55 protein-coding genes and 1 pseudogene (1 of these 56 only partly in view) are annotated in these 56,140 nt (G+C 64.1%); 41 read left to right on the top strand and 15 right to left on the bottom strand.

Translation table 11 applies throughout. The annotated features are described in order from the left end of the window. The 8 genes from AC1RL5_RS03820 to AC1RL5_RS03785 all read left to right on the top strand — a co-directional run. Positions 1-995: the 3' portion of a glycosyltransferase gene (locus AC1RL5_RS03820; RefSeq protein ID WP_053158618.1), read on the top strand. Its footprint begins 142 nt before the window's first position; the window shows 995 of its 1,137 coding nt (coding positions 143-1,137); its start codon lies beyond the left edge, outside the window; the stop codon is at positions 993-995. Position 996: 1 nt separating this feature from the next. Beyond that, positions 997-1,995, top strand: a complete 999-nt coding sequence (locus AC1RL5_RS03815; protein WP_053151723.1) for a polysaccharide deacetylase family protein — start codon at positions 997-999, stop codon at positions 1,993-1,995. After that, entirely contained in the window at positions 1,992-3,302 is a 1,311-nt protein-coding gene (locus AC1RL5_RS03810; protein ID WP_492588930.1) for a lipopolysaccharide biosynthesis protein, read from the top strand. Before AC1RL5_RS03815 ends, AC1RL5_RS03810 begins: the two co-directional genes overlap by 4 nt. Continuing rightward, positions 3,299-5,227 carry a hypothetical protein gene (locus tag AC1RL5_RS03805; RefSeq protein WP_492588931.1) on the top strand — a complete coding sequence of 643 codons (1,929 nt, stop codon included), beginning with the start codon at positions 3,299-3,301 and terminating at the stop codon, positions 5,225-5,227. The genes AC1RL5_RS03810 and AC1RL5_RS03805 overlap by 4 nt, the downstream gene beginning before the upstream one ends. After that, entirely contained in the window at positions 5,224-5,928 is a 705-nt protein-coding gene (locus tag AC1RL5_RS03800; RefSeq protein ID WP_011061378.1) for a GNAT family N-acetyltransferase, read from the top strand. Before AC1RL5_RS03805 ends, AC1RL5_RS03800 begins: the two co-directional genes overlap by 4 nt. Continuing rightward, entirely contained in the window at positions 5,925-7,049 is a 1,125-nt protein-coding gene (locus AC1RL5_RS03795; protein WP_492588932.1) for a GNAT family N-acetyltransferase, read from the top strand. The genes AC1RL5_RS03800 and AC1RL5_RS03795 overlap by 4 nt, the downstream gene beginning before the upstream one ends. Next, on the top strand, positions 7,046-7,825 hold the full coding sequence (locus AC1RL5_RS03790) for a carbohydrate deacetylase (protein ID WP_492588933.1): 780 nt from the start codon (positions 7,046-7,048) through the stop codon (positions 7,823-7,825). The genes AC1RL5_RS03795 and AC1RL5_RS03790 overlap by 4 nt, the downstream gene beginning before the upstream one ends. 155 nt (positions 7,826-7,980) lie before the next feature. Further along, positions 7,981-8,238, top strand: coding sequence for a DUF2790 domain-containing protein (locus tag AC1RL5_RS03785; protein WP_072450286.1), 258 nt, complete (start codon positions 7,981-7,983; stop codon positions 8,236-8,238). A 124-nt stretch (positions 8,239-8,362) separates the two neighbouring features. On the opposite strand, the gene AC1RL5_RS03780 is transcribed toward AC1RL5_RS03785, so the two are convergent. Further along, the gene (locus AC1RL5_RS03780) at positions 8,363-8,626 is read right to left on the bottom strand and encodes a DUF1652 domain-containing protein (RefSeq protein WP_011061382.1); all 264 of its coding nucleotides are present in this window, start codon (positions 8,624-8,626) and stop codon (positions 8,363-8,365) included. A 517-nt stretch (positions 8,627-9,143) separates the two neighbouring features. Here AC1RL5_RS03780 and eco point away from each other — a divergent pair. After that, complete coding sequence (gene eco, locus AC1RL5_RS03775; protein WP_015635680.1) at positions 9,144-9,620, top strand: serine protease inhibitor ecotin; 477 nt, start codon at positions 9,144-9,146, stop codon at positions 9,618-9,620. Between the two features lie 27 nt (positions 9,621-9,647). Next, positions 9,648-9,953: an NIPSNAP family protein gene (locus AC1RL5_RS03770; RefSeq protein WP_072450285.1), complete on the top strand. Its 306-nt coding sequence runs from the start codon at positions 9,648-9,650 to the stop codon at positions 9,951-9,953. 172 nt (positions 9,954-10,125) lie between these two features. Here the strand turns inward: AC1RL5_RS03770 and ilvA are convergent, their stop codons facing one another. Further along, positions 10,126-11,163, bottom strand: a complete 1,038-nt coding sequence (gene ilvA, locus AC1RL5_RS03765) for a threonine ammonia-lyase, biosynthetic (RefSeq protein WP_492588934.1) — start codon at positions 11,161-11,163, stop codon at positions 10,126-10,128. A gap of 294 nt (positions 11,164-11,457) precedes the next feature. Between ilvA and AC1RL5_RS03760 the strand changes: the two genes are divergently transcribed. Both AC1RL5_RS03760 and map read left to right on the top strand, forming a co-directional pair. Beyond that, a complete protein-coding gene (locus AC1RL5_RS03760) occupies positions 11,458-11,658 on the top strand; it encodes a ParD-like family protein (protein WP_011061386.1) in 201 nt (66 codons plus the stop codon). Continuing rightward, the gene (gene map, locus AC1RL5_RS03755; protein ID WP_011061387.1) at positions 11,655-12,419 is read left to right on the top strand and encodes a type I methionyl aminopeptidase; all 765 of its coding nucleotides are present in this window, start codon (positions 11,655-11,657) and stop codon (positions 12,417-12,419) included. Before AC1RL5_RS03760 ends, map begins: the two co-directional genes overlap by 4 nt. 6 nt (positions 12,420-12,425) lie before the next feature. Here map and AC1RL5_RS03750 read toward each other — a convergent pair whose 3' ends face one another. Beyond that, a complete protein-coding gene (locus AC1RL5_RS03750) occupies positions 12,426-13,928 on the bottom strand; it encodes a RimK family ATP-grasp domain-containing protein (protein ID WP_177190958.1) in 1,503 nt (500 codons plus the stop codon). Between the two features lie 177 nt (positions 13,929-14,105). Between AC1RL5_RS03750 and AC1RL5_RS03745 the strand changes: the two genes are divergently transcribed. Then, positions 14,106-15,212, top strand: a complete 1,107-nt coding sequence (locus AC1RL5_RS03745) for a GNAT family N-acetyltransferase/peptidase C39 family protein (protein WP_019093958.1) — start codon at positions 14,106-14,108, stop codon at positions 15,210-15,212. 71 nt (positions 15,213-15,283) lie between these two features. On the opposite strand, the gene AC1RL5_RS03740 is transcribed toward AC1RL5_RS03745, so the two are convergent. From AC1RL5_RS03740 to lpxO, 3 genes are all read right to left on the bottom strand, one after another. Next, positions 15,284-16,435 (bottom strand): PQQ-dependent sugar dehydrogenase, encoded by a 1,152-nt coding sequence (locus AC1RL5_RS03740; protein WP_492588935.1) that lies wholly within the window; start codon positions 16,433-16,435, stop codon positions 15,284-15,286. A 77-nt stretch (positions 16,436-16,512) separates the two neighbouring features. After that, positions 16,513-16,881, bottom strand: coding sequence for a hypothetical protein (locus AC1RL5_RS03735; protein WP_072450283.1), 369 nt, complete (start codon positions 16,879-16,881; stop codon positions 16,513-16,515). Between the two features lie 222 nt (positions 16,882-17,103). After that, complete coding sequence (lpxO, locus tag AC1RL5_RS03730) at positions 17,104-18,003, bottom strand: lipid A hydroxylase LpxO (RefSeq protein ID WP_011061392.1); 900 nt, start codon at positions 18,001-18,003, stop codon at positions 17,104-17,106. A gap of 359 nt (positions 18,004-18,362) precedes the next feature. On the opposite strand from lpxO, the gene AC1RL5_RS03725 reads away from it, so the two are divergent. The 3 genes from AC1RL5_RS03725 to AC1RL5_RS03715 all read left to right on the top strand — a co-directional run bounded on the left by AC1RL5_RS03725 (position 18,363) and on the right by AC1RL5_RS03715 (position 22,452). Next, positions 18,363-19,097, top strand: a complete 735-nt coding sequence (locus AC1RL5_RS03725; RefSeq protein WP_145712004.1) for an alpha/beta fold hydrolase — start codon at positions 18,363-18,365, stop codon at positions 19,095-19,097. A gap of 249 nt (positions 19,098-19,346) precedes the next feature. Continuing rightward, a complete protein-coding gene (locus AC1RL5_RS03720) occupies positions 19,347-20,933 on the top strand; it encodes an ABC-F family ATPase (RefSeq protein ID WP_011061394.1) in 1,587 nt (528 codons plus the stop codon). A 331-nt stretch (positions 20,934-21,264) separates the two neighbouring features. Further along, positions 21,265-22,452, top strand: a complete 1,188-nt coding sequence (locus AC1RL5_RS03715; RefSeq protein ID WP_072450281.1) for an MFS transporter — start codon at positions 21,265-21,267, stop codon at positions 22,450-22,452. A gap of 1 nt (position 22,453) precedes the next feature. Here AC1RL5_RS03715 and AC1RL5_RS03710 read toward each other — a convergent pair whose 3' ends face one another. Both AC1RL5_RS03710 and AC1RL5_RS03705 read right to left on the bottom strand, forming a co-directional pair. Beyond that, positions 22,454-23,491: an alpha/beta hydrolase family protein gene (locus AC1RL5_RS03710; RefSeq protein WP_011061396.1), complete on the bottom strand. Its 1,038-nt coding sequence runs from the start codon at positions 23,489-23,491 to the stop codon at positions 22,454-22,456. 254 nt (positions 23,492-23,745) lie between these two features. Then, positions 23,746-24,357 (bottom strand): FMN-dependent NADH-azoreductase, encoded by a 612-nt coding sequence (locus AC1RL5_RS03705; protein WP_103408182.1) that lies wholly within the window; start codon positions 24,355-24,357, stop codon positions 23,746-23,748. A gap of 133 nt (positions 24,358-24,490) precedes the next feature. Between AC1RL5_RS03705 and AC1RL5_RS03700 the strand changes: the two genes are divergently transcribed. Continuing rightward, the gene (locus AC1RL5_RS03700) at positions 24,491-25,399 is read left to right on the top strand and encodes a LysR substrate-binding domain-containing protein (protein ID WP_072450279.1); all 909 of its coding nucleotides are present in this window, start codon (positions 24,491-24,493) and stop codon (positions 25,397-25,399) included. 11 nt (positions 25,400-25,410) lie between these two features. Beyond that, a complete protein-coding gene (locus AC1RL5_RS03695; protein WP_169891849.1) occupies positions 25,411-25,755 on the top strand; it encodes an MmcQ/YjbR family DNA-binding protein in 345 nt (114 codons plus the stop codon). Here the strand turns inward: AC1RL5_RS03695 and AC1RL5_RS03690 are convergent. Both AC1RL5_RS03690 and AC1RL5_RS03685 read right to left on the bottom strand, forming a co-directional pair. Next, positions 25,752-26,174: a DUF1294 domain-containing protein gene (locus AC1RL5_RS03690; RefSeq protein ID WP_065364105.1), complete on the bottom strand. Its 423-nt coding sequence runs from the start codon at positions 26,172-26,174 to the stop codon at positions 25,752-25,754. The two genes, AC1RL5_RS03695 and AC1RL5_RS03690, sit on opposite strands and share 4 nt — an antisense overlap. Beyond that, the gene (locus AC1RL5_RS03685; RefSeq protein ID WP_011061401.1) at positions 26,171-27,001 is read right to left on the bottom strand and encodes an undecaprenyl-diphosphate phosphatase; all 831 of its coding nucleotides are present in this window, start codon (positions 26,999-27,001) and stop codon (positions 26,171-26,173) included. Before AC1RL5_RS03685 ends, AC1RL5_RS03690 begins: the two co-directional genes overlap by 4 nt. 261 nt (positions 27,002-27,262) lie before the next feature. On the opposite strand from AC1RL5_RS03685, the pseudogene AC1RL5_RS03680 reads away from it, so the two are divergent. From AC1RL5_RS03680 to fapF, 10 genes and pseudogenes are all read left to right on the top strand, one after another. Beyond that, a pseudogene (locus tag AC1RL5_RS03680) lies at positions 27,263-28,072 on the top strand (cache domain-containing protein); the annotation flags it as partial. Positions 28,073-28,093: 21 nt separating this feature from the next. Beyond that, entirely contained in the window at positions 28,094-28,930 is an 837-nt protein-coding gene (locus tag AC1RL5_RS03675; RefSeq protein WP_492628926.1) for a methyl-accepting chemotaxis protein, read from the top strand. An 89-nt stretch (positions 28,931-29,019) separates the two neighbouring features. Next, positions 29,020-29,583, top strand: a complete 564-nt coding sequence (pnuC, locus tag AC1RL5_RS03670) for a nicotinamide riboside transporter PnuC (protein WP_072450278.1) — start codon at positions 29,020-29,022, stop codon at positions 29,581-29,583. Further along, positions 29,580-30,104, top strand: a complete 525-nt coding sequence (locus tag AC1RL5_RS03665) for an AAA family ATPase (protein WP_041752268.1) — start codon at positions 29,580-29,582, stop codon at positions 30,102-30,104. The genes pnuC and AC1RL5_RS03665 overlap by 4 nt, the downstream gene beginning before the upstream one ends. 328 nt (positions 30,105-30,432) lie before the next feature. Next, the gene (gene fapA, locus AC1RL5_RS03660) at positions 30,433-30,879 is read left to right on the top strand and encodes a functional amyloid chaperone FapA (protein WP_072450276.1); all 447 of its coding nucleotides are present in this window, start codon (positions 30,433-30,435) and stop codon (positions 30,877-30,879) included. A gap of 1 nt (position 30,880) precedes the next feature. Beyond that, a complete protein-coding gene (gene fapB, locus AC1RL5_RS03655) occupies positions 30,881-31,459 on the top strand; it encodes a fibril amyloid subunit FapB (protein WP_015635693.1) in 579 nt (192 codons plus the stop codon). A gap of 63 nt (positions 31,460-31,522) precedes the next feature. Continuing rightward, a complete protein-coding gene (gene fapC / locus AC1RL5_RS03650) occupies positions 31,523-32,515 on the top strand; it encodes an amyloid-like fimbrin subunit FapC (protein WP_072450275.1) in 993 nt (330 codons plus the stop codon). Between the two features lie 64 nt (positions 32,516-32,579). Beyond that, positions 32,580-33,260: a fibril amyloid maturation endopeptidase FapD gene (fapD, locus tag AC1RL5_RS03645; protein WP_041118296.1), complete on the top strand. Its 681-nt coding sequence runs from the start codon at positions 32,580-32,582 to the stop codon at positions 33,258-33,260. Between the two features lie 48 nt (positions 33,261-33,308). Then, the gene (gene fapE, locus AC1RL5_RS03640) at positions 33,309-34,043 is read left to right on the top strand and encodes a fibril amyloid subunit FapE (protein ID WP_072450274.1); all 735 of its coding nucleotides are present in this window, start codon (positions 33,309-33,311) and stop codon (positions 34,041-34,043) included. 54 nt (positions 34,044-34,097) lie between these two features. Next, positions 34,098-35,393: a fibril amyloid transporter FapF gene (gene fapF, locus AC1RL5_RS03635; protein ID WP_015635694.1), complete on the top strand. Its 1,296-nt coding sequence runs from the start codon at positions 34,098-34,100 to the stop codon at positions 35,391-35,393. A gap of 70 nt (positions 35,394-35,463) precedes the next feature. On the opposite strand, the gene AC1RL5_RS03630 is transcribed toward fapF, so the two are convergent. Further along, a complete protein-coding gene (locus tag AC1RL5_RS03630; RefSeq protein ID WP_053151755.1) occupies positions 35,464-36,789 on the bottom strand; it encodes a sigma-54 dependent transcriptional regulator in 1,326 nt (441 codons plus the stop codon). A 353-nt stretch (positions 36,790-37,142) separates the two neighbouring features. Between AC1RL5_RS03630 and AC1RL5_RS03625 the strand changes: the two genes are divergently transcribed. Next, on the top strand, positions 37,143-37,409 hold the full coding sequence (locus AC1RL5_RS03625; protein WP_015635695.1) for a DUF1652 domain-containing protein: 267 nt from the start codon (positions 37,143-37,145) through the stop codon (positions 37,407-37,409). A 178-nt stretch (positions 37,410-37,587) separates the two neighbouring features. Here the strand turns inward: AC1RL5_RS03625 and AC1RL5_RS03620 are convergent, their stop codons facing one another. The 4 genes from AC1RL5_RS03620 to paaY all read right to left on the bottom strand — a co-directional run bounded on the left by AC1RL5_RS03620 (position 37,588) and on the right by paaY (position 42,946). Further along, a complete protein-coding gene (locus AC1RL5_RS03620) occupies positions 37,588-39,735 on the bottom strand; it encodes a phosphocholine-specific phospholipase C (RefSeq protein ID WP_072450273.1) in 2,148 nt (715 codons plus the stop codon). A gap of 331 nt (positions 39,736-40,066) precedes the next feature. Beyond that, positions 40,067-41,077: a poly(ethylene terephthalate) hydrolase family protein gene (locus AC1RL5_RS03615; protein WP_011061414.1), complete on the bottom strand. Its 1,011-nt coding sequence runs from the start codon at positions 41,075-41,077 to the stop codon at positions 40,067-40,069. A 287-nt stretch (positions 41,078-41,364) separates the two neighbouring features. Next, the gene (paaX, locus tag AC1RL5_RS03610) at positions 41,365-42,288 is read right to left on the bottom strand and encodes a phenylacetic acid degradation operon negative regulatory protein PaaX (RefSeq protein ID WP_011061415.1); all 924 of its coding nucleotides are present in this window, start codon (positions 42,286-42,288) and stop codon (positions 41,365-41,367) included. Positions 42,289-42,352: 64 nt separating this feature from the next. Continuing rightward, positions 42,353-42,946: a phenylacetic acid degradation protein PaaY gene (gene paaY, locus AC1RL5_RS03605; protein WP_011061416.1), complete on the bottom strand. Its 594-nt coding sequence runs from the start codon at positions 42,944-42,946 to the stop codon at positions 42,353-42,355. Between the two features lie 425 nt (positions 42,947-43,371). Between paaY and paaG the strand changes: the two genes are divergently transcribed. From paaG to nhaB, 12 genes are all read left to right on the top strand, one after another. Beyond that, on the top strand, positions 43,372-44,163 hold the full coding sequence (paaG, locus tag AC1RL5_RS03600; RefSeq protein ID WP_072450271.1) for a 2-(1,2-epoxy-1,2-dihydrophenyl)acetyl-CoA isomerase PaaG: 792 nt from the start codon (positions 43,372-43,374) through the stop codon (positions 44,161-44,163). Between the two features lie 27 nt (positions 44,164-44,190). Then, positions 44,191-44,640, top strand: a complete 450-nt coding sequence (gene paaI, locus AC1RL5_RS03595; protein WP_011061418.1) for a hydroxyphenylacetyl-CoA thioesterase PaaI — start codon at positions 44,191-44,193, stop codon at positions 44,638-44,640. A gap of 220 nt (positions 44,641-44,860) precedes the next feature. Next, positions 44,861-46,183 carry a phenylacetate--CoA ligase PaaK gene (paaK, locus tag AC1RL5_RS03590; RefSeq protein ID WP_011061419.1) on the top strand — a complete coding sequence of 441 codons (1,323 nt, stop codon included), beginning with the start codon at positions 44,861-44,863 and terminating at the stop codon, positions 46,181-46,183. A gap of 177 nt (positions 46,184-46,360) precedes the next feature. Beyond that, on the top strand, positions 46,361-47,338 hold the full coding sequence (paaA, locus tag AC1RL5_RS03585) for a 1,2-phenylacetyl-CoA epoxidase subunit PaaA (RefSeq protein WP_492588936.1): 978 nt from the start codon (positions 46,361-46,363) through the stop codon (positions 47,336-47,338). 69 nt (positions 47,339-47,407) lie between these two features. Next, positions 47,408-47,689, top strand: a complete 282-nt coding sequence (paaB, locus tag AC1RL5_RS03580; RefSeq protein WP_011061421.1) for a 1,2-phenylacetyl-CoA epoxidase subunit PaaB — start codon at positions 47,408-47,410, stop codon at positions 47,687-47,689. Positions 47,690-47,697: 8 nt separating this feature from the next. Continuing rightward, positions 47,698-48,459, top strand: coding sequence for a 1,2-phenylacetyl-CoA epoxidase subunit PaaC (gene paaC / locus AC1RL5_RS03575; protein ID WP_492588937.1), 762 nt, complete (start codon positions 47,698-47,700; stop codon positions 48,457-48,459). Continuing rightward, the gene (paaD, locus tag AC1RL5_RS03570) at positions 48,446-48,976 is read left to right on the top strand and encodes a 1,2-phenylacetyl-CoA epoxidase subunit PaaD (RefSeq protein WP_011061423.1); all 531 of its coding nucleotides are present in this window, start codon (positions 48,446-48,448) and stop codon (positions 48,974-48,976) included. The genes paaC and paaD overlap by 14 nt, the downstream gene beginning before the upstream one ends. A gap of 29 nt (positions 48,977-49,005) precedes the next feature. Continuing rightward, on the top strand, positions 49,006-50,082 hold the full coding sequence (paaE, locus tag AC1RL5_RS03565) for a 1,2-phenylacetyl-CoA epoxidase subunit PaaE (RefSeq protein ID WP_053158666.1): 1,077 nt from the start codon (positions 49,006-49,008) through the stop codon (positions 50,080-50,082). 110 nt (positions 50,083-50,192) lie between these two features. After that, positions 50,193-50,501 carry a DUF485 domain-containing protein gene (locus AC1RL5_RS03560; RefSeq protein ID WP_072441763.1) on the top strand — a complete coding sequence of 103 codons (309 nt, stop codon included), beginning with the start codon at positions 50,193-50,195 and terminating at the stop codon, positions 50,499-50,501. Beyond that, entirely contained in the window at positions 50,498-52,144 is a 1,647-nt protein-coding gene (locus tag AC1RL5_RS03555; protein WP_072441761.1) for a cation acetate symporter, read from the top strand. The genes AC1RL5_RS03560 and AC1RL5_RS03555 overlap by 4 nt, the downstream gene beginning before the upstream one ends. A 60-nt stretch (positions 52,145-52,204) precedes the next feature. Beyond that, complete coding sequence (gene paaZ, locus AC1RL5_RS03550; RefSeq protein ID WP_072450268.1) at positions 52,205-54,259, top strand: phenylacetic acid degradation bifunctional protein PaaZ; 2,055 nt, start codon at positions 52,205-52,207, stop codon at positions 54,257-54,259. A gap of 287 nt (positions 54,260-54,546) precedes the next feature. Further along, complete coding sequence (nhaB, locus tag AC1RL5_RS03545) at positions 54,547-56,049, top strand: sodium/proton antiporter NhaB (protein WP_019093618.1); 1,503 nt, start codon at positions 54,547-54,549, stop codon at positions 56,047-56,049. Positions 56,050-56,140 lie beyond the last annotated feature (91 nt).

The raw sequence follows: 56,140 nt of genomic DNA, 5'->3' as shown, positions 1-56,140 counted from the left end.
TCGCCGCGCACAACGAAGGCCCGCACATCGAGCACAAGCTGCGCACTCTGTTGCAGCAGGACTACCCGGCCACCGACCTGCAGATCATCCTCGCCAGCGACGGTTCCAGCGACGACACCGTGGCCACGGCCCTGGGCGTGCGCGACTCACGGATCGTGGTCCTGGACCTGCCCCGGGTGGGCAAGGCCGGGGCGCTGAACGCCGCGGTGGAGCTGGCGCGCAACGATATCCTGGTGTTCACCGACGCCGATAACCAGTGGTCCCACGACACCCTGGGCAAGCTGCTGGCGCCCTTGTCCGACCCGCAGGTGGGGGCCTGTGGCGGGCACATGATCATCCCCGACCCCGGGCACAACCTGAGCCTGGGAGACAGCTTGTACCGGCACTACGAGGCCTGGTTGCGCCAGGCGGAAAACCGCACCGGCTGCATGGTCTCCGCCGACGGCGCGCTGCTGGCCCTGCGCCGCGAACTGTTCCAGCGGGTTCCGGCCGAGGTCAACGATGACTTCTTCATCAGCACCTGCGCCCCGGTGGCCGGCAAGCGGATCGTCTATGTCGAGGAGGCCCAGGTGCTGGACCAGGGCGTGGACGAAGCCGGCAAGCAGTACCGGCGGCGCCTGCGGGTCACCGTCGGCGGCCTGCAGAGCCTGGCCCAGCGCCGCGAGCTGATGAACCCACTGCGCCACGGCGCCTACGCCATCGCCCTGATCAGCCACAAGCTGATCCGCCGCCTGGCCCCGGTGCTGTTGCTGCCGCTGCTGGTCAGCAGCCTGCTGCTGTGGAATGCCGGCGCCTTCTACAGCCTGGCCCTGCTGGCCCAGGTGCTGGGTTACGGCGCCGGGATCATGGGCCTGCTGGACCGCCGCGGGCGCCTGCCCAAGGTGTTTCGCCTGGCCGGTTTCGTGCTGGTGACAATGGCCGGCATGAGCATGGGCCTCTGGCAATTTCTCCGCGGGCAGCGCTATGCCCTGTGGAACCCACAACAGAACCGCTGACATGAACCTCAAACTCAACCTCAAGCGCCTGCTGGGCAACGCCTACTTGCACAGCGTCGGCCGCGCCCGCCTCAGCGAAGCCGGGGTGGTGCTGATGCTGCACCGGGTGCTGGCCGACGAGCAGGCCGCCCGCCGGCCACACCGGGCGCCACTGTGCGTCGGCCAGCGCCAGTTCGAGCACCTGCTGCGCTGGCTGCGGCGGCATTTCGACTGTGTGCCGCTCAATCACCTGCTGCAATACCCCGGCGGCGACCGGCCGCGCCTGGCCCTGACCTTCGATGACGGCTGGCGCGACAACGCCGAGGTGGCCTACCCGCTGCTGGAGCGCTACGAGGTGCCGGCGAGCATCTTCCTCTCCACCGACTTCATCGGCAGCGCCCAGGGCTTCTGGTGGGAGTCCATCGGCGAAACGCTCTGGCTGCGGCCCGCAAGCGCCGCGGCCCGGCCGCTGCTGGAACAGTTGCAGGCGCTGCAACTGGCACCTGCGGCCGAGCTGTTGCAGCCGGGTGACAGCGACGCCCGCAGCCGGCTCCTGGGGCGCTACCTGCAACGCTTGAAGACCCTGCCCGGGCCCACCCTCCAGGCCCTGGCCGACAGTTGCCCCAACGAGCACGGCCCCCACAGCCTGGACTGGGCCCAGGTGCAGCGCCTGGAGCGTTCGGCACTGGTGCGCTTTGGGCCCCACGGCGCCAGCCATGCCATTCTCACCGGCCTTGACGAGGCCGCGCTGAAAGCGGATCTGCAACGCTCCCATCAGGCGTTGCAGAACCATTGCCAGGCGCCGCTGGGGGTCTATTGCTACCCCAATGGCGACCACAATGCCCAGGTGCGCGCCGCCGTCGCCGGGCTGGGTTATCGCTACGCCCTGGGCACCCGCCCCGGGCTGATCGAGGCCAGTGGCAACCCGCTCCTGGCCTTGCCACGCATCGACGTCAGCCACGCCAGCGCCGCCCGCCCCGGTTTGCTGGCCTGGCGCCTGCTGCAGGGAGCCCGGGCATGAAGCGCGGCGGCTACCTCTGGCACCTGGCCCTGAGCATGGGCACGCGCCTGGCGATGATCGGCCTGCGGCTGCTGCGCAACGTGCTGCTGGCTCGATTGCTGGGCCCGGCGGATCGCGGCCTGTTCGCCCTGCTCAGCACCCTGCCGGAACTGATTGCCGCCCTGACCAGCGGCGGGCTGAACACCGCGGTCGGCTATGAAGCCGCGCGCCAGCGGCCCATGGGCCTGCTACTGACCCAGGTGCTGGTCTACGGCTGCCTGCTGGCCAGCCTGCTGACCCTGGCCGGGCTGGCGCTGATGAACACCCTGGGCAGCCAGTGGGAACTGAGCCTGCAACTGGGGGACCTGGCCTGGCTGTTGTTGCTGGCGGTGCCCATCACCGTGCTCAAGAGCGGCCTGCTGACCCTGCACAACGCCGATGGCCGGGTCGAAGCCTTCAATGCCCTGCGCCTGCTGGAATCCCTGGTGCCGCTGCTGCTGTTCGTCGGCCTGTGGTGGATCTGGCGCAATCAGCCGCTGTCGGCGGCCCTGGTCAGCTGGCTGGGGGGCACCTTGCTGGTGGTGGTGGTTGGCTGGTGCTGGTTGCGACGCTTCCACGACCTGGGCCTGCGCTGGCAGGCCGGGGAACAGGGCAAGCTGCTGCGCTACAGCGCCCAGAGCCACCCCGGGGTGCTGTCGCAACAATTGATGCTGCGTTCGGACTACCTGTTCATCGGTGCCCTGCTCGACCCCGCGGCCCTGGGCTGGTACGCCATGGCCAGCGCCGCCGCCGAGCTGCTGCTGATCATTCCCGAGGCGGTGACCACGCCACTGATGAAGCGCCTGCTGCAACAGGGATCGGGCATCGAGCAACTGACCGCCCTGGCCCTGCGCCTGACCGCCACGGTGATGCTCGGCGCCTGCCTGTGCATGGCGCTGATCGGCCAGTGGCTGATTGTCACCCTGTTCGGCGCCGACTACGCCCCGGCCTACGGTGCCCTGCTGGCCTTGCTGCCCGGGCTGTTCGGCCTGTGCTACGCGAGCATCCTGCGCCTGGACCTCTTGGGCAAGCAGCGCCCCGGCACGCTGTCGCTGCTGCTGGCCGGTGGCGCCCTGTTGAACCTGGCGCTCAATGCGCTGCTGATCCCGTCGCTGGGCATCGTCGGCGCCGGCCTGGCCTCGTCCATCGCCTACCTCGCGGTGAGCCTGGCCATGCTCGGCCTGTATTGCCACCTCAGCGGTGTGGCCTGGTACCGCACCCTGATCCTGTTACCTGGAGACATCGTCTACGTGCGCCAGTTATTGCGCCCTAAGGAAAGGCTTCAATGAAACCCTGTTCCCTGCTCGCCCTGATGCTGATCTCGGCGACCACTGCCCTGCACGCCGCGCCCCTGCAATGGGGCGATATCCGCGACGGCAGCCTGTACCTGCAAGCCGAGGCCGGCGACACCCTGCACCTGCGCTGGAGCCCGGCCTGGCAGAGCGACGCCAACCAGGAGCAGCTGTACCTGCTGCACCCGGACGGCCAGTTGCTGCAACAGCTGGAGATTCGCGCCGACCAACCCTACGGCCAGCGGGAAGTCCAACTACCCGCGGCCCAGGGCGACTACCGGCTGCAGGTCCCGGGCTACAGCTTTCGCAACTTCAAGGTCAGCCACGACAGCGCCACCCTGGCCCAGTTCGAACCGGCCAAGGTGCATTTCAGCGCCGACGTGCCCAGTGGCGTGGAGCTGTATTTTCGCGTGGCCGCCGGAGAGCAGGCGGTACTGGCGGGCAAGTATTACGGTGGGGTCAGCGTGCTCCAGGCCACACGCCTGAGTGACCACCAGTTGCTGCGCCTGAAGCTGGTGGAGCACCCGCAGTACGGTCAGTTCGACCAGATCCCGCTGCCGGTGGCCCAGCAGGACGAGGTCTGGCGCCTGTCCCTGGGCGGCTCGGGCAAGGTGGCGTTCTGGCTCGACGGCACCGCCAACCTGTTCGCCCAGGACCTGCGCCAGTTGCACCCGCTGCAATGGACACCGGGCCGGGTCGAGCTGAGCCTCAAGCCGCAGATGCGCGGCCCCAGCCCGCACCTGGGGATCGCCCTGCCCTATGCCCAGCCGCCGCAGTCGACCTTTGAACTGCTGCGGGCCCTGGGGCCGCGGGCGGCCAACTTCTACAGCTTCGTCGATGTGATCCAGCAGGAACCCCAACGCGAGCTGGGCTTTCGCCGGCTGTACCGCGAAACGTTCAAGATCGACCGCGACATCACCCTGCTGGCGGGCACCGGGCGCCGGGCGGTACTGGCAGCCGACAGCCAGAGCTTCGCCGGCCTCGACGCCTGGCTGGCGGACAGCGTGCACCTGGGCAACCAGGGCCTGCACTACCTGGCGTTCGCCGACGAACCCAACCTCAACTACCCCAGCTACGCCGTGTTCGCCAGCTACTTCGGGCGCATGCTGGAGCACGTCAAGGCCAACCCCGAGGCCCGGGCCGCAGGTGTGCGCATTGCCATGCCGGTCAGTTCGCGGCTGCTGGACGGGCCGTTTCGCATCGGTGCCGGGCAGCGCCGCGGCATCGACTGGGCGCGCCAGTTGCTGGAGGCCCACGGCGCCGATATCGACGCCATGGCCTGGCACGAGTGGATGGTCCGCGACCTGCTGGCCACCCGCCGCTACCGCGCCAGCGTGCGCGCCGCCGCCGACCTGGTGGGCCTGGATGACCTGGGCCGGCCGCGCAAGGCGCTGTTGCTGAGCCAGACCAATATCTCCAGCGGCCCGGACCTGAGCCCCTATCAGCAGGACACTCACTACGCCGCCCTGTGGTGGATGTCGGTGGTGGCCAATGCCTCCCAGGACGGCCTGCTGGACATGCTCAACTGGTTCCAGGCCGCCGATGAGCCCGAGTACCCCAAGGGCATGCTGGCCCAGCACGACGCCCAGCGCTTCAGCCTGAAGCCGGTGGCCGTGGCCCAGCAATTCATCCAGCGGCACTGGCTGGGGCAGGTCCAGGCGCTGGACAACCCGGCCTTCGAGGTGGATGCCCTGGCACTGCGCGATGGCCCGCGCCATAGCCTGCTGGGCGTGACCAAGACCCCGCGCGCACAAACCATCGACCTGGACGGCGCCGAGCAGATCTGCCAGGCCGGCCCGAGCCTGGAGCTGCTCGGCGCCGACGGGCACAGCCGCTCCGCCGCCGTGCAGTGCAGCAATGGCCGGGCCCAGTTGCAGGTGCCCGGTGAAACCCTGTTTGCCTTGACCTGGAAAACCCTATGAGTCGCTTGACCGGCCTGTTGGCCAGAATCCGCCGCAAGGGCCTGCGTGGCAGCCTGCGGGTGCTGCGTGAACGCTTCTTCTATTACCACTGGGAACTGCTGACCCTGGAACGTTCCCTGGCCTTGCCGGTGCCCTGCCCCATCAACCCCGGCCGCTGGCCCCAGGTGCCCATCACCCGCGAGCTTCTGCCGGCCTTCGACAAGTACTTCAAGGCACAACTGCCGGCCATTCGCGGCCTGCTGGACAAAGGCAGCCGCGGCAGCGCACACCTGGATGAAGACGGCAACGTGATGATGATGGTGTGGATCAGCGAGCGCGATTACTACGACGACCAGTTGTACCGCTGCTGGATGCGCATCCCGCCGGGCTGCCTGTATCAGTTCGCCGGAGAGTGCGCGGTGCCGTATCGCGGCTCGGGGGTGGTGATCCTGGCGCAGAAGCTGCTTTGGGACGAATACCGCGAGCGCGGCTTCAAGGCCACCCGGGCCCTGGTCAACGTGCGCAACGAGCCGGCGCTGAAGATGCACATGCGCCTGGGGTTCCAGGAAGTGGGTGAATCCCTGCATGTCTACTGCCTGTTGCGCTGCCTGCACTTCCACCGCCGCCGGCCGTACCACCAGACACGCCTGCACCACCTGCGCCGCGGGCGCCTGGCACAGCAGCCCAGCGGTTCCAGCCCTATCGACAAGGAACGTTCGTGAGCCTGCGTTGGCAATGGTGCGCCAGCCTCTGCACCCAGGACTTTCCCGTGGCGGCCTATGAGCAACTGCGCCAGCAAGTGCCACAGGCCACGCCGTTCAATCGCTTGAGCTGGCTACAGGGGGCGGAACGGGCCCTGGATCACCGGCACTTGCAGATACTCCTGGGCTGGCATGGCCAGCGCCTGGTGCTCTGCCTGCCGCTGACCCTGGGCCGCGAAACCCGGGCCGGCCTGCGCCTGCAGGTGATACGCCACCTGGGGCATCCGCTGAGCGACCGCCTGGCGCTGCTGGTCGCGGACCCGGCGCAAGGCGCCATGCCCGAGGTGCTGGAGCAGATCCGCCGGCAACTGCCCCATGACCTGCTGCAACTTCATGAACTGGTGGACGCCGAGCACCTGCTGGCGCCCTGGCGCCGGGCCAGCTGGTACAGCGAACAGGCCCTGAGCTGCCGGGCGCCGGAACACCTGATTGTCGACAGCGACCGCGAGGAAGCCACCGGCACCTTGCGCTACGAGCTGCGCCGGGCGAAGAAACGCTGCGCGGAAATCGACGCTCGGGTGATCCGCATGGCGCCCCAGGCCGACGGCATGGACGGGGTGCTGGAAATGCTCCGCGAGGTGGAACAGGCCAGTTGGAAAGGCGCAGACGGGTTGGGGATCTTCTCCGGGGAGCTGCGCTGGCAATGGATGGCCAGCGCCCTGCGCGGCCTGGCCGCCGAAGGTTGTGTGCGGGTGGTGATGCTGGAACACCAGGGCCGTTGCATCAGCTATCGCCTCGGCCTGCTGGAGCGCGGCCGCCTGTACGACTACAACATCGCCTTCCTGGCGCAATACAAGAACCTGGGCAGCGGCCGGCTGCTGCTGGATGAGTGGATCCGCTGGGGGCTGGACGAAGGCTGGCAGTGGGTCGATGCCTCGCGGGTCAGCCTCAGCCGCTCCAGCCATCAGTTGCATGAACGCATGAGCGGCCTGGTGGAACACCAGCGCTGGAGCTTCTATTCCTGGCGCCCGCGAGCGCTGCTGGCCGGTACCGCCGAACGCATCTGGCAGTGGCTCAAGCCGCGCCTCAAGGCCTGGCGCGAACGGCGCCAGGCCAACACCGTACAAGGATCCCGCCCATGAACCGCCCCCTGACTGCCGCCCGGGCCCACCGGGTCATCGTCAATGCCGACGACTTCGGTCTCGACCTGGACTACAACCAGCTGACCCTGCGCGCCTTCAAGCGAGGGGTGATCAGCTCGGCGACCCTGATGGCCAACATGCCGGCGTTCAACGACGCCTGTGAACTGACCCAGCAGCACGGTTTGCTGGGACGCATCGGCCTGCATTTCAACCTCACCTACGGCGCGCCACTGAGCCCGGCGATACGCCACCAGCCGTTGTTCTGTGACCCTCAGGGGCAGTTCGACCTGAACCTGCGGCGCTCGGCCCTGCGCCTGCCGGCCGCGGCGGCCGAGGCGGTGCGCGAGGAGTTGCAGGCCCAGTGGCAGCGCTGTGTCGATCAGGGGGTGCGGCCCAGCCATATCGACTCCCACCAGCACGTGCACAACCTGTGGCCGGTGGCAGCCATCGTCGCTCGCTTCGCCGCGCAGCAAGGGGTGCAGGTGCGCCTGGCGCGCAATGTGGGGGGCAACATCGGGCCCCTCAAGCGGTTGTTCAAGAGCGCGCTCAACCGGCGTATCCGCTGGTTGTGCGGGGCCGGGGCCCAGAGCGTGTGCACGCCCAGGGACCTGCTGGAAGGTTTTCGCCCGCCCGGCGTGATTGAAGTGGTGGCCCACCCGACCCAGCTGGCCGAGGGTGATTTCGGTGACGATTACCTGCCGGCGCAGCAGTCTCTGGAACAACTGCTGCAACAGGCATTGCCCGGGTATCAACGCATTGCCTACAGCGAGCTGTAAAAAACATTAGCTCCCTATGCAATTTAATCGGCAATTAATCCGACAGGCTAAAAGTGTCATTGACCGCGCTAGCTCAGAACAATCTGAAGCGCTGCGCGGCAAGTTCTAACGCCTGATTGGCGCGGAACTGACGTAGCCTGCATCGGAGAATTGCCATGAACCTGCGTATCGGTTTGACTGCCACCGCCCTGCTGTTGAGTGCCCTCAGTGGCCTGGCCCAGGCAGACAGCACCACCGCCGTGCCCTACCACTATGGAATGCCGCTGCATGTGGGCAAAGTGATCTCGATGACCGAACCTGCGACCCAGGAGTGCAAAGTGATCACCGCCGACATGAAGTTCATCGACAACCAGGGCAAGCCCGAGGAAATCACCTACAGAAAGATGTCGGATGCGTGCATCACCGATAATTGAGGCTGTGCAACACACTCACACGGGGCCGCGCTGCGGCCCCTCATCACGCCCGGTGCCGATCGGCAAGCCGGGTTTCGCGGCGGCCTGGCGGCCCCCCTGTTGAATTCCCTACTCCCGAAGGCGCCTAGAATGCACGCCGCAGAGGGGCAACCTGGCGAGGGTTGTGCGCCAGGTCGTAGCGCAATTCGGCAATCAGCTCGTTGATTTCCCGACAGCCGTTGAGCTGCGAGGCGTCGATGCCGGTAACCACCAGGTCGACCCGGTCGGTTTGATGGTCGCCGAAGACCTTCACGGTCATCGACAGGTCGGGGCTTAGGGTGCATTGGCAGCGTTTGGGCAGAAAGCTGCTTTCAATGATATTGCGCAGTTCAAGGGCAGATAGAAACATGGCGACTCTCTCCTTTGTTCGAGACGGCCAATCAATAGGCAAACAACCTGACAACAATGACGTCCGTGTTCGGTAGTGATCCGGGCCCGGTCTTGATCCTTGCAGACGGAGCCAAGCTACAGACTAAGCCGCTTTCCCGAGGCTGCTAAATTCGATTTCGCTCTGAGCACCGGGGTTTTTCGCTTGGTTGGCTGCCAGCCCATACCGGCCGCCGGCCTATCCCTCCATTTGCGTGCAACTGGTCTTGTTTCAAGGTTTTGCTCAATCGCGGACCTGATTGATAAGGCAGCAGGAAACGTGCCTGGCCGGCAGCGCCACAGGGCCCTGCGAAATCGGCACGCGGCGTACGAGCAGCCGTGCAAAGTGCAAGAAAGCAGGCAGTTGGCCTTGCAAAATGCCCTGCTACCCAGGACGTTTGCATTGCGCCTCGGGCGCCGGTCAGAATGCCCGGGCCGGACTTTCCCCAAGGCGCCCACTCAAACGGGTGTATCGCGCTTTCAATCAGCCAGGAGGCTTCATGCGTCTGCTCCCCCTTGCCAGCGTCACCCTGCTTTCGGCTCTCTGCGCCCAGGCCTTTGCCGCCAAGCTCGAAGACACCGCACCCTACCCCAAGGCCGAAGACGGCTTCACCCGCCAGGTCATCCACCTGCCCAAGCAACAGCACGAAGACCGCTACAAGGTCGAGATCCTCGCCGGCAAGACCCTCACCGTGGACTGCAACCTGCAACGCCTGGGCGGCAAACTGCTAGAGAAGAACCTCGAAGGCTGGGGTTATCCCTACTACCGCCTGGACCAGGTCAGCGGCCCGATAAGTACGCGGATGGCCTGCCCCGACGGCAAGACCCGCGAGGATTTCGTCCCGGTGACCGGTGACGGCTTCGTCTTGCGCTACAACAGCAAGCTGCCGATCGTGATCTACGCGCCCAAGGACGTGGAAGTGCGCTACCGCCTGTGGAGCGCCGCGGACAAGACAGAAAACGCCCGCCAGGAATAAGCCATCCCCCCAGCCGGAGTGCCTCCCTTGATTACCTGCCATGTCAAATACGTGATCGACCCCTACCAACTGGCCGAGTTCGAAGCCTACTCCAAGGCCTGGATCGCGGTGGTGAAGCGGCTGGGCGGCACCCACCACGGCTATTTCCTGCCCTCCGAAGGTGCCAGCAATATCGCCTACTGCCTGTTCAGCTTTCCTTCCCTGGCGGACTACGAAGCCTACCGCCAGAGCGCCCTCAATGACCCGGAAAGCGTGGCCCTGGTAGCGGCGGTGGTGCAAAAGCGCTTCATCCTCAGCTACGAACGCAGCTTCATGCGCCCTCTGCTGTCGTAGGAGCCGGCTTGCCGGTGAAGCTTGCATCGCTGCGCAGGGCGCCTTCGCTGGCAAGCCAGCTCCTACAGCAGGCAGGTACACCGTGCACGCCCTCGTAGGAGCCGGTTTGCCGACGAATGGGCCCTGGAGGTCTGCATCGCTGCGCAGGGCGCCTTCGCTGGCAGGTCTGTTCCTACAAGGCGGCGTTGCTCAGGGCGGCGCGTTCGGCGACGTGGCGCAGGCTGTCAAAGTTGATGTTGGCCCCCGAGTCGATCGCCACCAGGGTCTGGCCGCGGACGCCGCTTTGCGCCACGTATTGCTTGATGCCCGCCACCGCCAGGGCGCCCGAGGGCTCGGTGATGGAGCGGGTATCGTCGTAGATGTCCTTGATCGCCGCACACAACTGGTCGTTGCTGACGCTGATCACTTGATCCACGTGATGCCGGCAGATCTGGAAACCATGCTCACCGATCTGCGCCACCGCAACACCGTCGGCAAAGGTTCCCACTTCAGGCAGCACCACCCGCTGCCCTGCCGCCAGGGCCTGTTGCAGACAGTTGGAATGTTCGGACTCGACACCAACGATGCGGATCTGTGGCCGTAGGTATTTGACATAGGCGGCGATCCCGGCGATCAGCCCGCCACCGCCGACCGGAACGAAGATCGCGTCCAGTTCGCCCTGCTGCTGGCGCAGGATCTCCATGGCCACGGTGCCTTGCCCGGCAATCACATAGGGATCATCAAAGGGTGAAACAAAGGTACTGCCGGTGCGTTGGGCCAGATCCAGGGCATGCTCCAGGGCGAAGGGAAAGCTCTGGCCATGCAGGATCGCCTCGGCGCCGCGGCTGCGCACCCCCAGCACCTTGAGTTCCGGGGTGCTGGCGGGCATCACGATGCTTGCCTTGATCCCCAGTTCCCGCGCCGCCAGCGCCACGCCCTGGGCATGATTGCCGGCGGACGCGGTGACCACTCCGCGCAGCTTCTGCTCCGGGGTAAGGTGCGCCAGGCGGTTGTAGGCGCCACGGATCTTGAAGGAAAAGGTCGGTTGCAGGTCTTCGCGCTTGAGCAGGATCTGATTGCCCAGCCGCTCGGACAGCGCCGGCGCCGCCTGCAACGGCGTACGGATCGCCAGGTCGTAGACCGGCGCCGCAAGAATCATCTTCACGTAGCGCTCCAGCAACGCCATGTCGGCACTGGGCTGGGGGGTGGCAGAACGGCTGGGGCGACTCATGGTGGATCTCCTGGCTGTGTACGAAGCCCGGGAGACAGAGAGAAAAAACCCGCCTCCAGGGCGGGTTGGGTGCAGTCGTCAGCAAGCCCGCCAATAAGGAATGGCGGTAATAATGCTTGGCTGGGAACGATATGCAGGGAAAGTCATGGGCTGGAAATTACTCGCGCCAGCAGGGTCCGGTCAACGCTTTTTTCCCGGCCTCCTTGAACGGCGACGTCTGCCATTGGGCACCGTGGCTTGAAGCCAAATATACGAAACATATATGATTCGTATATTTCCTCAAGGGAGGCCCCCATGGGCATCGTCAAGATCTCCGATGAACTGCACGAGCAGATCCGCGTGGCCAGCGCCGCCATGGACCGCTCGATCAACGCCCAGGCCGAGTTCTGGATGAAGATCGGCCTGCTGGCCGAACTCAACCCTCACCTGGCCTACAACGACCTGATCAACAAGCTGTTGCTGAACAAGCCCGACCTGCTCAGGGGGCGCGCATGACCCAGGCCCTGATCAAGACCCCGGAACAACTGGCGCTGATGCGCGAAGCCGGACGGCTGCTGGCCCAGGTGTTCACCTATCTCGACGGTTTTGTCGCCCCCGGCCTGTCCACCCTGGAGCTGGACGCCGCGGTGGAACACCTGATCCGCCATGAACTCAAGGCGCGCCCGGCCAGCAAGGGCCAGTACAACTACCCCTACTGCATCAACACCTCGATCAACGAGGTGGTGTGCCACGGCATGCCCCACCCCAAGGCCGTGCTCAAGGACGGTGACATCATCAATATCGACATCACCCTGGAGAAGAACGGCTACATCGCCGACTCCAGCAAGATGTACCTGATCGGCACTGTCGGGCCCAAGGCCCGGCGCCTGGTGGACACCACCTTCGAGGCCATGTGGGCGGCGATCAAGGTGGTGCGCCCCGGCGCCCGGCTGGGCGATATCGGCCATGCCATCCAGGCCCATGCCGAAGCCAAGGGCTACAGCGTGGTCCGTGAATACTGCGGCCATGGCATCGGCCGGCAGATGCACGAAGAGCCGCAAATCCTCCACTTCGGTCGCCCCGGTACCGGCCTGGAGCTGCGCGAGGGCATGGTCTTCACCATCGAGCCGATGCTCAACCAGGGCAGCGCCCGGGTCCGCGGGCTCAAGGATGGCTGGACCGTGGTCACCCGCGACAACGGCCTCTCGGCCCAGTGGGAACACACGGTGGCGGTGACCCGGGACGGCTTCGAGGTGCTGACCCTGCAACCGCAATGAAGGCCCCTACCAGGCCTGGCCGCGCCGCTTGAGCTCCAGGCGGCGGACAAACTCCTCCAGCACCAGGGCATAGAGATCGTCCTGCAGGTAGGCATCCTCGATGCCGGCGTCGAGGTTGGGGTTGTCGTTGACCTCAATCACCACCACCTTGTCGCCGGACTGCTTGAGATCGACGCCGTACAGGCCGTCGCCGATCAGGTTGGCGGTCTTCACCGCCAGATCCACCACCGCCCGGGGCGCTTCGTGGATCGCCAGGGTGCGGCACTCGCCGTTGATGTCCTGGCCCTTGGCCTTGTGGTTGTAGATCTGCCAATGGCCCTTGGACATGAAGTACTGGCAGGCAAAGATCGGCTTGCGGTTGAGCACGCCGATGCGCCAGTCGTACTCGGTGTAAAAGAACTCCTGGGCCAGCAGCAGTACCGAGTGCTCGAACAGCTCGGCAGTGGCTTCCATCAAGGCCTGCTGGCTCTCGACCTTGATCACTCCGCGGGAAAAACAGCCGTCGGGGATCTTCAGCACCAGGGGAAAACCCAGGCGCTCGCCGACCCGTTCGAAATCCTGCGGTCGCTCCTTGTAGAGAATCTCGGTGGCGGGCATGCCCAGCTGATGGCCCTTGAGCAGGTCGCTGAGGTAGACCTTGTTGGTGCAGCGCAGGATCGACGCCGGGTCGTCCATCACCACCAGCCCTTCGCTCTCGGCCTTCTTGGCAAAACGGTAGGTGTGGTTGTCGACGCTGGTGGTCTCGCGGATCAGCAGCGCGTCATATTCGGCCAGCCGCGAATAGTCCTTCTTCTCGATCAGTTCCACATCGATGCCCAGGCCCTTGCCCACGCGAATGAAACTCTCCAGCGCCCGAGGGTTGGAAGGCGGCAGCAGTTCCTGGGGATCATGGAGAATGGCCAAGTCATAACGGGCCACTTGCCGGGAGCGCGGAACCCGCCAGACCTTGCGGCTGAAACTGTCCAGGGAGTTGGCGAACTGATCTTCCTGGTCTTCGCGCAACTTATGCAGCGCCCCCGACTTTACGCCTTCGATGTGCCAACTGTTAGTTCGCTTGAAATCAACTAACAGAATCGGACAAGGGAAGAGTTCAAACAATTGCCGAGCCAATTCCTGCAAGGGCTCTATATGAGTTCGACCGAAGTAAAGGGTCAGCGTAAAGCCTTCGGTATCGCGGTAAAGATGATTGCTCAGGGCCTTTTCCAGGCTCTTGTCGAGATCATCCAGGGCCAACCCGTAAAGCGCCTTGCGGGTCAGTTCGCTGATGGTGCGAACCGAGGGAATCACCCGGTGGCCGCGGGCTTCAGCCAATAGCGAGCAATAGTAGCCATGCCCCAGGTACTTGTAGCTGCGGCACAGGTTGATCACCTGGACGCGCTTGCCGGGCGCGCTTTCGCGGCTGTGCTCGAGGTACTCCTGGGCCGTGAGGATGTCGTCGCTGGGAAAGTACGAGGCCCAGTCTTCCTTGCGTTCGACAATAATGATTACCTGGCTTGAGGCTTTGTCCATCCGGGCAATATTAGTTGAGGAAGTGATTGTCGCCGGCAAACTTTGCCCGGATACTTCTCGCCAATGACCTTGTACCGCTGACATAAAGTTCGCTCTCGCTGAAGAACCTGACCCTTTCTATTAAGCACGAACTTTTTTTGAAGTCTCGTTTCATTACGCAACTTTTACGGCGGTCATATGGATCTTGTCTTTCGCACTGCAACCCTCGAGGACTTGCCGGCGCTGGTGGCGCTGGAGGAGCAATGTTTCACCAGCGACCGGCTGACCCCGCGCAGCTTCCAGTGGATGATCAGCCGCGCCCATGGGCAGCTGCTGGTGGCCGAACAGCAGGCGCAGGTGCTGGGGTATGCCCTGGTGCTGTTCCATCGCGGCACCTCCCTGGCGCGCCTGTATTCCCTGGCCATCGCCGAAAGCGCCCGGGGCCTGGGGCTGGGCAAGCGCCTGCTGCAACGCATGGAGGCCTGTGCCCTGGCCCATGACTGCGCCTACCTGCGCCTGGAGGTGCGCACCGACAACCCTGCGGCCATCGCCTTGTACGAGCGCAACGGCTACCGGCGTTTCGCCCTGGTCCCCGACTATTACCAGGACCACGCCGACGCCCTGCGCCTGGAAAAACGCATCCTCCAGCACCGCGAGACCCGCAGCATCCGCGTGCCCTATTACCAACAGACCACCGACTTCACCTGCGGCCCCGCCTGCCTGCTGATGGCCATGGGCGCCCTGCAACCTTCACGGCCCCTGGAGCGTCGGGAGGAACTGCAGATCTGGCGTGAAGCCACCACCGTCTTCATGACCTCGGGCCATGGTGGCTGCAGCCCCCAGGGCCTGGCCCTGGCGGCCTGGCGCCGCGGTTTTGCCGTGCGCTTGCAGGTCAACAGCAGCGGGCCGCTGTTTCTCAACGGCGTGCGCGACGAACATAAAAAGGACGTCATGCGCCTGGTCCACGATGAGTTCTGCAAGGAACTGGATGCCAGCGAAGTGCAGCAGGTGCTCGGCGGGCCGCTGGACCTGCCCGGCCTGTTGCGTGAAGGCGGCCAGCCCCTGGTGCTGATCAGCAGCTATCGCCTGACCCGCTCCAAGGCGCCGCACTGGGTGATAGTCACCGACTGCGACCAGGACTTCGTCTACCTCCACGACCCGGATGTCGACCACAGCCAGCACCGCCAGCCCCTGGACTGCCAGCACCTGCCGGTGAGTCACGGCGAGTTCGCCAAGATGTGCAGTTTCGGCAGCAGCAAACTGCGCGCCGCGGTGATCCTCTTCCCCCCGCGCGCCCACCCGTAGGAGCCGGCTTGCCGGTGAAGAGGCCCGCAGCCTTGCGCGGCCCCTGTCGACGCCTGCAAGGGAGCCCGGGGCTATTGCAGGCCGACTTTGTACAGCGTGCCCTGGTCCTCGTCGGTGAGGATGTAGAGGTAGCCGTCCGGGCCCTGGCGCACATCACGAATACGCGCCTTGAGCCCGCCCAGCAGGCGTTCCTCGTGCTCGACCCGATCACCGTTGAACTGCAGCCGGATCAACTCCTGGCTGGCCAGGGCGCCAATGAACACGTTGTGCTGCCAGGGCTTGAAGCGGTCGCTGTCATAGAAGGCCATGCCGCTGATGCCGGGGGACTTCTCCCACACATGGTGCGGCGCCACGGTGCCGGGCGCGGTCTGGCCCGCGGCCTCGGGGATCGGCTGGCCGGAATAGTTGATGCCGTGGGTCGCCAGCGGCCAGCCGTAGTTCTTGCCGCGCTCGATGATATTGATCTCGTCGCCACCCTTGGGCCCGTGTTCGTTCTCCCAGAGGGTGCCGCTCCAGGGGTTGAGCGCCGCCCCCTGGGGGTTGCGGTGGCCGTAGCTCCAGATCTCCGGGCGCACCCCGGCCTGGCCGACGAAAGGGTTGTCATCCGGCACCCGACCATCCGGGTACAGGCGCACGATCTTGCCCTGGAGCTTGTCCAGGTCCTGGGCGGTGGGCCGGTCGTTGTTTTCACCCAGGGTCACGAACAGGTAGCCGTCGCGGTCGAACACCAGCCGCGACCCGAAGTGATTGCCCGTGGACAGCTTGGGTTCCTGCCGGAAGATCACCTGGAAATCCTTGAGCCCGCTCAGGTCATCGCTCAAACGGCCACGGCCCACGGCGGTGCCGGCAGTCCCGCCCTCGCCGCCACCTTCGGCATAGGACAGATACACCATGCGATCCTGCTTGAAGTCCGGCGACAGCGCCACATCCAGCAAGCCGCCCTGGCCCTTGGCCCAGACCTTGGGTACCCCGCTCAGGGGCGCCGAAAGCTTGCCGTCCGCGCCGACCAGCCGCAGGTTGCCCGGGCGCTCGGTCACCAGAATGCCCTGGCGGTCCGGCAGGAATGCCAGGGCCCAGGGATGGTCAAGGCCGGCGGCCACCAGAGTCAGGCTCAGCGTGCCCTGCTCACTGGGAAAAGCCTGGGGTGTGGCGGCCATGGCGGGCACGGCACTGCCCAGCAAGACGCTGGAGCACAAGGTGGCGATAAGGGTTTTACGCAACATGCTCGCTTCCTTTTGTCGATCGAGAAAATCCTCGGTAGCAGGTTTCGCACCTGCCGCCAGGGTGGCAGGACAGTGCTTCAGCGCCGGTTGCCGGGATCGCTGTCGCGGGGGCTTTGCACCCGGGGATCAGGGTTGGGTCGTTGCACCGCGCCACGCGGGTAGCCATTGCCGATGCCACCGTTCTCAAGGGTTGGCGGGCGACCGGTCGGAGCGGTGCTGGGGCCGCGCACGGGCGGACTGCTGGGCTGGGTGCCCTGCATGCTGTTGGGGTTGGCGCGACGGATGGGGTTGCTGTAGCGGTCGTTGTTGCCGCTGCTGGGCAGGTTCTGCGCCAATTGCAGGGGGAGTTGATGGGTGGGAGGTGCTTCAGGGGCGCCAGCCCAGGCGGCGCCGCTGGTCAAAACCAGCGCGATGAGTGCGGCAAACCCGCGAGCCAGACCGTTCATGAAAAGCCTCCTGAGGAGCGACAAGGTATCGAATTCGATTCCACGCTACGCCCAGGGTTCGGCTTTGTTAACTAAATAATCCTTCAGAACATGTAACACCCGGTATCCACCGTGCCTTCATCTGCAAGCGCTGGCTGGCCTGCGAACGGGCCCTTTGGCCATGCCTCTGGCTCGAGGATGCGTTCGCCGGCAAGCCCGCTCCTACACCGCGGGGGTGCAACGTCAGATGTAGATGAACAGCAACAGCAGTGCAGCGAAGATCGCCCACTTTTCCAGGTAGTAGCGCGTGCGGTTGCGCTTTTTCAGTTCTTTGCCCCGCAGGCGGATCTTGTACAGCTTGTTGAAGGCACGGTTCAGGCCACCGGTCTTGTCACCGGCATCGTTGGGCGCGCCGGCGGCGGACATCACGGTACGGCTGAACCAGCCATTGAACGCGGCGGCCCAGCGGTACTTCATCGGCCGCTCGACATCGCAGAACAGAATGATGCGGTTCTGCTCGGTGGTGTTTTCCGCGTAGTGGATGTAGGTCTCGTCGAACATCACCGCTTCGCCGTCGCGCCAGTGATAACGCTCACCGTCGACCTCGATGAAGCAGCCTTCGTTGTTCGGCGTGGAAAGACCCAGGTGGTAGCGATAGGAACCGGCATAAGGGTCGCGGTGACGAACCAGGCGCGAACCTGGCGGCAGCTCGGCGAACATCGCAGCCTTGATCGAACCGATGCTCTGCACCAGCTCGGTGGTGCGTGGGCACAGCTTCATCGCCGAAGGGTGGCTGTCGCCGTACCACTTCAGGTAGAAGCGTTTCCAGCCGGTCTTGAAGAAGGAGTTGAAACCCACATCGTTGTACTGGTCCGAGCGCTTGATCTCGCCGGCCTGCAGCAGGCTCTGGCCTTCGGCACGGATCTCTTCCCAGTGTTCCTGCAGCTTGTTCATCTCCGGGAAGTCGGCCGGGTCCAGGTACGGCCGGTTGGGGTACTTGGAGAACAGATAGAGGAAGCAGTTGATGGGCGCCAGGAAGGTCGAGTGATCGCTGAGCTGGCGGCCCAGTTTATGGCGCACGCGCCCCCGCAGGTGTACGTACGCAATGGATAAAACGTATACAGCGGCAATGATGAGTTTCACGGAAATCGTCACACGTCAGAAGAGAACATGCTGCGCCTCTGAAAGCCCGGAAGGCCAAAGGCAAATTGCAGCGTCTGAGTTGAAAAAAGCGTAACCGGCGACGCTCTTCGTCGCAGGTTCGACCCTCGGCATCTGGCCGTCGGCTGGCATTTTAGCCACAGTTTGTAACCAATGGTTAACTCATATTTGTTAAAAGCTGCGCTCCTTTCGTTGAAAGATGCGGGTATTGCGCCGGCTGTTGATTGAGCTCAACAAAAGCCGCTCGGTGCCGGTAGCGACCCGCAAGCGACTGTGTTGCCGGGCCTTGTCGAGGTATCCTGCGCGCCGCTGCCCTCTCCTCTTCGGCAAGGATTCCCGACTTGATCGACCCCAATCTCCCACCAACCCTGGTGCTGCTGCCGGGCATGGATGGCACCGGCACCCTGTTCGAACCGCTGCTCCAGGCCCTGGACCAGCATTGGCCGGTACAGGTCTTGCATTATCCCGGCGATCAGCCCCTGGGCTACCCGGCCCTGGTGGAGCGGGTGACGGCGCAACTGCCGACGAACCGGCGATTCATCCTGTTGGGCGAGTCCTTTTCCGGCCCAGTGGCGGTGAGCGTGGCCGCCCGCAATCCCGAAGGGCTGATGGGCCTGGTGCTGTGCAGCAGCTTTGTACGCAATCCGCGCCCGCGCCTTGCGCCTTTGCAGCCCCTGCTCAAGGTTCTGCCGGTGCAGCGCCTGCCGTTCTGGCCCATGGATGCCCTGCTGCTGGGCGGCTTTTCCACCCCGGCACTGCGTCAGGCACTGGCGGCGGCGATCGCCCAGGTGGCGCCGCAGGTACTGCAGGCCCGGTTGCAGGCGGTGATCGCCGTGGATGTACGCCAGGCCCTGGCTGCCAGCCGGGTGCCGCTGCTGTACCTGCGGGCCCGCCAGGATCGCTTGGTGCCCCCATCGGCTTCGGCCCTGGTCCGGCAGCTGCGCAGCGACGCCCGGCTGGTGGAGATCGAGGCGCCCCACTGCCTGCTCCAGGCCGCACCGGCCGCGGCAGCGGCGCAATTGCAGCACTTCCTGAACGACCTGCTGGAAGCGGCTGCCATGCCCGGCAGGGGTTGAGCATCGGCTGCCCACGCTAAAATCCCTGCCCCTGTGTCATACAACTGCTCGTTTACATATGCGACAATGCGCACAAATTTCAACATGCACCCCGCACTCTTCGCTCAGCAACCTGGCCTCTTGGCCGGAATGTTGCGCTCGACGTACGCCCGCTGGCTCAGTTCCACACCCATACCGGTCCGACCTGGAAGGCTCCAGATCGCGCCCTGTGGATTTAAGGTCGGCGCTAAAACATTGGTAGGTAAGTAATTGATCTCCACAGCTAACATCACCATGCAGTTCGGCGCCAAGCCGCTGTTCGAGAACGTTTCGGTCAAGTTCAACGGCGGCAACCGCTACGGCCTGATCGGCGCCAACGGTTGCGGCAAGTCGACCTTCATGAAAATCCTCGGTGGCGACCTCGAGCCGTCCGGCGGCCAGGTCATGCTGGAACCGAACGTGCGCCTGGGCAAGCTGCGCCAGGACCAGTTCGCCTACGAAGAATTCACCGTGATCGACACCGTGATCATGGGCCACGAGGAGCTGTGGAAGGTCAAGGCCGAGCGCGATCGCATCTACTCGCTGCCGGAAATGACCGAAGAAGACGGCATGGCCGTGGCCGAGCTGGAAACCGAATTCGCCGAGATGGACGGCTACACCGCCGAGTCCCGCGCCGGTGAGCTGCTGCTGGGCCTGGGCATTCCCCTGGAACAGCATTTCGGCCCGATGACCGAAGTCGCGCCAGGCTGGAAACTGCGAGTTCTGCTGGCCCAGGCGCTGTTCTCCGATCCGGAAGTGCTGCTGCTGGACGAACCGACCAACCACCTGGACATCAACACCATCCGCTGGCTGGAAAACATCCTCACGGCGCGTAACAGCACCATGATCATCATTTCCCACGACCGGCACTTCCTCAACAGTGTCTGCACCCACATGGCCGACCTGGACTACGGCGAGCTGCGCCTGTTCCCGGGCAACTACGACGAATACATGATCGCCGCGACCCAGTCCCGCGAGCAGCTGCTGTCGGACAACGCCAAGAAGAAAGCCCAGATCGCCGAGCTGCAGACCTTCGTCAGCCGCTTCTCGGCCAACGCCTCGAAAGCCAAGCAGGCCACGTCCCGGGCCAAGCAGATCGACAAGATCCAGCTGGCCGAAGTCAAGCCGTCGAGCCGCGTCAGCCCGTTCATCCGCTTCGAACAGACCAAGAAACTGCACCGCCAGGCGGTGACCCTGGAGCGCATGTCCAAGGGTTTCGACGGCAAGACCCTGTTCCAGAACTTCAGCTTCACCGTCGAAGCCGGCGAGCGCGTAGCGATCATCGGCCCCAACGGCATCGGCAAGACTACTCTGCTGCGCACCCTGGTGGGCGAGCTGACCCCGGACGCCGGCACAGTGAAGTGGACCGAAAGCGCGGAGCTGGGCTACTACGCCCAGGACCACGCCCATGACTTCGAAGACGACGTCAGCCTGTTCGACTGGATGGGCCAGTGGACCCAGGGCGAACAGATGATCCGCGGCACCCTGGGCCGGATGCTGTTCTCCAACGACGAGATCCTCAAGTCGGTGAAGGTGATTTCCGGTGGTGAGCAAGGCCGCATGCTGTTCGGCAAGTTGATCCTGCAAAAGCCCAACGTGCTGGTGATGGACGAACCGACCAACCACCTGGACATGGAATCCATCGAGGCGCTGAACCTGGCCCTGGAGAACTACCCGGGCACCCTGATCTTCGTCAGCCACGACCGTGAGTTCGTATCGTCCCTGGCCACCCGCATCATCGAGTTGAGCCCAAGCGGCGTGACCGACTTCAGCGGCACCTACGACGACTACCTGCGCAGCCAGGGCGTGATGTTCTAAAGACAGCGGCAAGCGGTAAGCGACAACAAAAAAGCCCCGTCCAGTGTGACGGGGCTTTTTTGTATGCCCCCTCGCTCGCAGGTGCCGGCTTGCCGACGAAAAGGCCCGCCAGCCTTGCATCGCCCAGCGGGTGCCTTCGCTGGCAAGCCAGTTCCTGCACGAACCCACAGGCCTCTGTAGGAGCCGGCTTGCCGGCGAACAGGCCCGCAAGACTTGTACCGCTTCTGCCAGCGCCTACCGGGTGCGGGGAATAGATAGTTAGCCTGCTTTCTTTTATGTTCACGGCACGCGATGATGCAGGCCTCTAACCGCCGCCCGCGAACGAGCCTTCATGCCCGAGCCACAAACGCCCGCTCAAAGCTCCATGGCGATCACCCTGCAGATCGTCTCCATCGTCTTCTATACCTTTATCGCCTTCCTTTGCATCGGCCTGCCGATCGCGGTGTTGCCGGGTTATGTCCACGAACAGCTGGGCTTCAGCGCGGTGGTCGCCGGGCTGACCATTGGCGCGCAATACCTGGCCACCCTGCTCAGCCGGCCCATGGCCGGGAGAATGTCGGACACCGTGGGCACCAAGCGTTCGATCATCTACGGCTTGCTGGGGATTCTGCTCAGCGGGGTGCTGACCCTGGTTTCGGTGCTGCTCGTCCAGTGGCCACTGCTGAGTCTCGCCGTGCTGCTGGGCGGGCGCCTGCTGCTGGGGGTGGCCCAGGGCCTGATCGGGGTCGGCACCATCAGTTGGTGCATGGGCCAGGTCGGCGCGGAGCACACCGCGCGCTCTATTTCCTGGAACGGCATTGCCTCCTACGGCGCTATCGCCATTGGTGCTCCGTTGGGGGTGCTGATGGTCCAGCAATACGGTTTCGTCAGCCTCGGCATCGCCTTGTCGATCCTGGCAATCCTGGCGTTGCTGCTGATCCGCAACAAACCCTCGGTGCCGGTGATTCGCGGCGAGCGCCTGCCGTTCTGGGCCGTGTTCGGGCGCATTGCGCCCTTTGGCGCCAGCCTGAGCCTGGCCTCCATCGGCTACGGCACCCTGACCACCTTCATCACCTTGTTCTACCTCAGCCGCGGCTGGACCGGCGCGGCCTATTGCCTGACGGTGTTCGGCGTGTGCTTTATCTTTTCGCGGCTGCTGTTCATCTCCTGCATCAGCCGTTTCGGCGGCTTTCGTTCGGCCATCGCCTGCATGTGCGTCGAAACCCTGGGCCTGGCCCTGCTGTGGCTGGCGCCCTCCACCGGCTGGGCCCTGGTGGGGGCCGGGTTGACCGGCTTCGGCCTGTCGCTGGTGTACCCGGCCCTGGGAGTGGAGGCCATCAAGCAAGTGCCCAACAGCAGCCGTGGCGCAGGTTTGAGCGCCTATGCGGTGTTTTTCGACCTGGCACTGGCCATCGCCGGGCCGTTGATGGGCGCGGTGGCGTTGAACCTGGGGTATTCGTGGATTTTCTTCTGCGCCGCCCTGCTCTCGCTGACCGGCCTGGGCCTGACCCTGATGCTCAAGCGCCGGGCCGGCGCCTGAGTCATTGATCGGCGGTCTGCATCCCGGCCCGGCTTGGCCGGCCCAGGGTATGGGCGAAGAAGTTGCCGGCTTCGAGAATCAGGTTGCGGTGGATGTCTTCACGGTCGACGCCGTCGGCATCGGTGCACAGCGCGGGCATCGCGGCCATCTGCTGCGCGGAACAAGGCGCCATGAACACGAAATGCCCGGCGCCGGCCAGCAGCTTGAAGTCCGGGGCCACCGGCAGTTTGCGCGCCAGGGCCGCGGCGTTCTTGTCCAGCGCCACCAACTGGTCGCCATCACCACTGTAGAGCAGCACCGGCACATGCACCCCGGCCAGGGTCTGGCGGCCGAACTTGAGGCTCAGGGGGGCCAGCAGCATCAAGGCATGCACCCGGGGGTCGGCCACCGGTTGCAGGTCGTCGCGGTCGACGATCAGTTCGCCCTGGGTGTTGCAGGCATCCCGATCATTGGGGCGCTCCTGGCAGTAGCGCCGCAAGCGGTCCAGGTCCGGCGTGGCGCCGGAGAGAATCAACGCGGTCTCGCCACCGGCGGAATAGCCGATCACCCCCACCTGGTCGGCATTGACGAAGGGCGACAGCATCGGGTCGCCGAGGGTTGCGGTGATGGCTTCGGAAATCTGGATCGGCCGCCCGTACAGATTGCTCAGGGTACCCAGACGGCTGTGGTCCTTGGAGTTGTCGCCGGGGTGAATCACCGCCACCACGACAAAGCCCTTGCGTGCCAGAGAGGTGGCCAGGTCATGCAGGGCCAGGGGGGTGCCGGTGTTACCGTGGGACAGCATCAGCATCGGGAAGCGGCCGATGGCGATCTTGGCATCCCGCGAGGCAGCGATCTGATAGCCCTCAAGCTGGCTGCCGTGCTCGATACCGGTAGACGGGTAGAAGGCGATGGCGCGCATCGGTTGCCGGTCCAGAGGGTCGAGAAAACTCATCTCGTGAAAGCCCACGCTCCAGTGCGGATGCGGCCCAGGGGCGGCCTGCACCGAAAGCAGGCTGCTGAGCAGGCAGATCAGTAACATTGCACAAAGACGTTTCATCGCACGCCCACCTTTGCCGCCGGATCGAGAAAGCCGTTCTCCCCTGCCATCCCTTGCCGCCAAGGCCTTGCAGCTGTACCACGCCGTAGCCAGGGATGCACAAGCCGGGAGCCTTGCTCCGTGTGCTGCATAACCCGGGCCAGAAACCCTGAACACCACAATAAAAAAACTCCGCACCCTGCCCACTTCATGCGGTGAGCAGAATACAGAGTTTAGTGGCCCTTGCCGTGCAGCAAAGGCTCTTTACACAAGCCTTACGCGGCAGCGAAGAGTTGCTGGCTGATCTGCGCCTGGGCGTCACTCATGGCTTTGCTGCGTACTTCCTCGCCGTAGGCCAGGCCATGGGCGCGAACGAATTCGACATCGGTGATGCCGAAGAAGCCGAACAGCACTTTCAGGTAGTCCTCGTGGGCCACCCCAGTGGCCTGGCCCACGTGCAGGCCGCCGGAAGTGGACACCACAATCACTTTCTTGCCGCCGCACAGGCCTTGCGGGCCGGCTTCGGTGTAGCGGAAGGTCTCGCCAGCCACGGCGATGCGGTCGATCCAGGCCTTGAGTTGGGTGGGAATGGTGAAGTTGTACATCGGCGCGGCGACTACCACGGTGTCGGCGGCCTTGAATTCGGCCAGGGCCTGAGTGCTGAGCTGGGCCTCATGCTTCTGCGCGGCGTCACGCAGCTCCGCGGCGGTACCGGCAGCCACCAGGGTGGCGGCGGAGAAGTGGCTGATGGCGTCATTGGCCAGGTCGCGGTAGGTCACCACGGTGGCTGGATGAGCGGCTTTCCAGGCCTCGACCACACTGTGGCTGAGCTGACGGGAGGCCGAGTTGTCACCAAGAATGCTGGAATCGATATGCAAGAGTTTCATCTGGGATCTCCAAGTGAGGACCGCCACTGGGCGATCGGATGTGGGCAATCCTACAGATGAAACCAATAGCTGATTAGCCGGCATAAATGCGATAGTTCGTCCCATAAGCAGGACAATCGAGCGAAAAATCATCATGCAAGACCTCAACGACCTCTATTACTTCGCCAAGGTGGTGGAAGCCGGTGGCTTCGCCGCCGCCGGACGCCTGCTGGGCATTCCCAAATCGCGGCTGTCACGGCGTATCGCCGAGCTTGAAGAACGCCTCAACGCCCGGCTGCTGCAACGCACCACCCGGCAGCTGAGCCTGACTGCCGTGGGCGAGCGTTACCTGCGCCACTGCCAGGCCATGCTGCTGGAAGCGGAGATGGCCGACGAAGCCGTGGCCAGCATGGCCAGCGAACCCCGCGGGCGCCTGCGGGTGTCGAGCCCGGTGGGCCTGGCCCACGAACTGCTGACACCGCTGGTCAGCAGCTTTCTGGAGAAGTACCCCCAGGTGCAGCTGGAAATGCTCCTGCTCAACCGCCGTGTCGACCTGATCAACGAGGGTGTGGACGTCGCCCTGCGGGTGCGCGAGCTGGGCGACGAAGACCCGCTGCTGGTGACCCGGCGCCTGCGTCGGGCCCAGACGGCGATCGTGGCGACCCCAGACTTCCTCCGGCAATTCCCGGTGGAGCATCCGGAAGACCTGCGGCGCGTGCCGATTCTCGGTGCCCTGGAGGCCGACCGCCTGGTGCACCTGCGCCTGCTGGACCAGCAAGGACAGGCCTGCGACCTGGCCCTGGAGGCACGCCTGGGCATCGACGACTTCATCGTGCGCCGTGCCTGTGCCCTCGCTGGCCAGGGCTGCACTGTGCTGCCCATGCTGTATTGCGAGGAGGAACTGGCCAGCGGCCAGTTGGTGCAGATGCTGCCGCAATGGTCATTGCCCGGCGGCTGGCTGCAGGCCGTGTATCCTCACCGCCGGGGTGTGATGCCGGCCGTGCGCGCCTGGATCGAGCACCTGAGTGAATCCTTCGAACGCTGCGGAGAACGACTGCTGTGACAGCCCGAACCTTGAATGAAGAGCAAGTGGCGCAATTCTGCCTGGGCCTGCCGGGTGCGCGGGAAGACTACAAGTGGGGCGGTGTGCGGGTGTTCTCGATTGCCGGCAACAAGATGTTCGCCGTGCAGCACCTGCGGGGCGACTCGCTGGCCTTCAAGGTCGATCAGGAGCTGTTTCTCGGCCATGTCGACCGCCCGGGCATTGCCCCGGCGCCCTACCTGGCCCGGGCGCACTGGATCATCATGAACACCCCCTACCCCCTGGGCGCCTCGGAGCTCGAGGCGCTGCTGCAGCGCTCTCACCAGTTGGTGGTGAGCAAGCTGCCCAAGCGGGTTCAGGTGGGTTTGCTGCTCTAGAACAGGCTCAGCAGGCTGCTTTCCAGGAACAGCCGGTCGATCCAGAACACCTGGTGCAAGGCCACGATCAGCCAGAACACCAACTGGTAGGAGACCTTGCGGGTCTTGTGGCGCAACAGCTGCTGGGCCAGCAAGGCCCCGGGCCAGCCACCGGCCAGTTCCAGGGCATGCAGGACGTTCTCCGGAGTGCGCCGGCCCTCGGCCTGGGCCCGGCGCTTGTCGTGCCAGTAGACCAGGAAGGCCAGCAGGCTGACCGCGCCATAGGCGATCAGGGGAATGAGCGAAATCCCTTTCCACCACAGCGACAGCGAACCGAACAGCGGCAACCCGCACAGTAGTACGAACGCCAGCAGCTTGGCCCGGGGATGCTGGAGCCGCGCAGCACTGGCCGAGGGCGCCGGGCGCCGGGCCGTACTCATGGCTTGGCCGCCGTCCAGTCGACCCAGCCGAACTGCCAGGTCGCCAGGATCAACAGGCCGAAGGCAATGCGATACCAGGCGAAGGCCGCGTAGCTGTGGCTGGCGATGAACTTCAGCAGGCCCTTGACCGCGATCATGGCGAAGACAAAGGCGGTGACGAAGCCGATGGCGAACACCGGGAAGTCATCGGGCTGGAACAGATGGCGGTACTTGTAGCCTGAATACACCGCGGCGCCGACCATGGTGGGCATGGCCAGGAAGAACGAAAACTCGGTGGCGGTCTTGCGCGAAAGGCCGAACAGCAGGCCGCCGATGATGGTGGAGCCCGAGCGCGAGGTGCCCGGGATCATCGCCAGGCACTGGGCGCAGCCGACCTTGAGCGCGTCCTTCCAGGTGATGTCGTCCACTGTCTCGGCATGCACCTGGTGCTGCCGGCGCTCGGCCCACAGCATGATGAGGCCGCCGACCACCAGGGCCGTGGCCACGGTAATGGGGTTGAACAGGTAGGCATGGATCAGGTCGGCGAAGATCACCCCCAGCACCACCGCCGGCAGGAAGGCGATCAACAGGTTGATCGTGAAGCGCTGGGCCTTGGGCTGGGTCGGCAGGCCGATCACTACATCGAGGATCTTGCGGCGAAACTCCCAGACAACCGCAAGGATCGCCCCCAACTGGATAATGATGTTGAAGGCCATCGCCCGCTCGCCGCCAAAGTCGAGCAAGTCGGCCACAATGATCTGGTGCCCGGTGCTGCTGATGGGTAAAAACTCGGTCAGGCCTTCGACAATCCCGAGTATCAATGCCTGTGCGGCGGTCCAAAGATCCATCAATTCCCCCATGAGGCGATGCTCGTGGCATGCCTCTTTTTAATTGGTCAAAGCATTTGCTGCGTCGAGCGTAGCCGAGAAACCGGCGCTCGTAAGATCAACACAAGCCCATGAAAATTATGTGAAAAGTTCAGAAAGGTTCAGGCTTTCGGCAAAGGCGCCGAAATCCTAACAGACAGGCGCAAAACACGCCGCGATGTTATTGGACTTCCGTAGGGTTGGCGTTGGAAGGCCAGCGTGCTTGGATGCTCCGGGCCTTTTATGACAAGAACAAGAATCTGGAGTGACCGGATGATGAATAGCTTACGCAAGATGTCCATCAGTCAGCGCCTGTGGCTGATCCTGATCGTGGCGGTGCTGACCCTGGTGACCCTGGGCGTGATGATGCTCAAGCAGATTCATGGGGACCTGTACCTGGCCAAGGCGCAGAAGACCCAGCACGTGGTGCAGACCGCCGCCGGCGTGCTGAATTACTACCAGGGCCTGGAAGCCGCCGGCAGCCTGACCCGCGACCAGGCGCAGAAGCAGGCGCTGCAGGTGATTCGCGGGCTGCGCTACAACCAGAATGACTACTTCTGGATCAACGACCTGACGCCGGTGATGATCATGCACCCGGCCAACCCCAAGCTCGACGGACAGAACCTGGCCGCGGTCAAGGACCCGGACGGTTTCGAGGTGTTCAACGAGATGGTGACCCTGGCCAAGGCCAAGGGCGGCGGCATGGTGGACTACCGCTGGCCCAAGCCCGGCGCCGAGCAACCGGTCCAGAAGACCTCCTACATCCAGCTGTTCCAGCCCTGGGGCTGGATCATCGGCTCCGGAGTCTATATCGACGACCTGCAGGACGAGTTCTACGCCCAGGTACTGCGCGCCTCCTCCATCGGCCTGGTGATTGCCCTGCTGATGGCCGCCCTGGTGGTGCTGATCGTGCGCAGCATTGTCAGCCCGCTGCGCGAAACGGTGCACGCCATGGCCAACATCGCCAGCGGCGAAAGCGACCTGACCCGCAGCCTCGACACCCACGGTCAGGACGAGGTCACCGAACTGGCCCGACACTTCAACGGCTTTACCGCCAAGTTGCGCGGTGTGGTGATGCAACTGCAATCCAGCGCCGCAGCCCTGGAACAGTCCTCCAGCGAACTGGGTAGCAACGCCAACGACGCCCAGGAGCGCAGCCAGCAGCAATCCCAGCAGATGGAACAGGTGGCGGCCGCCATCAGCCAGGTCACCAGCGCAGTCCAGGATGTGGCGCGCAACGCCGAGCACGCCGCCACCGAGGTGCGCGAGGCCGAGGCCCAGGCCCAGCAGGGCCAGGTCAACATCGACGGCAGCTTGCAGCAGATCGACCAGCTTTCGGTGACCATCGACCAGGCGGTGGAAGTGATCCGCACCCTGGCGGCGGAAAGCACCCAGATCGGCACGGTGCTGGAGGTGATCCGCTCGATTGCCGAACAGACCAACCTGCTGGCCCTGAACGCTGCCATCGAGGCGGCCCGGGCTGGGGAGCAAGGGCGCGGCTTTGCCGTAGTGGCCGACGAAGTGCGCCTGCTGGCCCAGCGTACCCAGCAGTCCACCGCGGAAATCCAGGGCATGATCGAGCGCCTGCAAAACCACTCCGAAGCGGCGGTCAAGGTCATTGGCGATAGCAGCCGAGCCTCGCAACTGACCATCGAGCAGGCCGGGCTGGCGGGTGCCAGCCTCAACGCCATCGGCCAGGCACTGCGCAACCTCAACGGCCTGAACGCGACGATTGCCAGCGCCACCCTGGAACAGGCCCATGTGGTGGAAGACATCAACCACAACGTCGGCCAGGCAGCCGGCCTGTCCCAGGGCACGGCCCTGGCGGCCCAGCACTCCAGCGCCGCCAGCCGCCACCTCAAGGACCTGTCGGAGCAGCTCAACGGCCTGTTGCGCCAGTTCCGCGTCTGACCCCTCGCTGAACCCAAGGCCCCGGACTGACGCCCGGGGCCGACTCTGGGTACAATCGCCCCCCTCCTCCATTTCCCCAAGGAACCGCCATGTCCGGGCTTGAACTGTTTGCCGCCGCCCTCGGCGTGATCGCCGTCTGGCTGACGGTCAAACAGAACCCCTGGTGCTGGCCCATCGGCCTGGTCATGGTGCTGCTGTACAGTTGGATCTTCTACGAGGTCAAGCTCTATTCAGACATGCTTCTGCAAGTGGTCTACGCGGTGCTGCAGCTCTATGGCTGGTGGCAGTGGACCCGGGGCGGCGAACAGCACCAGGGGCGGCCGGTCAGCCAGTTGCAGTCCAGCGGACTGCTACAGGGGCTGGCCCTGGGCACAATGGGCAGCCTGCTGCTGGGGGCTGCCATGGCCCACTGGACCGACGCCGCGCAGCCCTGGCTGGACGCCGCCTTGACCGCCTTCAGCCTGGTGGCGCAGTGGTGGATGGCGCAGAAGCGCGTGCAATGCTGGCCGCTGTGGATTGCCGTGGACGTGATTTTCGTCGGGCTGTTCGTCTACAAGGAGCTCTACCTGACGGCGGCGCTGTATGCCCTGTTCACCCTGCTGGCCGTCCAGGGCTGGCGAGCCTGGCGCGCCGACCCGGCCCTGCAGTCGTGAAGGTCCTGGTACTGACCGGCCCCGAGTCCAGCGGCAAGAGCTGGCTGGCGAGCGAGCTGCAAGCCCACTTCGGTGGCATCCAGGTGGGCGAATACGTGCGCCACTTCATCGAGCAGCAGGGCCGCGACACCTGCCTGGCGGACATTCCCGAGATCGCCCGGGGCCAGCTCGCCTGGGAAGATCAGGCCCGCGCCCAGCAACCTGGACTGCTGATTCTCGATACCCACCTGTTAAGCAACCAACTCTGGAGCCAGACCCTGTTCGGCGACTGCCCGCCGTGGCTGGAACCCCAACTGCTGGCCCGCCACTACGACCTGCACCTACTGCTGTCGCCGGAAGATGTGGCCTGGAGCGACGACGGCCAGCGCTGCCAGCCACAACTGGCAGAACGCCTGGCGTTCTTCGAGGCTACCCGCCATTGGCTGGAGCAACACCGCCAGCCGTACCGCATCATTGGCGGCGACTGGCAAGCCCGCCGGCAACAGGCCTTCGAGCAGGTCCGGCAACTGCTGCAAGCGTGATCGGTGCAGTGCCGCAGGGCCACAAGTGTCCATCCCTGAAACACCTGCCTGGCCATCAGGCCGCCATTTTCCGCGGTGGCGCCCACGGCCGGGCAAACTGTTAAGCCCCTGATACACCCCCGCAGCAACCCCTGTTCCAGAGCGTTGCCCCGGTTATGGCCAATGGCCGTCGGGGTTAGGTGTCTCATCCCTGAAACAGTCCCGAAAACCGACGCCCCGCAGCGTTCGCAAGCCCTTGAATCTTAAAAGGAAACAAAAAGCGGCACGGCTTCTGCTCTCTTCCTCGCAACGCCGGCTAGGGCCAGCACTGAGAAGAAGGAATACCGCCGTGGGGACGCTGAATAAAAGTTTCACCCGCCTACTGCTGATCGGCTGCGCCGTCAGCGCGGTGTACAGCCTTCCGGTGATGGCTGCGGGGAATGGCGAAATCATCATCCAGCGCACCGTCCAGGCGCAGCCCATCGGCCGCGCACCTTTGCAAAAAGATCCCAACCCCATCGCGGTCAACACCAACCCGTCGGTCCTGGTCAATCAGATGACCAGTAATGAAATGAGCGATGGCGACTTTGCCGGAATCAAGACCGGAGCGCTGGTCCGCGGCACGGTGCTGTCCGGCAGCGCCGGTGTACCCGGCATGAATGTGCTGACCAACAACAACGGCCTGCCCGGCATGTCCGCCGGCCATGGCGGCGGTGCGGGCGCCAGCATCTCCAACTCGATCAACCGCAGCATCAGCTCCGGCATGGCTCCCTTGAGCAACATTGGAGGGCAATAACATGAGTCGCTCCCTGCTGTTCCTCGCCTTGCTGACCTGCACCGGGGCCATGGCCGACTCGGCCAGCCCGGTCACCGATACCTCGAACATCCAGAACTCCGGCGCAGGCTATACCGGCAACTTCAACGTCAACCAGGCCGCCGGCGACCAGCAGCAACAGACCAACGTACGGGCCATTGCCATCGGCACCAACGCCACGGCAACCACCAGCGTGACCCAGAAGATCACCACCGCCGCCAGCCGCGCGGTCAACGCCAGCAGCACCATCGGCGGAAACTCTTTCAGCAACGGCAACGGCGCACTGGGCGTTAACCAGTCGGCCGGGGCCAACAACCAGATGGCCAATGCCCTGCGGATCAGCATCAGTGCCAATCCGCAAAGCATTGACGACAGCGCCCTGTCGCAACAGAACGTGGCGCTGTTACCAGACTCAGGAGCAACTGGCACTCAACAAGGCAGCCGCCAGGTCGTTACCAGCGACCAGGCCTTCACCGGCAGCCGTGGAGTGATTCAGGTGAACCAGAGTGCCGGGGTGGGGAACCGAATGGCTAACACCCTGAGCATCCGGGTCGCAGATTGACCCCTCGTAGTGCAATTAGAAAGTACCAACACTTAACCAACTAATAAGCACCGGAGAAACACCATGAAACCTACAATGGCTCTCAAACCACTGGTTTTCGCACTGGCCGCCGTCATGGCAATGGCTGCTCAGGCAGGTGGTAACGATCATGGTAACAACGGCGGTCATGGCAACGGCCATGGCGATCACGATCAAGGTCCGGACCTCAGCACTCTGCTGCAAATCACCGCTGGAGCCGGTGCCGCAGTCATCGACGTGCAGAACAGCAACACCAACGTAGTGAAAAACCAGGGCACCAACAACAACGCCAAGGCCGACAACTCCCTGAACAACTCCAACGGCAACATGGGTGCCAACGTCGCCGCCGGCGACGGCAACCAACAAGACAATGCCGCTGCCCTGGCAACCGCTGACGAAAGCTTCATCTTCGGCAGTGCCGTGGCCGCTTCCAGCGCCACCCAGGTCAACAACAACAACTACGTGAAAAACTCCTCGACTCAGAACAACGCCGTGCTCAACAACTCCGGCAACAACGGTTCCGGCAACATCGGCATCAACGTGACCGCTGGCGACTTCAACCAACAGAAAAACAACCTGGCCATCGCCGTTTCCGGTGGCCGCGTAGCCACTGCCGCCGCTTCGGCCAACCAGCAATCGACCAACCTGGTCGTAGACAACAAAGGTGTCCAGGCCTACAAAAAAGACACCCTCACTGGCGGCTTCGTAGCCTCTGGCACCTACAAAGGCACCGGCAGCGGCAAAATCGAAGGTGGCGACGATCATGGCAGCGGCCATGGCTATGGCGACAACAAAGGCCACGGCAACGACGATCAGAAATTCACCTTCAAAGAACAAGGCACTATCGAACTGGCTGGCTACTGGACCCAGCAAGTGCTGACCAAAGACGGCTGGAAAAACCCAGTGGTCAACAACGCCAGCATGACCGGCTCGATGAACGGCTTCTCCGGCAACGGCGGCGCCAACGTCTCGGCCGGTGTGGGCAACCAACAAAGCAACTCGCTGTCCATCGCCGCTGGCTGCAAAGCCTGCATGTAATCGCGATCGTAACGAAAGCCCCGGAAACGGGGCTTTTCCACAGTCCGACCAAGGCGTAACGATCATGCGTACTGCGATCCTCTCTCTCCTGCTGTGCCTCTGCGCCCCCGTCCAGGCCGCACAGATGGCGGTGGCCGGCCTGCCCGGTGGCAACCTGATCTTCAAACAGGTGCAGAGCGTGCGCGAGCGCAAGTTCAGCGACATCGTCGAGCAGAAAACCGACTTCAGCTGCGGCGCTGCCGCGCTGGCGACCATTCTGCGCCAGGCCTACTGGCTCGATGTCGATGAAGAGCACGTCATCAAGGGCATGCTGGTGAACTCGGACCAGAACCTGGTGCGTACCCAGGGGTTCTCCATGCTCGACATGAAGCGCTACGTGGAAAGCATCGGCATGCGCGCCCGGGGCTACCGGATTCCGCCAGACAAGCTCGAGGCGGTGACCATCCCGGTGGTGGTACTGATGGAGATTCGCGGCTACAAGCACTTCGTGGTGATGCAGCGGGCGCAGAAAGGCTGGGTCTATATCGGTGATCCGGTGCTGGGCCACAAGCGCTACACCCATGATGACTTCGTCAAAGGCTGGAACGGTATCGTGTTCGCCATCATCGGCCCTGGCTACGACAAGGCCAACGCCTTGCTCGACCCGCCAGCCCCACTGACCGCGAAGAACAAGCTCGATAACTTCTACCCGGTCAGGGACGCGGACTTGATGGACTTCGGTTTCATCCAGAGCGACTTCTTCTAGAAGCGCAAACACTATAAAGGGGCAGGATGCTCCGGGAGCAGCAAGCAGATGAAGACTTCATACTGGCTGGCCGCCGCCTGCCTGGCAGCAGCTCTTCCAGCACATGCTGGTTTCAAGCCCGAACTCATCCAGGATCAGGAACTGTCGCAGTTGCGGGGCCGTTACGTCATGCCGGGGCGGATCATCAGCTTCGGCATTGTCATGAGCAGTACCTGGCGCAACGCCAGCGGCGATCTGATCGGCGCGACCACCTCACTGCAGATCCAGCAAGCCACCATCAAACCGGAATTCTACGTCTCCACCATCACCCAGACCGGCAACGGCACTACACCGCCCCCCGGGACCGGCAACGTGATCGGCGGCGCAGGGCTGGCCAGCGGCCAGGGCGTGACCCAGAGTGTAAGGGCCGCCGGCGACGGCAACTCGGCCTACAACAACATCAATATCAATGTCACAGAAGCCAATCAGGCGCCGGCACTGGCGGCTGGCGTGGGGCAGGCATTGATCAGCGGCCAAACCATCACCGGCAGCAACGCCGCCGGCAGTGTGGCGGTGTCGGCCCTCAACGGCGGCATCCAGATGGCCATTCAGGCCAGTGGCAACCAGGGCAGTGCCTTGCAGCAAGTGGCCCAGGGCAATTTGCTGCAGAACACCCAGTTGATGGGTAACAGCAACCTGGTGAACAACATGACACAGCTCAATGTGGTGCTCAGGAACAACGGTCCCAGCACCGGTGCTTTGGACTGTAATTTGAGTACGCTCAACGCTCTACGCAAATTCTGATCTTGAACTACGCTGATTCTCGACCATTGGGGTTCACAAGGGACGGTTTATTTCATGTATCGATCGGTTTCACTGCGCGCAATAGTCTGTTTAAGCACTCTATTCCCGGCGGCGCTGGTACAAGCGGCGCCGGACGCCGATGTAGAGACCCTGAAACGAGAGCTTCTGGAACTCAAGCAACGTTACGAAGTACAGCAGAAGGCCCTCGCGGTGCTGGAACAACGGGTTCGCCAAGTGGAGGATCAACCGGCGGCTCCGCCCCCCAAGCGCCTGGCCAAATCACCTGCTGACCTGAAGGGCAATCAACAGGTCGCCGGTACTGGAGCCGGTGCCGCTTCCGGAGGTGCTGCAGGAGGCGCTTCCTATGGCCAGTCCCTCAAGGATGATTCGGAACCGGCACAAAGCGTCAGCAACCTCTACGACGAGGCCAGTGGTTTCTTTGGCGGCGGCAAGTTCAGCGTCGAGACCGGCTTGACCTATGCCCGCTACGATGCCCGCCAACTGACAGTCAACGGCTTCCTGGCGCTGGATTCGATCTTTCTCGGCAACATCAACCTGGACCGGATCAAGTCCGATACCTGGACCCTCGACCTGACTGCGCGCTACAACCTCAACAACCGCTGGCAATTCGATATCAACGCACCCGTGGTCTATCGCGAATCCACCTTCCAATCCGGCGGTGGCGGCGGCTCAGGCACCCAGACCACCGAAGAGTCGGTCACCCGCGACCCGACCCTGGGTGACGTGAACTTCGGGGTGGCCTACAAGTTCCTCGACGAGTCCGAGTTCTGGCCCGACGCGGTGGCAACCTTGCGCGTCAAAGCCCCTACCGGCAAGGACCCATTCGGCATCAAGCTGGTGCGGTCCTCTGCCAACAACAACCTCTACGTGCCTGAAAGCCTGCCCACCGGTAACGGCGTCTGGTCGGTCACACCGGGCATCTCTCTGGTCAAGACCTTCGATCCGGCCGTGCTGTTCGGGACCCTGGCCTATACCCACAACCTGGAAGAGTCCTTCGATGACATCAGCTCGACAGTGGGCAGCAAGACCCCCGGCAAGGTACGCCTGGGCGACAGCTTCCAGATCGGCGCCGGTGTCGCCTTTGCCCTCAACGAGAAGATGAGTATGTCCTTCTCGGTTTCCGACCTGGTGCAGCGTAAAAGCAAGCTCAAGCAGGACGGAGGCGACTGGCAGTCGGTGGTATCCAGCGATGCCAACGCCGGCTACTTCAACGTCGGCATGACGATCGCCGCCTCCGACAACCTGACCATCGTACCCAACCTGTCCATCGGCATGACCGAGGATGCTCCGGCCTTCACCTTCAGCCTGAAATTCCCCTACTACTTCTGACCCACCGGCAAAAACGCCAAGGCCCGCTGCGATTCCCCAATCGCAGCGGGCCTTGGCGTTTCTCCCCGCCCTAGCGGATCTGGTGCTTGTGCAGCAAACGGTAGAAGGTCGGGCGCGAGATCCCCAGGACCCGCGCCGCCACGCTGAGGTTGTCGCTGTGCCGGTTCAACACGTCGCACAGGGCCTGGCGCTCGGCGCGGTGCTTGTAGTCTTCGAGGGTGCCCATGGGCAGGTCCTGGGCCTGCAGGCTGAGCAGGCCCAGGTCGCTGGCCTGGATCTGCCGCCCCTCGGCCAGCACCAGGCCGCGCCGCACCCGGTTGGCCAGTTCGCGGACATTGCCCGGCCAATCATGCTTGCCCATGGCCACCAGGGCATCCTCGCTGAAACTGCGGGGCCGGCGCCCGGTTTCCTGGCTATAGAAGTGGGCAAAATGGCTGGCCAGCATGCCCAGGTCGCCATGGCGCTCGCGCAACGGCGCGGTGATCACTTGCAGCACATTCAGGCGGTAGTAGAGGTCTTCACGGAAGCGCCCGCTGGTAATGGCCGCTTCCAGGTCGACGTGGGTGGCCGCCAGGACCCGCACATCCACTGGAATCGGCTGGCTGCCCCCTACCCGTTCGATGTGCTTTTCCTGCAGGAAGCGCAGCAGATTGGCCTGCAACTCCAGCGGCAGGTCGCCGATCTCGTCAAGAAACAAGGTGCCGCCATGGGCCGCCTCGATGCGCCCGACCTTGCGTTGATGGGCGCCGGTAAAGGCGCCCTTCTCGTGCCCGAACAGTTCGGACTGGATCAGGTGTTCGGGAATCGCCCCGCAATTGATAGCGACAAAGGGCTTGTCGTGGCGCTGGGACTGACGATGCAGGGTACGCGCCACCAGCTCCTTGCCGGTGCCGCTTTCGCCTCGGATCAGCACGGGCGACTCGGTGGGCGCCAGCTTGCCCAGCAGCTTGCGCAAGTCGCGGATCGGCCGGCTATCGCCCAGCAACTCATGTTCGGGCTGGTCCACATGGATCGAGCCCTGGCCCCGCAGGCGCGCCATGCCGAAGGCCCGGCCGAGGGTCACCTGGACCCGCGACACGTCGAACGGCAGGGTGTGGAAGTCGAAAAACCACTCGCAGACGAAATCCCCGACCTTCTGCAGGCGCAGCACTTCCTGGCTCAATACCGCGATCCACTCAGTGCCGCTGCGGCTGATCAGGTCCTTGACCGCCTCCGGGCGCTCCAGGTGAAAGGGCTGCAGGCGCAGCAAGCCGACATCGCAGGAGCGTTCGCGAGCGGACTCCAGGTCACAGCTGTCGACATCCCAGCCAATGGTGCGCAAACCGGGTAACAGGCGATGGCAATCGTCACAGGGATCGACCACCAGCAAACGGCGCTGCACAGGGGCTTCGAGCATGGCTGTTCCTTGGCGCCAGGGTATGGAAAAGTTATTAGAAACAGTGATTTGGAAAACCTGGCTGTAACATTAGCAAGAACTTGACGGTGGAATGTATCAATTGCTTATAGCGCTGATTACCAAAGGAACTAACGTGGGACTCCAAGCTGTTCACGAGCGACTGATTGTCGCAGTTGTTTTATCCAGCCCCCGCAACTAAGGGCCCGGCCACAAGGCCTGTGCACGAAAGTTGTAAAAACTTGTTTTTCAGTGTGACCCGAGTGCTACCTCGGTGCATCAGTACAAATGACCAGCCGAACGGTAAGCCCAACCGACGGCACATCATTTGATTGGGCACACAGAGAGAAGACCCCATGAACGCCCCGCTCCGTATCAACGAAGCACTTTTGATCGCCGACCGCGCATTCCAGCCTTTTCAATGCGTGGCCTGGGCTCCACAGGACGGTAATGGCGAACTCAGCCTGACCGTCATCGACCGCACCAGCACCCGTATTGGCCACACCCAGATTCCCAGCAGTGCCTACTCCGATCCAGCCCAGCTGGAAGACCTGCTCAAACAGGCCCGCGCCGAACTGAGCCAGGACGGTTATACCTTGCAGTCCTGGGCCATGCCCAAGTAAGCGATGCTGTTAACGGATCACCCGAAGGGGTGATCCGTTATTTAAAGCAAACAACTAAGCACCCTATCTATCCTGCCCTCCTCTACAACTTCTACCTTCCGGGTATTAGTTGCTCTTGTCGTTATCCAGCCCGGCTTCCGGTTTCACTTCGAAAGCGCCCTCATTTTTGCCAAGGTCTTCATGCCCGGCCCATCAAGGGGTCGCTGATGCTGTGTGCTCCGGTTTCCAGGCGCCCGGCGATCCGGCGCAACCAGCCGCCGTCGCTGCGCAGCGTCAGGTCGTACCAGCCGCCACTGCCCTCGCAGGCAAACACTTGGCGCACCTCGCCCCGGGCCGGTACCGCCAAGGTCCATGGGCCCTGCTGGGTGTAGGGGCAGCGATCGATACTGATGACCACCCCGTGTTCCCCCGGATTGCTCAGGGTCAGTTGCAACTGGCTGTTGCTGGTGGTCACCAGCAGTTCGGGCTGCAGGGTTTTCAGGTCGCCGTGGAAACTGCGGTGAAACCCGTTGGGGCCCAGGACCCAGAGCTGATAGCGCTCCACCACCGGCCAGCTGTCCTGCAGGGCCTTGCCGGCTTCCACGGTATAGCGGCGGGGAATCTCGCTCAGGTGCAGGCCATCGTAGACATGCAATACCGCCCCTTGCTCCCCAGTGTTCTGCAGGCTCAGCGACAAGGTGCGAGCCTTGGGATCGGCCTGGCTGTCCACATGCAGCCGATAGGGCAAGGCCCGGGAAGGCCGGGCCAGGCGCTGCTGCTGCGGCGCCAGTTGCTGGCCGGCCGAGGGCAGCGGTACCGGCAGCAGTTTTTCCTGGCGCTGGCGCAGGCTGTCGGCGGCCTGGCGGGTAGTGGTCTGCAGCGCGGGAAGGGTTTCGTGGTTGGGGTCGGCAAAGTTGAACGCCGAGGTCAGGTCGCCGCAGACTGCCCGCCGCCAGGCGCTGATGTTCGGCTCTCGCACGCCAAAGCGTTTCTCGAGAAATTGCAGCACCGAGGTATGGTCGAACACTTGCGAGTTGACCCAGCCACCACGGCTCCAGGGCGACAGCACCAGCATTGGCACCCGCGGCCCCGGCCCGTATACGCCGCCATCGGGCAAGGGTTGCTGGGTCGAGCCCGCCGGGGCCGGGTGGGTGAACAGTTCGCTGTCGAAACCCAGGGTGGACTTGCCGGCAAAGCTGCCGTCCTTGCGCCGCGAAGGCGCCGAGGGCGACGGCATATGGTCGAAGAAACCGTCGTTTTCATCGTAGGTCACCAGCAGTACCGTCTTGCTCCAGACCTCGGGGTTGCTGGTCAAGGCCAGGAGAATTTCCTGGGTGAACCAGCCGCCCTGCACCGGGCTCGAAGGCCCGGGATGCTCGGAATAGGCTGCCGGCGCGACAATCCAGCTGACCTGGGGCAGCTTGCCGGCCTGCACGTCGTTGCGAAACCCGCCAATGATGGTCTCCAGGTTGCTGCCGCTGCTGGCCGGCAGGGTATTGCCATTGCCCTTGTACAGCGGCGCCACGGCGTTGAGCCCGTCGCTGTAGGGCACGAAGGCATTGAAATCCTTCGGCGGCTGGGCCGGGTTGCCGACCTGCACGCTGGCGGCCCGGTACTGCCGGAACCCCGCCAGCGGGTTGTCGCCGAAGTTGTCCGGCAGGTGCTGGTACACCTTCCAGCTCACGCCCTGCTCTTCCAGGCGCTCGGGGTAGGTCTTCCAGCTGTAGCCGACATTCACCGGCCCCGGGCCGTCCCATTCGTTGACCACCGCCGCTACCTTGGCTGCGCTCGCGCCATTGCTGCCAGTCCAGAGGAACAGCCGGTTGGGGTTGGTGCCGGCGTGCACCGAGCAGTGGTAGGCGTCACACAGGGTGAAGGTGTTGGCCAGGGCGAACTGGAAAGGCAGTTCCTGCTCGCGGTAGTAGCCCATGGAAGTGTTGGTCTTGTAGGTCGGCCAGGCGCTGATACGCCCCTCGCCCCAGGCCGAGTGGGCGTCCGCCCAGGAATGCGGGGTGCCGCTGACGCGCTGGGCGTTGCCCTTGTTGCTGTCCAGGTGATAAGGCATCACCAGCCGGCCCTTGCCCTGTTGCTCCCACACTTCCCGTTGACCGGTCTGGGGGATGGTGAAGCGGTCACTGAAACCGCGTACCCCGGGAAAGGTGCCGAAGTAGTGGTCGAACGAACGGTTTTCCTGCATCAGGATCACCACGTGCTCGACGTCCTTGATGGTCCCGGTCCGATTGTTCGCCGGTATCGCCAGGGCCTGGCGGATGGATGCCGGCAATGAGGAAAAGAAAGTACCGATGGCGGCCGCTTGCAAGAGCTTCCTGCGTGTAAGACTGGGCATGGGTTATTGAGTCCTTATGGTTGCAGCGCGATATATAACGCTGCCCCCAAGGTATTGGGCGCAAATAACAATGCAGTGACATTGCCATTGCAGTTGGTTCATGAAGCGTACAACTACCCGCCATTGCCCTACCTTGCCAGTTCGGCAATAACTCATTGCCAGGTAACGCAGGAAGAATATTTCATGAATAAAACACCCGAGCTCAAGAAACGCCCGGTACATTTCGCCGGCGCCTGAACTTTGCGCTGGCGAAATGCACTATTGAATGGGCCAGAAAACAGTCTTCGCACACTCCCTGGGCTGTATCCGTTTTACCGGAGAAAGCACAGTGCTATTGAAGGCTATCGGCTACTTCATTGCGCTGGACCCGCAGCGGGTTGAATAGCAGGCGAATGAACTGCGGATCTCGGGCCAGTTTGTAATCTTCACCGACGAAGTATTCTTTGGCGGCCGGGTCATTCTTGCCGATATATAAGATCCAGGCCGTGGTAATACCGGCAAACTCATCTTCCCTGACGCTTCTGACCGGGCTGAAATGGGTGGCGTTATGGGCGGTTGCGCTCCAGCCCGGCACGGCCTTGATCAGCCCGCCCTGCCACAGCCTTGGCCAGGCCCAGGCCGGGACCACTACGTCCGCTGCGCCGGTGAGCACCAGGGTCGGTGTCTTCACCGTGGAGCCAAGGCCGATCGGCCCGGGTTCGATCGGCAGCGAGCCGATATAGCGCAACTGCGGGTCGATGCCCTTCAAGGTCTCTGGCAAGAGGCTTGCCGATAGAATCGATGCGCCTCCTCCCGCCGAATGCCCCGCCACAATGGTGCGCGACAGGTCGACCTTGCCGAACAGTGGCGAGGTCGGGTCCTGGTTGAGCTTGCTCAGTTCCAGGGCGCCGAGCACATGCATGGTGGGGGCGGTGTTGATGAAGTCCGAGGAGATGATCACGATGAAGCCGTAGCTCGCCCACAGCCGCAGCAGATCTGTGTACTGCCCCTGGTTGGAAAGAATGCCGCCGACGAAGTTGACCACTGGCAACTTGTCCAATTGCTTGATATTGGACGGATAATAGACGCTGGTGGAGATCGGATTGGAGAATCCGTAAGGAAAGGACTGATTGCATTGCAGGCTGTTATCCAACAGCATGATCCGCGCCAATACCCCCAACAACCCACGGCAATCACTCAGAACAGCATTGGTGCTGACTGCATAGGGCCCCGGAGACTTGGCATATTGATCATTGGCCAGCCCAAATGCCGGAACCAGTTGCGAAGCAATAGCCAACTTGCCCCAAATAACCAACATCATGGCCAGGCCGAACTTTGTAGCCAGGTTGCGAATCCACTTCATCGATAATTCCTTTATCTGTCTGCTTTCCCTGCAGGACCGAATACCTGTACCTGGCCATGCTCCCTATATTGCAAATATCTTCAAACTTGCAGTGCACGTCATTCAACTGCAATAGCGCTGAAACATTCTCTGCTTAGTTGCGTTGAATACGTTCGTGACCCTAGATCAGGACAAATTCGCAGGTCAATGACTATTTAACATCCGGGCCGTGATAAACCCGGGCTGCAACGCCCGGGGCCTATCCCCTGGCCTCGGGCATCACAGCTGGCACCCCGTGGATGAGTGGGCTAGACCAGCCCGCCAAAACGCCGGTAGTAGCTTTCGCCGACATCCGGCAACGGGCCATCGGCGTTCTCCAGGGCAGTGGCCAGCCATTCTTCGGCCCGGGCCTGGATCAGACGATAGATGTTGCGACACAACTGGCGCGCCGCGCGGCCTTCCCAATCCCCGGGCAGCAGTTCGTCGGGCAGTTGCGGATCGCGCAGCAGCAGCTTGCGGTACTCATGAATCAGCAGCAGCCGGGCCAGGAAGCAATCCTGGGGCTGCAATTGCTCCTGCTCGCGCAGGGCCTGCCAGAGCGGGCGGAACAACTGGATGAACTCGCTGTAGTGGGCTGCCAGTTCATCGATGTTCCAGCTTTCCCGCACTTGCAGGCGCAGGGCCCTGGAACCCAGGACATCCTGGGGCGTGGTCTCGAAGACGATGGTGTCTTCCTGGGCGCCAAGCTCCGCCAGGGTGGCGTTGATATCGGCCCGATCACTGCGCGGGCAGGCCAGCAGTACCGGCGACATGGCGCCGAACCCCTGCCATTCCAGCTCTTCGCGCACCTGCTTGCGCAACTCGACAGACAGTTGCGAGAGCATCACCAGGCACCAGGCGCCGTCCCAGGCCGGCACTCCGGCGCTGTACACGCGCTTGAAGGCCTTGTCGAAGCGCCGGCGCCCGGTCAGGGTCAGGCTGTAGTAACTGCGCCGGCCGACCTTTTCGGCGCTCAGCCAGCCCTCTTTGCTCAGGCGGAAGATCGAGGTGCGGATCAAGCGCTCGTTGATCCCCATGGGCTCCAGCAACTGAATCAGGCTGCCCAGCCACACCGTGCCGCCGTGGGGCTCGATGGCATCGCCGTACAGGGTGATGATCAGCGAACTGGCGCGGATCGGAGTCTGCTCCTGGAAACGTTTGATCAGGTGGTTCAGTGGCGCTAGGGACGACATGGATGTACCGGCAAAAAAGGAAGGAATATAGCGGGTTTCAGGCAGCTATAGCGCCCGGGCAGGTTCATGGGCGAGCCTTGGGGCGCAGCGCACTGTTGCCGATTCGCGGGCGCCCGGGCTCTGCCTCCCGCAGCGGCTCGCAAGGCCGCATCTGCTCCAGGCAACGCCTGGCCAGCTGTTGGTATTCGCGGGTCCCCGCCTGCTTCCAGGCCAGCTCCGCGTCACTGAGCGGGCGGCTGACCCGGGCCGGCGTGCCCATGATCAGCGACTGTGGCGCACACTCGAAGCCGGCCTTGACGAAGGCTGCCGCGGAAACGATGCAACGGGGCGCGATATGCGCGTTGTCCATCACCACCGCATTCATGCCCACCAGGGCGTCGGCGCCAATTCGACAGCCATGCAGGACAGCGCCATGACCTATATGGCCGTTGCGCTCGACCACCGTATCGCTGTCGGGAAAACCATGCATCACACACGTATCCTGCAGGTTTGCCCCCTCCTCCAGAACGATCCGCCCAAAATCGCCCCGCAAGCTGGCTAACGGGCCGACGTAACAATGGGCGCCGACTATCACATCACCAATCAGCACCGCTGAAGGGTGCACATAAGCGCTGGGGTCGACCACCGGGGTCAATCCATCGAGGCTGTAACAGGTCATGGAGAGGTTCCTTGAAGAACACGTCATCTGAAAGCAGGAAATACGATGAACTGCGGATGGCAGTTTGTATCAGATTATTGGCCACGCACAAGACCGGCGCCGCCGCAATCAGCCAGCCTGGCTGCTCCACAAAGACTTGTCAGTCCCGTATTTATCAACGCCTTAGGCAGCCTGGAGGCTTTTGTCGTGAGCCTGTGGCTACAAAAAAGCTGGACCGATACTCAAAATCAGGACACATTAAATTCAAGTCACTATTGTTTTTATGTATCGCATTGGCGATATACTCGACAAAAACCGGCCAACCAGCCGACCCGACAATCGAGCCGACCACCGGCCACCCCGAGGACATTCACCATGCCTCAACGCCTTGCCTCCACGCCTGTCGGTGGTGTTCGCCTGATCGCCCAGCACAGAGCGCCCCGCCCATGAACTTCACCACCATCCTGTTCTCCATCAGCGAGGGCGTGGCCCTTCTCAGCCTCAACCGCCCCGAACAGCTCAACAGCTTCAACCCGACGATGCACCGCGAGGTTCAGGCAGCCCTGGACCTGGTGCGCAATGACCCGCAGGTGCGGGTCCTGCTGCTGACCGGGGAAGGCCGGGGCTTCTGTGCCGGGCAAGACCTGGGCGAGCGCACCGTGGCACCCGGCGGCGCCGCGCCGGACCTGGGGGCCTCCATCGAAACCTTCTACAACCCCCTGGTGCGAGCCCTGCGGGACCTGCCGCTGCCGGTGATCTGCGCGGTCAACGGGGTGGCCGCCGGGGCCGGGGCCAACCTGCCCCTGGCCTGCGATCTGGTACTGGCCGCACGCTCGGCAAGCTTTATCCAGGCCTTCTGCAAGCTCGGGCTGGTTCCCGATTCCGGCGGTACCTGGCTGCTGCCGCGCCTGGTGGGCATGGCCCGGGCCAAGGCCCTGGCCCTGCTCGGCAGCCGCCTGAGTGCCGAACAGGCCGAGCAGTGGGGCCTGATCTACCAGTGCGTGGATGATGCCCAACTGCGGGACCAGGCCCTGAGCCTGGCCCGGCACCTGGCTACCCAACCCACCTACGGCCTGGGCCTGATCAAGCGCAGCCTCAATGCCAGCCTGCACAACAGCTTCGATGAGCAACTGGACCTGGAGCGCGACCTGCAACGCCTGGCCGGATGCAGCGAGGACTACCGCGAAGGCGTCAGCGCCTTCATGGAAAAACGCAGCCCCGTGTTCAAGGGCTGCTGACCACGGCGACTCCAAGGAGGCCCCTGCATGACTGAACATGACGCCATGGAACTGGCCCGGCGCTGCGCCCGGACCCTGTTCGAACGTGACCCGGCAAGCAACGCCCTGGGCATGCGGCTGTTGTCGGTGGCGCCCGGAGCGGCGCGCCTGGGCATGAGCGTGCGGGCCGACATGCTGCAGGGCCACGGCACCTGCCACGGCGGCCTGATCTTCACCCTCGCCGACTCGGCCTTCGCCATTGCCTGCAACAGCCATGACCGGGCCACAGTGGCCCTGGGTTGCAGCATCGAGTACATCGCCCCGGCGCAGTTGGGCGACACCCTGACCGCCGACTGCCATGAACAGAACCGCGGCGGCCGCACCGGCCACTACGCGGTGCGCGTGGAAAACCAGCAGGGCCGGCTCATCGCCCTGCTCCAAGGCAAATCCTACCAAGTGCACGGCCCGGTGCTGACACAGGAGACCTCCCATGAATGACCCACTGCTCATCGATGCCGTCCGTATCCTCATTCGCAGCGCCGGGGCCGCTACGCGCTGTGCACCATGTGCATCGGTGTCGACCCGGGCATCGCGCTGATCAGCGAGCGGCTGCAAGCACAGTAAAAAGACTCCCCCCGGGGCTCGCCTGCGCTCCGGGGCATGCACTCAGAGCCCGCCCGCCGGCGGGCTACAAGACAACAACAATTCGAGTGACACCATGAACATGCCGATTGCCGGAACCGTGCCCGACGCGCTGCTGGACCCGATGGAAACCGCCAGCATCGACCACCTGCGCCAGCACCAGCTGGAACGCCTGCGCTGGAGCCTGAACCACGCCTACGACAGGGTCCCGCTGTACCGCCAGCGCTTCGACCAGCTCGGGGTGCACCCCCAGGACATCAAGCGCCTGGAAGACCTGGCGCACCTGCCCTTCACGACCAAGGCCGATCTGCGCGACCACTACCCCTATGGCATGTTCGCCGTGCCCATGGACCAGGTGGTACGCCTGCACGCCTCCAGCGGCACCACCGGCAAGCCCACGGTGGTCGGCTACACCCGCAACGACATCGACACCTGGGCGCAGGTGGTGGCGCGCTCGATCCGCGCCGCCGGCGGCCGGCCCGGGGACAAGGTGCATATTTCCTACGGCTACGGCCTGTTCACCGGCGGCCTGGGGGCGCACTACGGCGCCGAACGCCTGGGCTGCACGGTGATCCCCATGTCCGGCGGCCAGACCGAGAAGCAGGTGCAACTGATCAAGGATTTCCAGCCGGACATCATCATGGTCACCCCCTCCTACATGCTCAACATCGCCGACGAGATCGAGCGCCAGGGCCTGGACCCGCACCAGTTGGCGCTGCGCCTGGGAATCTTCGGTGCCGAACCCTGGACCGACGAACTGCGCAGTGCCATCGAACAGCGCCTGGGCATCACTGCCCTGGACATCTACGGGCTGTCGGAAATCATCGGCCCCGGGGTGGCCATGGAATGCGCGCAGACCCGCGACGGCCCTACCCTCTGGGAGGATCACTTCTACCCGGAAATCATCGACCCGATCACCGGCCAGGTACTGGCCGATGGCGAACTGGGCGAACTGGTGCTCACCTCCCTGACCAAGGAAGCGCTGCCGATGATCCGCTATCGCACCCGCGACCTGACCCGGCTGTTGCCGGGCACGGCGCGGCCCATGCGGCGCATCGACAAGATCACCGGGCGCAGCGACGACATGCTGATCATCCGCGGGGTCAACGTGTTCCCCACCCAGGTCGAAGAGCAGGTGCTGAAGGTCGGGCAACTGGCCCCCTGCTACGAGATCCACCTGTACCGCCACGGCAACCTCGACAGCGTTGACATCCACGTCGAGCTCAAGCCTGAGCACCAGCAACTGGGGGACGAGCAGCAGCGGGCCCTCTGCGGCGATCTTAGCCGCCACATAAAGACCCATATCGGTATCAGCTCACGTATCGTTTTGCAGCCGGCATTCAGCATCAAGCGCTCCGAAGGCAAGGCCTGCCGGGTAATCGACAAACGCAACCGCTAATCCATCCTTCCTGGAAGCCCCGCTGATGCGGGGCTTTTTTTTGCCTTGGCAAAGGCCCAGGGGCGCAATGCGATACCAAAATCAAACATGACACGTTATTTTATGTTTGATATTAATTTGCGTATCACATATAAACATTCCCATGCCCAGCCACACCTTCACACCGGGAGACGCCACATGTACGCACAGCTGGTAGAAACGGGGGTCAAGCGCGTCACGCCACTGGCCGAGATGTCCGAACAGGAACGCAGCTTCCAGCAAAGGATCGACGACGAGATCAAGATCGAAGCCAAGAACTGGATGCCCGAGGCCTACCGCCAGACCCTGATCCGGCAGATCTCCCAGCACGCCCATTCGGAAATCGTCGGCATGCTGCCCGAAGGCAACTGGGTCACCCGTGCCCCGACCTTCAAGCGCAAGCTGCAACTGATGGCCAAGATCCAGGACGAAGCCGGCCACGGCCTGTACCTGTACAGCGCCATGGAAACCCTGGGGGCCGACCGCGACGAAGAAGTGGCCCGGCTGCACAGCGGCAAGGCCAAGTATTCGAGCATCTTCAACTACCCGACCCTGAACTGGGCCGACATGGGCACCGTGGGCTGGCTGGTGGATGGCGCGGCCATCGTCAACCAGGTGGTGCTGCAACGCACCTCCTACGGCCCCTACTCCCGGGCCATGGTGCGCATCTGCAAGGAAGAGAGCTTCCACCAGCGCCAGGGCTACGAAATCCTCCTGACCATGATGCGCGAGGGCAACCAGGCACAGCGGGACATGGTCCAGGACGCCATCAACCGTCTCTGGTGGCCGGCCCTTATGATGTTCGGCCCCAGCGACGAACACTCCCCCAACAGTGCCCAGTCCATGGCCTGGAAGATCAAGCGCCAGAGCAACGACGAACTGCGCCAGCGCTTCATCGACCAGACCATCCCGCAACTGGAGCTGCTGGGCTGCACCTGCCCCGACCCGGAGCTTGCGTGGAACGCCGAGCGCGGCCATTACGACTTTGGCGAAATCCAGTGGGAAGAATTCTACGAAGTGCTCAAGGGCAACGGCCCGTGCAACCAGGAACGCCTGGACACCCGCCGGCAGGCCATCGAGGACGGCGCCTGGGTGCGGGCTGCCGCCGTGGCCCACGCCGCCCGGAAGGCCGCCTGAGAGCCCGTTCACCCCCGGCCATTGCCCCCAGGGGCAATGGCCCTCCAGCCCTGATGTGGAGTCACTGCAATGTCTGAATGGACCCTCTACGAGGTTTTCGTGCGTAGCAAGCACGGCCTCAACCACAAGCATGTCGGCAGCGTGCACGCCGCCGATGCCCCGATGGCCATGGCCAACGCCCGCGACCTCTACACCCGGCGCAGCGAAGGCGTGAGCCTGTGGGTGGTGCCTTCGGCGCAGATCGTCGCCTCCTCGCCGGACGAAAAGGAGCCGCTGTTCGACCCGGCGGACGACAAGGTCTACCGCCACGCCAGCTTCTACCAGTTGCCCCCCGAAGTCGGACACATGTGAGGCCGGCCATGAACCCTGCAAACGATCTGCTCAACCATCTGCTGCGCCTGGGCGACAGTGCCCTGGTCCAGGGCCAGCGCCTGTGCGAATGGTGCGGCCGGGCCCCGGCCCTGGAAGAAGAACTGGCACTGATGAACGTCGGTCTCGACCTGGTGGGCCAGGCCCGCAACTGGCTGGACTATGCCGCCGAACTGCTGGCGGACGGGCGGGATGCCGACCATCTGGCCTTTCGCCGCGACGAACGCGCCTACCGCAACCTGCTGCTGGTGGAACAACCCAATGGCGACTTCGCGGTGACCATGCTCAAGCAGTTCTTCTACGACGCCTGGCACCTGGAGACCCTCCGTGGCCTGTGCCTGTCCAGCGATCCACGCATCGCCGGGGTCGCCGCCAAGGCGTTCAAGGAAGTCACCTACCACCTGCGTCGCTCCAGCGAATGGGTCGAGCGCCTGGGGGATGGCACCGAGGAAAGCCACCGGCGCATGCTCCAGGCCCTGTCGCGGCTGTGGCGCTTTACCGGGGAACTGATCGCCACCGATCCTGCGGAGAACGCGTTGCACCAGGCCGGGCTGCTGGCAGACCCGGCTCAGGTCGCCACCGCCTGGCAGAACAGGGTCGCCGCGGTGTTCGCCCGGGCCACCCTGCCTGTGCCCGAAGCGCCCAGCCACTTCTACCTGGATGCGCGCAAAGGCCTGCATACCGAACACCTGGGCCTGCTGCTGGCCCAGATGCAATCACTGCCGCGAGCCTATCCCGATGCGGTCTGGTGAGCTGATCGGCAGCGACCTGGGGGCACGCGACCCGTTGCCCGGGGACCTGGACACCGCCTGGGCCACCCTCGACCGGGTCATGGACCCGGAAGTGCCAGTGGTCAGCGTGCTCGACCTGGGCATCGTGCGCCACCTCGACTGGCACCAGGGGCACCTGCAGGTGGCGGTCACCCCGACCTACTCCGGCTGCCCGGCCACCGAGGTGATCGAAAGCGACATCCGCCAGGCCCTGGAGCGCGCCGGCTTCAAGGCCCCCAGGCTGCTGCGCCAGCTGACCCCGGCCTGGACCACCGACTGGATCACCGAGCGCGGGCGCCAGCGCCTGCAGGCCTACGGCATTGCACCGCCCTCGGGCAGCAGCAAGCGCAGCCTGCTGGGAGAAACGCCCCAGGTGCTCTGCCCGCAATGCGGCAGCGCCCACAGCGAGCGCCTCAGCGAGTTCGGCTCCACCGCCTGCAAGGCCCTGTATCGCTGCCGTGATTGCCTGGAACCCTTCGACTACTTCAAGTGCATCTGAGCGGCCCGGCGCCGCAGTGGAGAACCACCATGAGCCAGTTCCACCGCCTGACCATCAAGGACCTGCGCAATGAAACCCGCGACGCGGTGTCCATCGCCTTCGAGGTTCCCCCGCACCTGCAACAGCAGTTCCACTTCACCCAGGGTCAGCACCTGGTGCTGCGCACCGAGCTTGAAGGCGAGGAAGTGCGCCGCTCCTATTCGATCTGCACCGGGGTCAACGACGGTGAACTGCGCATCGCGGTCAAGCGCGTGGCCGGCGGGCGTTTCTCGGCCTTCGCCAATGAACGATTGCAGCCCGGCCACAGCCTGGACGTGATGCCCCCGGCCGGGCGTTTCCATGTGGAGCTGGACCCGGCGCGGCGCGGCCATTACCTGGCGGTGGCGGCCGGCAGCGGTATCACGCCGATCCTGTCGATCATCAAGAGCACCCTGCAAACCGAGCCTCACAGCCGGGTCACCCTGCTCTACGGCAACCGCTCCAGTAACTCGGCGCTGTTTCGCGAACAGCTTGAGGACCTGAAGAACCGCTACCTGCAGCGGCTGAACCTGATGTTCGTGTTCAGTCGCGAACGGCAGGACATCGACCTGTACAACGGGCGCATCGACCAGGACAAGTGCCAGCAGCTGTTTTCCCGCTGGCTCGACGTCCAGCAACTGGAGGCCGCGTTCATCTGCGGCCCCCAGGCCATGACCGAAACCGTGCGCGACAGCCTCAAGGCTGCCGGCATGCCGGCCGAGCGCATCCACTTCGAGCTGTTCCACGCCGGCAGCGACGGGCACAAGCGCCAGGCCCGGGAAACCGCCCATGCCCTGGATGCCCGGCACAGCCGGGTCACCGTCATCAGCGACGGCCGCGCCCTGGCCTTCGACCTGCCGCGCAACAGCCAGAGCATTCTCGACGCCGGCAACGCCCAGGGCGCCGAACTGCCCTACTCGTGCAAGGCCGGAGTCTGCTCCACCTGCAAATGCAAGGTCATCGAAGGCGAAGTGGAAATGGACAGCAACCACGCCCTGGAAGACTACGAAGTCGCGGCCGGCTACGTCCTCTCCTGCCAATCGTTCCCGCTCAGCGACAAGGTGGTACTGGACTTCGACCAGCTCTGACTCCGGCGCTCCCCGCAGCCGCCCGTAGCCGCTGCCGAGCCCCAGCGAAGCTGCGAAAGGCCGCGCAGCGCCTTCACGTGCCACCAACAACAAAAACAAGAGAACGCGCCATGACCCCACAACAGATCGCCCGCATCACCCGCCATCCGGACTTCATCCAGCTGGTGCGGTGCAAGCAGCGCCTCTACTGGTCGCTGACCCTGATCATGCTCCTGGCCTACTACGGCTTCGTACTGCTGGTGGCTTTCCGCCCCGGGCTGCTGGGGCGCTCGTTGGCCGGCGGAGCCACCAGCGTCGGCATGCCGGTGGGCGTGGCTATGATCGGCCTGGCCTTTGCCCTCACCGGCTTCTACGTCTACCGCAGCAACCGCCTGCTGGACCCGCTGAACGACAAGCTCAAGCGCGAGTGCCAGCCATGAAGCGCCTGCTCGCTCTATTCCTGCTGCCCTGCCTGCTGGCCACCGATCTGGCCCTGGCGGCCGACACGCCGGCGCGGCCATTGAACTGGAACGCCATCGGCATGTTCCTGGTGTTTGTCCTGATGACCCTCGGCATCACCCGCTGGGCCGCCCGGCGCACCCGCTCCGCCAGCGACTTCTATACCGCCGGTGGCGGCATGAGCGGCTTGCAGAATGGCCTGGCGATCGCCGGCGACATGATTTCCGCGGCGTCCTTCCTCGGCATCTCGGCAATGATGTTCCTCAATGGCTACGACGGTCTGTTGTACGCCCTGGGGGTGCTGGCCGGCTGGCCGATCATCCTGTTCCTGATCGCCGAACGCCTGCGCAACCTGGGCAAGTACACCTTCGCCGACGTGGTGTCCTATCGCCTGGCCCAGACGCCGGTGCGCCTGACCTCGGCCTTCGGCACCCTGAGCGTGGCGCTGATGTACCTGGTGGCGCAGATGGTCGGCGCCGGCAAGCTGATCGAGCTGCTGTTCGGCATCAGCTACCTCTATGCGGTGATGCTGGTGGGCCTGCTGATGGTCTGCTACGTGACCTTCGGCGGCATGCTGGCCACCACCTGGGTACAGATCATCAAGGCGCTGATGCTGCTCTCGGGCACCAGCTTCATGGCCTTCATGGTGCTCAAGCACTTCGGCTTCAGCAGCGAGGCGCTGTTCGCCCAGGCCAGCGCGGTGCACGCCAAGGGCAGCGCGATCATGGCCCCGGGTGGGTTGCTGTCGAACCCCATCGATGCGATTTCCCTGGGGCTGGGCATGATGTTCGGCACCGCCGGCCTGCCGCACATCCTCATGCGCTTCTTCACCGTCAGCGATGCCCGGGAAGCGCGCAAGAGCGTGTTCTACGCCACCGGTTTCATCGGCTACTTCTACCTGCTGCTGATCATTGTCGGCTTCGGCGCCATCGTCATGGTCGGTACCGAGCCCCAGTACCGCGATGCCGGCGGCGCGATCATCGGCGGCGCCAACATGGTTGCCGTGCACCTGGCCCAGGCGGTGGGCGGCAACCTGTTCCTGGGCTTCATCTCGGCCGTGGCCTTCGCCACCATCCTGGCGGTGGTGGCCGGGCTGGCGCTGTCCGGCGCCTCGGCGGTCTCCCACGACCTGTACGCCTGCGTGCTGCGCAAGGGCCAGGCCAGCACTCGGCAGGAAATGCGCGTCTCGCGGATCGCCACCCTGTGCATCGGGGTGCTGGCGGTGCTGCTGGGGCTGTTGTTCGAATCGCAGAACATTGCCTTTCTCTCGGGGCTGGTGCTGGCCATCGCCGCTTCGGTGAATTTCCCGGTGCTGTTCCTTTCGATGTTCTGGAAAGGCCTCACCACTCGCGGCGCGGTGGGCGGCAGCCTGGCTGGCCTGGTCTCGGCGATTGTGCTGCTGATGCTCAGCCCGGCGGTCTGGGTCAATGTGCTGCATCACCCCCAGGCGCTGTTTCCCTATGCCAACCCGGCGCTGTTTTCCATGAGCCTGGCGTTCTTCTGTGCCTGGGCCTTCTCCGTCAGCGACCGCTCGCCCCGGGCCGAACTGGAGCGCGGGCGCTACCTGGCGCAGTTCATCCGTTCCATGACCGGCATTGGCGCATCCGGCGCCACTCATCACTGACCCCATCCATGAGCGCGGGCTGCCGCGCTCGAACCCGGTTCACCCTCTGGAGGAATCCCCATGCCACAGGCTCCTACCCTGCAAAGCTTCATCGCCGGCCACTGGTTCGGCCAGCATCCGGCCCAGTCACTGCGCAGCGCCATCGATGGGCATGAAGTGGCGCGCACCCACGAGGAGGCCCCGGACTTCGCCGAGGCCCTGGCCTTTGGTCGCCATCAGGGCGGCAAGGCCTTGCTGACCCTGGATTTCCAGCAGCGGGCCCAGCGCCTCAAGGCCCTGGCGCTGTATCTGAGCGAGCGCAAGGAGCAGCTCTATGCCCTGTCCCATCACAGCGGCGCGACGCGGGCCGACAGCTGGATCGATATCGAGGGCGGCAACAGCACCCTGTTCAGCTACGCCGGCCTCGGCGCCCGGGAACTGCCGTCGGGCAACGTGTTGCACGAAGGCCCGGCGCAATCCCTGAGCAAGCTTGGCAGCTTTGCCGGCAGCCACATCCTGGTGCCCCGAGGTGGCGTGGCGGTGCACATCAACGCCTTCAACTTTCCGATCTGGGGCATGCTGGAAAAATTCGCCCCGTGCTTCCTCGCCGGCATGCCATGCATCGTCAAGCCGGCCAGCGCCACCAGTTACCTGACCGAGGCCGCGGTGCGGCTGATGCATGAATCCGGGCTGCTGCCCGAAGGCAGCCTGCAATTGGTGATAGGCGCTACCGGCGACCTGCTGGACCGCCTGCAAGGCCAGGACCTGGTGACTTTCACCGGCTCCGCCAGCACTGCCGGACGACTGCGGGCCAACCCGAACCTGATCCGCCATTCGGTACCCTTCAATGCCGAGGCCGACTCGCTGAACTGCGCGATCCTGGCCCCGGACGTAAGCCCGGACGACGAGGAATTCGAGCTGTTCATCAAGGAAGTGGCACGGGAAATGACGGTCAAGGCCGGGCAGAAATGCACCGCCATCCGCCGCGCCATCGTCCCCGCCAAACAAATGGATGCGGTGGCCACCAGGTTGCGCGAACGCCTGTCGAAGGTGGTGGTGGGCGACCCGGCGGTGGAAGGTGTGCGCATGGGCGCCCTGGCCTCCCATGAACAGCAGCGTGATGTGGCAGAGCGCCTGCAAAGCCTGCTGCACAGCAGCGACCTGCTGTTCGGTGCCCGGGACGGCTTCGAGCCCCGAGGCGCAAACGTCAGCCAGGGCGCGTTCTTCGCCCCGACCCTGTTGCTGGCGCGCGATCCCATGGCCGAGGGCGGCGCCCACGACATCGAAGCCTTTGGCCCGGTCAGCACCCTGATGGCCTATGACGACCTGGACCAGGCACTGGAGCTGGCCTCTCGCGGCAAGGGCAGCCTGGTGGCCAGCCTGGTCACCAAGAGCCCGGCCATTGCCGCCCAGGTCATTCCCCGGGCTGCGGCCTGGCACGGTCGCTTGCTGGTGCTGGACCGCCACTGTGCTGGCGAATCCACCGGCCACGGCTCGCCCCTGCCACAGCTCAAGCATGGCGGCCCGGGCCGCGCCGGGGGTGGCGAAGAGTTGGGCGGCCTGCGGGCGGTCAAGCATTACCTGCAACGGGCGGCGATCCAGGGTTCGCCAAGCATGCTGGCGGCGGTAACCGGCGAGTACGTGCGCGGTGCCCAGGTGATCGAAACCGAGGTCCACCCCTTCCGCCGGCACTTCCAGGACCTGCGGATCGGCGAATCCCTGCTGACCCACCGGCGCACCGTGACCGAGGCCGACCTGGTGAACTTCGGTTGCCTGTCGGGGGACCATTTCTATATGCACTTCGACGAGATTGCCGCCAGGGAGTCGCAGTTCGGCAAGCGCATCGCCCACGGCTACTTCGTGCTCTCGGCGGCGGCCGGGCTGTTCGTTTCCCCGGGCCCCGGCCCGGTGCTGGCCAACTACGGTCTGGACACCCTGCGCTTCATCACCCCGGTGGGCATTGGCGACACCCTGCAGGCGCGCCTGACCTGCAAGCGCAAGATCGACCAGGGCAAGCTCAGCCCCCAGGGCACGCCGCAAGGAGTAGTGGCCTGGGATGTGGAAGTCAGCAACCAGCTGGGCGAGGTGGTGGCCAGCTACGACATCCTGACCCTGGTGGCCAAGCGTACTGAGTGAAACCGTTGAAGGCTGCGCAAGGCTCGAGGCCCCCTTCGCCGGCAAGCCGGCTCCTACAACAGTTTCGCGCCGCCAGCCCCCGTAGGAGCTGGCTTGCCAGCGAAGGCGTGCTTTAACACTGCGCAAGGCTCATGGGCCTCTTCGCCGGCAAGCCGGCTCCTACGGAAGGTCGTGCACTGGCGGCCGCTGGGGGCGATGGCGAAGTTTGTCGCAAAAGATTTCATCAATTCTTGATTCTCAATCCGCCATGGGGCAAGTTGCGCGCTTCTCACTACAAGGAGCCGCCAATGTCCGGTTCAATGGCCCAGGCGTTCGCCCACAATTTTCTCGGCCAATCGCCCCGCTGGTACAAGGCAAGCATTGTCGCGTTCCTGTTGCTCAACCCTCTGCTGTTCTTCGCTGTCAGCCCGGCCGCCGCCGGCTGGTGCCTGGTGATCGAATTCATCTTCACCCTGGCCATGGCCCTCAAGTGCTACCCCTTGATGCCCGGCGGCCTGCTGCTGGTGCAAGCACTGGTGCTGGGCATGACCACGCCCCAGGCGCTGTATGACGAGCTGGTGCACAACTTCCCGGTGATCCTGCTGCTGATGTTCATGGTGGCCGGCATCTATTTCATGAAGGAGTTGCTGCTCTACCTATTCTCCCGGCTGCTGCTGGGGGTGCGCTCCAAGGCGCTGCTGGGCCTGCTGTTCTGCTTTCTCTCGGCCTTCCTCTCGGCCTTTCTCGACGCCCTGACCGTCACCGCGGTGATCATCAGCGCCGCGGTAGGCTTCTATTCGGTGTATCACCGGGTGGCGTCCGGCAATGACCCGCGCCAGGACAGCGCCTTCGCCGACGACCAACAGTTGCCCGCTCTGCATCATGACGACCTGGAGCAGTTCCGCGCCTTCCTGCGCAGCCTGCTGATGCATGGCGCCGTGGGCACCGCCCTGGGCGGTGTGTGCACCCTGGTGGGGGAACCGCAGAACCTGCTGATCGGCCATGAAATGGGCTGGCACTTCGCCGATTTCTTCAGCAAGGTGGCACCGGTTTCGATGCCGGTCCTGGCGGCTGGCCTGGTGACCTGCGTACTGCTGGAGAAGCTGCGCTGGTTCGGCTACGGCACCCTGCTGCCGGACAACGTGCGCCAGGTGCTGGCCAACTACGCCGCCGAGGACGATGCCCAGCGCACCTCGCGCCAGCGCGCGGCCCTGCTGGTGCAGGGGCTGGCGGCACTGATCCTGATCGTCGCCCTGGCCCTGCATGTGGCCGAGGTCGGGCTGATCGGCCTGCTGGTGATCGTACTGATCACCGCCTTTACCGGGATCACCGACGAGCACCGCCTGGGCAACGCGTTCAAGGACGCCATGCCCTTCACCGCCCTGCTGGTGGTGTTCTTTGCGGTGGTGGCGGTGATTCACCAGCAGCAGCTGTTCACCCCGTTGATCCAGTGGGTGCTGGCGCTGCCGGCGGACCAGCAGCCGGGCATGCTGTTCATTGCCAATGGCCTGCTCTCGGCCATCAGCGACAACGTGTTCGTGGCCACCATCTACATCACCGAAGTGAAACAGGCCTTCATCTCTGGGCAGATGAGTCGCGAGCACTTCGAAACCCTGGCGATCGCCATCAATACCGGCACCAACCTGCCGAGCGTGGCCACGCCCAACGGCCAGGCGGCCTTCCTGTTCCTGCTGACCTCGGCGATTGCGCCGCTGGTACGCCTGTCCTACGGCCGGATGGTGTGGATGGCCCTGCCCTACACCGTGGTGATGGGGCTGCTGGGCTGGTACGCGGTGAGCTACTGGTTGTAACCGCCGCTTGGGGCGCCTCGGGACTGCAGATGGGGCGCAATGGGTGCAGGACTGGGGGCCGGGGGGGGGGGGGGGGGGGGGGGGGGGGGGG

The organism is Pseudomonas sp. GW822-FHT06D10 (assembly GCF_058799535.1).
Note: the sequence above shows the minus strand (reverse complement) of the source record. Positions and strands in the feature narration are given on the sequence as shown.

Coding starts and splice junctions, on each gene's coding strand:
- AC1RL5_RS03815 (WP_053151723.1), top strand. CDS start 997: ATGAACCTCAAACTCAACCTCAAGCGCCTGCTGGGCAACGCCTACTTG.
- AC1RL5_RS03810 (WP_492588930.1), top strand. CDS start 1,992: ATGAAGCGCGGCGGCTACCTCTGGCACCTGGCCCTGAGCATGGGCACG.
- AC1RL5_RS03805 (WP_492588931.1), top strand. CDS start 3,299: ATGAAACCCTGTTCCCTGCTCGCCCTGATGCTGATCTCGGCGACCACT.
- AC1RL5_RS03800 (WP_011061378.1), top strand. CDS start 5,224: ATGAGTCGCTTGACCGGCCTGTTGGCCAGAATCCGCCGCAAGGGCCTG.
- AC1RL5_RS03790 (WP_492588933.1), top strand. CDS start 7,046: ATGAACCGCCCCCTGACTGCCGCCCGGGCCCACCGGGTCATCGTCAAT.
- AC1RL5_RS03785 (WP_072450286.1), top strand. CDS start 7,981: ATGAACCTGCGTATCGGTTTGACTGCCACCGCCCTGCTGTTGAGTGCC.
- AC1RL5_RS03780 (WP_011061382.1), bottom strand. CDS start 8,626: ATGTTTCTATCTGCCCTTGAACTGCGCAATATCATTGAAAGCAGCTTT.
- eco (WP_015635680.1), top strand. CDS start 9,144: ATGCGTCTGCTCCCCCTTGCCAGCGTCACCCTGCTTTCGGCTCTCTGC.
- ilvA (WP_492588934.1), bottom strand. CDS start 11,163: ATGAGTCGCCCCAGCCGTTCTGCCACCCCCCAGCCCAGTGCCGACATG.
- AC1RL5_RS03760 (WP_011061386.1), top strand. CDS start 11,458: ATGGGCATCGTCAAGATCTCCGATGAACTGCACGAGCAGATCCGCGTG.
- map (WP_011061387.1), top strand. CDS start 11,655: ATGACCCAGGCCCTGATCAAGACCCCGGAACAACTGGCGCTGATGCGC.
- AC1RL5_RS03750 (WP_177190958.1), bottom strand. CDS start 13,928: ATGGACAAAGCCTCAAGCCAGGTAATCATTATTGTCGAACGCAAGGAA.
- AC1RL5_RS03745 (WP_019093958.1), top strand. CDS start 14,106: ATGGATCTTGTCTTTCGCACTGCAACCCTCGAGGACTTGCCGGCGCTG.
- AC1RL5_RS03740 (WP_492588935.1), bottom strand. CDS start 16,435: ATGTTGCGTAAAACCCTTATCGCCACCTTGTGCTCCAGCGTCTTGCTG.
- AC1RL5_RS03735 (WP_072450283.1), bottom strand. CDS start 16,881: ATGAACGGTCTGGCTCGCGGGTTTGCCGCACTCATCGCGCTGGTTTTG.
- AC1RL5_RS03715 (WP_072450281.1), top strand. CDS start 21,265: ATGCCCGAGCCACAAACGCCCGCTCAAAGCTCCATGGCGATCACCCTG.
- AC1RL5_RS03710 (WP_011061396.1), bottom strand. CDS start 23,491: ATGAAACGTCTTTGTGCAATGTTACTGATCTGCCTGCTCAGCAGCCTG.
- AC1RL5_RS03705 (WP_103408182.1), bottom strand. CDS start 24,357: ATGAAACTCTTGCATATCGATTCCAGCATTCTTGGTGACAACTCGGCC.
- AC1RL5_RS03700 (WP_072450279.1), top strand. CDS start 24,491: ATGCAAGACCTCAACGACCTCTATTACTTCGCCAAGGTGGTGGAAGCC.
- AC1RL5_RS03690 (WP_065364105.1), bottom strand. CDS start 26,174: ATGAGTACGGCCCGGCGCCCGGCGCCCTCGGCCAGTGCTGCGCGGCTC.
- AC1RL5_RS03685 (WP_011061401.1), bottom strand. CDS start 27,001: ATGGATCTTTGGACCGCCGCACAGGCATTGATACTCGGGATTGTCGAA.
- AC1RL5_RS03675 (WP_492628926.1), top strand. CDS start 28,094: ATGCAACTGCAATCCAGCGCCGCAGCCCTGGAACAGTCCTCCAGCGAA.
- pnuC (WP_072450278.1), top strand. CDS start 29,020: ATGTCCGGGCTTGAACTGTTTGCCGCCGCCCTCGGCGTGATCGCCGTC.
- fapB (WP_015635693.1), top strand. CDS start 30,881: ATGAGTCGCTCCCTGCTGTTCCTCGCCTTGCTGACCTGCACCGGGGCC.
- fapC (WP_072450275.1), top strand. CDS start 31,523: ATGAAACCTACAATGGCTCTCAAACCACTGGTTTTCGCACTGGCCGCC.
- fapD (WP_041118296.1), top strand. CDS start 32,580: ATGCGTACTGCGATCCTCTCTCTCCTGCTGTGCCTCTGCGCCCCCGTC.
- fapE (WP_072450274.1), top strand. CDS start 33,309: ATGAAGACTTCATACTGGCTGGCCGCCGCCTGCCTGGCAGCAGCTCTT.
- fapF (WP_015635694.1), top strand. CDS start 34,098: ATGTATCGATCGGTTTCACTGCGCGCAATAGTCTGTTTAAGCACTCTA.
- AC1RL5_RS03630 (WP_053151755.1), bottom strand. CDS start 36,789: ATGCTCGAAGCCCCTGTGCAGCGCCGTTTGCTGGTGGTCGATCCCTGT.
- AC1RL5_RS03625 (WP_015635695.1), top strand. CDS start 37,143: ATGAACGCCCCGCTCCGTATCAACGAAGCACTTTTGATCGCCGACCGC.
- AC1RL5_RS03620 (WP_072450273.1), bottom strand. CDS start 39,735: ATGCCCAGTCTTACACGCAGGAAGCTCTTGCAAGCGGCCGCCATCGGT.
- AC1RL5_RS03615 (WP_011061414.1), bottom strand. CDS start 41,077: ATGAAGTGGATTCGCAACCTGGCTACAAAGTTCGGCCTGGCCATGATG.
- paaX (WP_011061415.1), bottom strand. CDS start 42,288: ATGTCGTCCCTAGCGCCACTGAACCACCTGATCAAACGTTTCCAGGAG.
- paaY (WP_011061416.1), bottom strand. CDS start 42,946: ATGACCTGTTACAGCCTCGATGGATTGACCCCGGTGGTCGACCCCAGC.
- paaG (WP_072450271.1), top strand. CDS start 43,372: ATGAACTTCACCACCATCCTGTTCTCCATCAGCGAGGGCGTGGCCCTT.
- paaI (WP_011061418.1), top strand. CDS start 44,191: ATGACTGAACATGACGCCATGGAACTGGCCCGGCGCTGCGCCCGGACC.
- paaK (WP_011061419.1), top strand. CDS start 44,861: ATGAACATGCCGATTGCCGGAACCGTGCCCGACGCGCTGCTGGACCCG.
- paaA (WP_492588936.1), top strand. CDS start 46,361: ATGTACGCACAGCTGGTAGAAACGGGGGTCAAGCGCGTCACGCCACTG.
- paaB (WP_011061421.1), top strand. CDS start 47,408: ATGTCTGAATGGACCCTCTACGAGGTTTTCGTGCGTAGCAAGCACGGC.
- paaC (WP_492588937.1), top strand. CDS start 47,698: ATGAACCCTGCAAACGATCTGCTCAACCATCTGCTGCGCCTGGGCGAC.
- paaD (WP_011061423.1), top strand. CDS start 48,446: ATGCGGTCTGGTGAGCTGATCGGCAGCGACCTGGGGGCACGCGACCCG.
- paaE (WP_053158666.1), top strand. CDS start 49,006: ATGAGCCAGTTCCACCGCCTGACCATCAAGGACCTGCGCAATGAAACC.
- AC1RL5_RS03560 (WP_072441763.1), top strand. CDS start 50,193: ATGACCCCACAACAGATCGCCCGCATCACCCGCCATCCGGACTTCATC.
- AC1RL5_RS03555 (WP_072441761.1), top strand. CDS start 50,498: ATGAAGCGCCTGCTCGCTCTATTCCTGCTGCCCTGCCTGCTGGCCACC.
- paaZ (WP_072450268.1), top strand. CDS start 52,205: ATGCCACAGGCTCCTACCCTGCAAAGCTTCATCGCCGGCCACTGGTTC.
- nhaB (WP_019093618.1), top strand. CDS start 54,547: ATGTCCGGTTCAATGGCCCAGGCGTTCGCCCACAATTTTCTCGGCCAA.